At 58.0% G+C, this 46,240-nt stretch carries 42 protein-coding genes; 40 read left to right on the top strand and 2 right to left on the bottom strand.

All coding sequences use genetic code 11. The annotated features are described in order from the left end of the window. A partial coding sequence (locus ACIPY9_RS23390; RefSeq protein WP_400707239.1) for a toxin VasX occupies positions 1-961 on the bottom strand: 961 nt, incomplete at its 3' end. A 538-nt stretch (positions 962-1,499) separates the two neighbouring features. Here ACIPY9_RS23390 and flgB point away from each other — a divergent pair. The 4 genes from flgB to flgE are packed head-to-tail and all read left to right on the top strand — an operon-like array spanning position 1,500 to position 4,413. Next, a complete protein-coding gene (gene flgB, locus ACIPY9_RS23395) occupies positions 1,500-1,907 on the top strand; it encodes a flagellar basal body rod protein FlgB (protein ID WP_400707242.1) in 408 nt (135 codons plus the stop codon). Between the two features lie 3 nt (positions 1,908-1,910). After that, positions 1,911-2,351, top strand: a complete 441-nt coding sequence (gene flgC, locus ACIPY9_RS23400; RefSeq protein WP_400707245.1) for a flagellar basal body rod protein FlgC — start codon at positions 1,911-1,913, stop codon at positions 2,349-2,351. A gap of 15 nt (positions 2,352-2,366) precedes the next feature. Next, positions 2,367-3,047, top strand: a complete 681-nt coding sequence (locus ACIPY9_RS23405; RefSeq protein ID WP_400707248.1) for a flagellar hook assembly protein FlgD — start codon at positions 2,367-2,369, stop codon at positions 3,045-3,047. 28 nt (positions 3,048-3,075) lie between these two features. After that, the gene (gene flgE / locus ACIPY9_RS23410) at positions 3,076-4,413 is read left to right on the top strand and encodes a flagellar hook protein FlgE (protein ID WP_400707251.1); all 1,338 of its coding nucleotides are present in this window, start codon (positions 3,076-3,078) and stop codon (positions 4,411-4,413) included. A 95-nt stretch (positions 4,414-4,508) separates the two neighbouring features. Here the strand turns inward: flgE and ACIPY9_RS23415 are convergent, their stop codons facing one another. After that, entirely contained in the window at positions 4,509-4,700 is a 192-nt protein-coding gene (locus ACIPY9_RS23415) for a hypothetical protein (RefSeq protein ID WP_400707254.1), read from the bottom strand. 282 nt (positions 4,701-4,982) lie between these two features. On the opposite strand from ACIPY9_RS23415, the gene ACIPY9_RS23420 reads away from it, so the two are divergent. The 36 genes from ACIPY9_RS23420 (at position 4,983) to flhB (ending at position 45,296) form a co-directional block, all read left to right on the top strand. Continuing rightward, complete coding sequence (locus ACIPY9_RS23420; protein ID WP_400707257.1) at positions 4,983-5,723, top strand: flagellar basal body rod protein FlgF; 741 nt, start codon at positions 4,983-4,985, stop codon at positions 5,721-5,723. Positions 5,724-5,769: 46 nt separating this feature from the next. Further along, on the top strand, positions 5,770-6,558 hold the full coding sequence (gene flgG / locus ACIPY9_RS23425) for a flagellar basal-body rod protein FlgG (RefSeq protein WP_400707260.1): 789 nt from the start codon (positions 5,770-5,772) through the stop codon (positions 6,556-6,558). A gap of 72 nt (positions 6,559-6,630) precedes the next feature. Beyond that, complete coding sequence (gene flgH / locus ACIPY9_RS23430) at positions 6,631-7,344, top strand: flagellar basal body L-ring protein FlgH (RefSeq protein ID WP_400707263.1); 714 nt, start codon at positions 6,631-6,633, stop codon at positions 7,342-7,344. A gap of 13 nt (positions 7,345-7,357) precedes the next feature. Then, the gene (locus ACIPY9_RS23435; RefSeq protein WP_400707266.1) at positions 7,358-8,467 is read left to right on the top strand and encodes a flagellar basal body P-ring protein FlgI; all 1,110 of its coding nucleotides are present in this window, start codon (positions 7,358-7,360) and stop codon (positions 8,465-8,467) included. A 10-nt stretch (positions 8,468-8,477) separates the two neighbouring features. Next, positions 8,478-9,692: a flagellar assembly peptidoglycan hydrolase FlgJ gene (gene flgJ, locus ACIPY9_RS23440; RefSeq protein ID WP_400707269.1), complete on the top strand. Its 1,215-nt coding sequence runs from the start codon at positions 8,478-8,480 to the stop codon at positions 9,690-9,692. An 11-nt stretch (positions 9,693-9,703) separates the two neighbouring features. After that, positions 9,704-11,767, top strand: coding sequence for a flagellar hook-associated protein FlgK (gene flgK, locus ACIPY9_RS23445; RefSeq protein WP_400707272.1), 2,064 nt, complete (start codon positions 9,704-9,706; stop codon positions 11,765-11,767). Between the two features lie 13 nt (positions 11,768-11,780). After that, positions 11,781-13,373, top strand: coding sequence for a flagellar hook-associated protein 3 (locus ACIPY9_RS23450; protein WP_400707275.1), 1,593 nt, complete (start codon positions 11,781-11,783; stop codon positions 13,371-13,373). Positions 13,374-13,462: 89 nt separating this feature from the next. Continuing rightward, a complete protein-coding gene (locus ACIPY9_RS23455; protein WP_400707278.1) occupies positions 13,463-17,041 on the top strand; it encodes a glycosyltransferase in 3,579 nt (1,192 codons plus the stop codon). A gap of 129 nt (positions 17,042-17,170) precedes the next feature. Next, complete coding sequence (locus tag ACIPY9_RS23460) at positions 17,171-20,074, top strand: glycosyltransferase (RefSeq protein WP_400707281.1); 2,904 nt, start codon at positions 17,171-17,173, stop codon at positions 20,072-20,074. 301 nt (positions 20,075-20,375) lie between these two features. Further along, positions 20,376-21,302 carry a ketoacyl-ACP synthase III gene (locus ACIPY9_RS23465; RefSeq protein WP_400707284.1) on the top strand — a complete coding sequence of 309 codons (927 nt, stop codon included), beginning with the start codon at positions 20,376-20,378 and terminating at the stop codon, positions 21,300-21,302. Between the two features lie 330 nt (positions 21,303-21,632). Beyond that, positions 21,633-22,481 (top strand): flagellin domain-containing protein, encoded by an 849-nt coding sequence (locus ACIPY9_RS23470; protein ID WP_400707287.1) that lies wholly within the window; start codon positions 21,633-21,635, stop codon positions 22,479-22,481. Between the two features lie 71 nt (positions 22,482-22,552). Then, positions 22,553-22,933: a flagellar protein FlaG gene (locus ACIPY9_RS23475; RefSeq protein WP_400707290.1), complete on the top strand. Its 381-nt coding sequence runs from the start codon at positions 22,553-22,555 to the stop codon at positions 22,931-22,933. A gap of 83 nt (positions 22,934-23,016) precedes the next feature. Next, complete coding sequence (gene fliD / locus ACIPY9_RS23480; RefSeq protein WP_400707293.1) at positions 23,017-24,459, top strand: flagellar filament capping protein FliD; 1,443 nt, start codon at positions 23,017-23,019, stop codon at positions 24,457-24,459. Between the two features lie 117 nt (positions 24,460-24,576). Further along, positions 24,577-24,966 carry a flagellar export chaperone FliS gene (gene fliS / locus ACIPY9_RS23485; protein WP_400707296.1) on the top strand — a complete coding sequence of 130 codons (390 nt, stop codon included), beginning with the start codon at positions 24,577-24,579 and terminating at the stop codon, positions 24,964-24,966. Positions 24,967-24,991: 25 nt separating this feature from the next. Further along, complete coding sequence (gene fliT / locus ACIPY9_RS23490) at positions 24,992-25,288, top strand: flagellar protein FliT (RefSeq protein WP_400707299.1); 297 nt, start codon at positions 24,992-24,994, stop codon at positions 25,286-25,288. Between the two features lie 178 nt (positions 25,289-25,466). Next, complete coding sequence (gene fleQ, locus ACIPY9_RS23495; RefSeq protein WP_400707302.1) at positions 25,467-26,942, top strand: transcriptional regulator FleQ; 1,476 nt, start codon at positions 25,467-25,469, stop codon at positions 26,940-26,942. A gap of 122 nt (positions 26,943-27,064) precedes the next feature. Next, complete coding sequence (locus ACIPY9_RS23500) at positions 27,065-28,279, top strand: sensor histidine kinase (protein ID WP_400707305.1); 1,215 nt, start codon at positions 27,065-27,067, stop codon at positions 28,277-28,279. Continuing rightward, positions 28,279-29,697 (top strand): sigma-54-dependent transcriptional regulator, encoded by a 1,419-nt coding sequence (locus ACIPY9_RS23505; protein WP_400707308.1) that lies wholly within the window; start codon positions 28,279-28,281, stop codon positions 29,695-29,697. The genes ACIPY9_RS23500 and ACIPY9_RS23505 overlap by 1 nt, the downstream gene beginning before the upstream one ends. 256 nt (positions 29,698-29,953) lie before the next feature. After that, the gene (gene fliE, locus ACIPY9_RS23510) at positions 29,954-30,283 is read left to right on the top strand and encodes a flagellar hook-basal body complex protein FliE (protein ID WP_400707311.1); all 330 of its coding nucleotides are present in this window, start codon (positions 29,954-29,956) and stop codon (positions 30,281-30,283) included. Between the two features lie 15 nt (positions 30,284-30,298). Further along, complete coding sequence (gene fliF / locus ACIPY9_RS23515; protein WP_400707314.1) at positions 30,299-32,098, top strand: flagellar basal-body MS-ring/collar protein FliF; 1,800 nt, start codon at positions 30,299-30,301, stop codon at positions 32,096-32,098. Beyond that, positions 32,091-33,107, top strand: a complete 1,017-nt coding sequence (gene fliG, locus ACIPY9_RS23520; protein WP_117181174.1) for a flagellar motor switch protein FliG — start codon at positions 32,091-32,093, stop codon at positions 33,105-33,107. The genes fliF and fliG overlap by 8 nt, the downstream gene beginning before the upstream one ends. 15 nt (positions 33,108-33,122) lie before the next feature. After that, positions 33,123-33,938, top strand: coding sequence for a flagellar assembly protein FliH (gene fliH, locus ACIPY9_RS23525; protein WP_400707318.1), 816 nt, complete (start codon positions 33,123-33,125; stop codon positions 33,936-33,938). After that, positions 33,928-35,286 carry a flagellar protein export ATPase FliI gene (gene fliI, locus ACIPY9_RS23530; protein ID WP_400707321.1) on the top strand — a complete coding sequence of 453 codons (1,359 nt, stop codon included), beginning with the start codon at positions 33,928-33,930 and terminating at the stop codon, positions 35,284-35,286. Before fliH ends, fliI begins: the two co-directional genes overlap by 11 nt. A 6-nt stretch (positions 35,287-35,292) precedes the next feature. Further along, positions 35,293-35,742: a flagellar export protein FliJ gene (gene fliJ / locus ACIPY9_RS23535; RefSeq protein ID WP_400707324.1), complete on the top strand. Its 450-nt coding sequence runs from the start codon at positions 35,293-35,295 to the stop codon at positions 35,740-35,742. A gap of 71 nt (positions 35,743-35,813) precedes the next feature. Beyond that, positions 35,814-36,119: an STAS domain-containing protein gene (locus tag ACIPY9_RS23540; RefSeq protein WP_400707327.1), complete on the top strand. Its 306-nt coding sequence runs from the start codon at positions 35,814-35,816 to the stop codon at positions 36,117-36,119. Between the two features lie 3 nt (positions 36,120-36,122). Then, positions 36,123-37,829, top strand: a complete 1,707-nt coding sequence (locus tag ACIPY9_RS23545) for a SpoIIE family protein phosphatase (protein WP_400707330.1) — start codon at positions 36,123-36,125, stop codon at positions 37,827-37,829. Positions 37,830-37,862: 33 nt separating this feature from the next. Continuing rightward, positions 37,863-38,225 (top strand): Hpt domain-containing protein, encoded by a 363-nt coding sequence (locus tag ACIPY9_RS23550; protein WP_400707333.1) that lies wholly within the window; start codon positions 37,863-37,865, stop codon positions 38,223-38,225. 85 nt (positions 38,226-38,310) lie between these two features. After that, a complete protein-coding gene (locus ACIPY9_RS23555; RefSeq protein ID WP_400707336.1) occupies positions 38,311-39,666 on the top strand; it encodes a flagellar hook-length control protein FliK in 1,356 nt (451 codons plus the stop codon). Positions 39,667-39,878: 212 nt separating this feature from the next. Continuing rightward, the gene (gene fliL / locus ACIPY9_RS23560) at positions 39,879-40,379 is read left to right on the top strand and encodes a flagellar basal body-associated protein FliL (protein ID WP_400707339.1); all 501 of its coding nucleotides are present in this window, start codon (positions 39,879-39,881) and stop codon (positions 40,377-40,379) included. Between the two features lie 11 nt (positions 40,380-40,390). Then, positions 40,391-41,359, top strand: a complete 969-nt coding sequence (gene fliM / locus ACIPY9_RS23565; RefSeq protein ID WP_400707342.1) for a flagellar motor switch protein FliM — start codon at positions 40,391-40,393, stop codon at positions 41,357-41,359. A gap of 60 nt (positions 41,360-41,419) precedes the next feature. Further along, complete coding sequence (fliN, locus tag ACIPY9_RS23570) at positions 41,420-41,881, top strand: flagellar motor switch protein FliN (protein WP_400707345.1); 462 nt, start codon at positions 41,420-41,422, stop codon at positions 41,879-41,881. Then, entirely contained in the window at positions 41,882-42,319 is a 438-nt protein-coding gene (gene fliO / locus ACIPY9_RS23575; protein ID WP_400707348.1) for a flagellar biosynthetic protein FliO, read from the top strand. Then, entirely contained in the window at positions 42,319-43,071 is a 753-nt protein-coding gene (gene fliP / locus ACIPY9_RS23580) for a flagellar type III secretion system pore protein FliP (RefSeq protein WP_400707351.1), read from the top strand. The genes fliO and fliP overlap by 1 nt, the downstream gene beginning before the upstream one ends. 25 nt (positions 43,072-43,096) lie before the next feature. Then, complete coding sequence (fliQ, locus tag ACIPY9_RS23585; protein WP_122316631.1) at positions 43,097-43,366, top strand: flagellar biosynthesis protein FliQ; 270 nt, start codon at positions 43,097-43,099, stop codon at positions 43,364-43,366. 6 nt (positions 43,367-43,372) lie between these two features. Continuing rightward, positions 43,373-44,158, top strand: a complete 786-nt coding sequence (gene fliR, locus ACIPY9_RS23590; protein ID WP_400707354.1) for a flagellar biosynthetic protein FliR — start codon at positions 43,373-43,375, stop codon at positions 44,156-44,158. Position 44,159: 1 nt separating this feature from the next. Further along, a complete protein-coding gene (flhB, locus tag ACIPY9_RS23595) occupies positions 44,160-45,296 on the top strand; it encodes a flagellar biosynthesis protein FlhB (protein ID WP_400707357.1) in 1,137 nt (378 codons plus the stop codon). Positions 45,297-46,240 lie beyond the last annotated feature (944 nt).

Here is a 46,240-nt window from a genome sequence, read left to right on the forward strand (position 1 = left end):
GGGTTCTGGCGCTGTCGTTGCGTACCGAGGCGGGCAGGTGCTGCGTTTCGCCCTTGGCACCGCACAACAGGGTGACGGTCTGGGCGATCTGCAGCTTGTGTTCATGTTCCTGCTGCCAGGCCCGAAACGCCGCCTGGTCTCCCGCCAGTTGCATGCCCAGGTCGTTGAGCGCGCCCAGCGGGTCGTCCAGTGCAATGAGCAGCGCGCTGGATTTGTCCGGGACGCTGCCCAGCCAGTACACATCGGCTCCCAGGGGATTCACGATCGGCTTGCCCGAAGGTGCCGTTTGATCGGGGGTGGGCGTGGGCTCGACACTCGGGATGGCCGTGTCTGCAAAGCGCTGATCCTCGGTGACCCGATCCTTGTCGATGTCGGCGACAACCGTGGCCAGTGTCGACAGGGGCAAGGTGCCCGGTTCGTTCAGGGTGATGCAGAAGCGCTGCAGATCCAGGGCTTTCATCCACAGGGCGCGGCTGTCGCTGTGGGAGCGCATGTGTTCGCAGACTCGCCAGGTCCATTGCACGGGGGAGTAGGCCAGGTGCAGACGGTTGTTGCGGGGGTAAAGCAGGTAGGGTCTGGCTTCGCCGGTGCCGGTACGAGTGTCCTGACCGATCTGCCCGTCGTTCCAGACGATACGCGTCAGGCCGGCGTCGACGGCTGAAAAGGCGTATTCATGAAGGGTCCTGGCGGTTTCGTCGAACACGTACACATAGCCATCGTAGAGCTGACGCAAGGTGTAAGTGCGGGTCTTCAGGCGTGGCAGAGTGCTCCAGCGGCCTTGTGCCGGCAGTGGCTTGAGCTGTTTGGGATGGGCATCGTAGCGGGAACGGTCCAGCGCATAGCGCACGGGAACAATGGCGATGTCCGGGCCCTTGAACGGGCACTGGCCGGTGGCAGTGGCGGGTGTCTTGTCGAAGCGTGCTGCGCGCCGCTGTTGAAGGGTTCCGTGTTTAACCGTCATGTGTCGCGTCCGTGGCGTTCAGTGTGGTGCGAATGGCATTGCTCGCTTAGTCGGGGGTAATCAAAAGTCGGACCTGTTTTAAACTTTCCTTGTAAATCAATAATTTATATTTGTTTCGTTTGTTTTTTGATCAGAAATGCCCTGGAAGGCGCGCAATATGCTGCGTGCATGCGCAATTCCTTGCGCAGTCGATGGAGTGGCTTGATTCATGAGTGCTTGAGCGGTTTTTCAGGGCGATGTATCGGGTTGAAGGTGCGCAATGTTCTGCGCAGCAGGGCTGTTCCCCGGCAGGCATGCCATCTTGCGTTGAGCGTGAGGCCGGGTTGGAGTCGTGGCAGCTTCTCGAGCGGGCAATGGCAAAAAAACGACACATCCCTTGCCGCTTTTCTCCTTCATAGCGGAAACGCCTTGCCGCTTTTCTGGCATTGCCGCGTCGGTCTACGGCAAAAGCCCCGTAATCATTGGGTTTGGGAAAGTGGCACGCCGATTGCTTTCTCCGTGATACGAGAGTCAGGTCAACCGACAAAGGTTTCCCGAAATGAGCATCAGCTTCGATAAAGCATTAGGCATACACGAAAAGGCCCTGAATTTCCGGGCTCAGCGTGCAGAGGTGTTGGCCAACAACATTTCCAACGCTGACACCCCGAACTTCAAGGCTCGCGATCTGGATTTCTCCTCGGTGCTGGCTGCCGAAAGCGAGAAGGCTCAGAACGGTCGCATCTCGTTGGCCACGACCAATAGCCATCATATCGAAGCTGAAGGCATGAGCAGTGGTGACGGTACCTTGATGTACCGCACTCCGTCGCAGCCCTCTCTGGACCAGAACACCGTCGACTCGCAGGTTGAACAGGCCAGCTACACCGATAACGCCATGGGCTTCCAGGCCAGTTTCACGCTGCTCAACAGCAAATTCAAAGGGCTGGTTTCAGCCCTTCGTGGAGAATGATTCATGTCCCTAGCCAATGTATTCAACATTGCCGGCAGCGCCATGAGTGCCCAGACCACGCGTCTGAACACCACGGCCAGTAACATCGCCAACGCCGAGACCGTGTCGTCGAGCATGGATCAGACCTACCGTGCCCGTCACCCGGTGTTCGCGACCGTGCTGCAGGGCCAGCAATCGACCGGTGGTTCGCTGTTCCAGGATCAGGGCGATGCCGGGCAGGGCGTTCAGGTCAGCGGCATTATCGAAGACAGTTCCAACCTTGAGGCGCGCTACGAGCCGAATCATCCCTCCGCTGACAAGAACGGGTATGTCTACTACCCCAACGTCAATGTCGTGGAAGAAATGGCCGACATGATTTCCGCCAGCCGTTCGTTCCAGACGAACGCCGAAATCATGAACACCGCAAAATCCATGATGCAGAAGGTCCTGACCCTGGGTCAGTGATAAGGGGCGAAAGTTATGGCCGTTGAAAACGATGTATCGACGAGTTTTATAAACTCGCTGCAGAACCCCACTGTCACCACGACCAATTCGGGTGAGGCGCTGGGCAAGGATGCGTTCCTGCAATTGCTGGTGACGCAGATGAAAAACCAGAACCCGCTGGATCCGCAGGACAATACGCAGTTCGTGGCTCAGCTGGCGCAGTTCAGTAGTCTGGAAAGCATGCAGAACCTGACGTCGACCGTCGATTCGATTGCAACCAGCTACAAGTCTTCCCAGGCACTGCAGGCTTCGTCCCTGGTCGGTCGCTCGGTGATCGTCGAGACCGGCACGGCGCAGGTCGACACCTCGAAGGGCTTGACCGGTTCGGTCGTGATCCCGGCTTCGACCACTGCGACGACGGTCAAGGTCTACGACTCCACCGGTACTCAGGTCGATACGATCGATCTGGGCTCTCAGAGTGCCGGCAATGCGAGCTTCACCTGGGACGGACTCAGTAGTGAAGGTGTTGCCCTGGCATCCGGGACTTACAAGTTTGTTGCCAGCGGCACTGTCAATGGTACGAACACGGCTTTCAGCACTTACCTGCCTGCCACGGTCAATAGCGTTACGACGGCTGTCAGTGGTGGGGAAATGACGTTGAATCTGGCAGGCGGTAGCTCGATCGCCCTGTCCAAAGTTCAATCAATCGGAATATAGAGCCGACTAGACGGCGAAGGAGTGGTACATGTCATTCAATATCGGCCTCAGTGGGCTCTATGCGGCAAACAAAAGTCTCGACGTGACCGGCAACAACATTGCCAACGTGGCGACCACAGGTTTCAAGCAATCGCGTATCGAATTTGCTGACCAGTACGCGCAATCGATTCGGGGCACCTCCGGTGGTACCAGTGTCGGTAGCGGTGTTTACACGGCAGCCGTTTCCCAGCAGTTTGCCCAGGGTGGCCTGACCACCGGGACAGGTAACAGTCTCGACCTGGCGATCAACGGCAACGGCTTCTTCATGATCAGCAATAACGGTGAAAACCTGTATACCCGTGCCGGTGCATTCCATACCGATAAAGACGGGTATGTCGTCAATAGCTCGGGCATGAATCTGCAGGGTTATAACGTCGATGAAAACGGTGTCGTGGCTGTTGGCGTGCTGGGTGACCTGAGGGTCGACAGCTCGAACCAGCCGGCCAAGGCCACCAGTATCATCACCAACGTGGCGAGCCTCAATTCGACATCGACTGTTCCGACGATCAGTCCTTTCGATGCAACCAACACCAACAGCTACAACTTTACCTACAGCACGTCGGTTTACGACTCTCAGGGTAACGAGCACAAGCTGGAAAGCTATTTTGCGAAAACCGGCACCAACACCTGGGCCATGTATTCGTTGATCGATGGTCGTAGCATCTCCGATCCGACGACGGCAGTGGCTGAGCGTAACAACCTGACCTTCGACTCCTCCGGGAACCTGGTCATTGATACGACTACAACGCCGACGTCTCCGTCGAGCAGCACCAATATTGCGGTCAACGCGGACGGTACTTTCCAGATCAATAACTGGGTGCCAGCCGTGCAGACCGGTACAGGTACTTCGGCTACCTGGGTTGCCAACGGTGCAGCCAGCGTAACGGGCGGTATTCAGTTCGATATGACCGGTGCTACTCAGACCGCTACGGTCTCGGGTCGTACAAGCGGTACTCAGAACGGCTACGCTGCCGGTCAGATCAGTGACATGAGCGTTGATGCAAGCGGCAACCTGTTTGCCACTTACACCAACGGTCAGTCCAAGGTGATTGGTCAGGTTGCCCTGACCACCTTCGCCAACGTTCAAGGGTTGTCTCCTGCTGGCGGAACCAACTGGCGTGAAACCTTTGCTTCCGGTATTGCGCTGACCGGTGTGCCGCAGTCCGGTACTCTTGGCTACATCACTGGCCAGGCGCTGGAAGAGTCCAACGTGGACCTGACGGTCGAGCTGGTGAACCTGATCAAGGCGCAAAGCAACTATCAGGCGAATGCGAAAACCATTTCGACTGAAAGCACCATCATGCAGACCACCATTCAGATGACCTGATAATCAGGTCTGATGAGGTGTTGGAGAAAGCCCCTTTGCAAGGGGCTTTTTTCGTTTTGGGGTGTCTGGGTCTGGAGGTGAGCTGGTGAGGGGCGTCAAATCGAGCAGTCGGACTTGACGAAAGAGCCATTGAGTCGTTTCCAGCCGGGTCCAGGGCTGGTCTGGGCGCAAATGATCATGTCTTGTCCTTGCCATTTGTAGTAGCGGGCGGGTGCTGCCTGGGCGAGAAGGGTGCAGCTCATCAGGCAGGCGGTGGCAAGGGTGAGAACGCGTTTGCGACAGTGCATGTTGGCTTCCGTCAGGTGGTACTCAGGCAAGAGTATCACTCGGGTGGAGCGAGGATGGTGAGAGGGGAGGGAAGTTTTTTTGGCGGTATGTCGTGTCGGGCTGTCGAAGGGCGGCAATCTACCGCCACTCCCTTGCGTCGACTTGCCGAAAATCTTCCGGGGTTCTCCCGTTTTTACAGGCTAATCAGGCATTTGTATCGAGTCTGAAAAGTTGGTCCAAAAATTGCTCCTACCCTCTCAGAACAGCTACAGGCGGCAAGCGTCTGTCGGAGGAGGAAGACTGTGGACAAGTTGCTTTACGTCGCAATGAGCGGAGCGTCTGAAAACGCTCAGTCGCAAAAGGTTCATGCCAACAACCTGGCTAACGTATCGACCAATGGCTTCATGCGCGACCTGCAGCAGGCCCGCTCCATGCCGGTATTTGGCGAGGTCATGCCTTCGCGTGCCTATGCGATGGGTGAGCGTCCTGGGACTGACTTTTCCGGTGGTGCGCTGGTCCAGACGGGCCGTGAGCTGGACGTGGCCGTCAAGGGCGATGGCTGGATTGCAGTCCAGACGCCCGACGGTGGTGAGGCCTATACCCGCAGTGCCGGCATGAATATCGACGCCCTGGGTGTGTTGCGCGACGGCAGCGGTTTGCCGGTCATGGGCAATGGCGGGCCGATTGCCGTGCCGCCCGAGCAACAGATCGAGATCGGTGCCGACGGCACCATCAGCATTCGTTCGATGGGTGAAAGCCCGCAGGTCATGGCAGAAGTCGATCGGATCAAGCTGGTCAATCCCGATCTGAACACCATGGAGAAAGGCCCTGACGGCTTGATCCATACCAAGAGCGGTCAAGCTGCGCCGATGGATGCCACTGTGCGCGTCGAGTCGGGTTTCCTGCAGGCGAGCAACGTCAATGCCGTGGAGGAAATGACCTCGGTGCTGGCCTTGGCACGACAGTTCGAATTGCACGTCAAGATGATGAAAACAGCTGAAGAAGATGATCAGGCGATGGCTCGCGTCTTGCAACTTGGCTAACCATTGACAGCTTGCGCCGACAATCCGGCGCTTGAGGAGAAAACGAATGCTTCCTGCACTATACGTTGCGAAAACCGGCCTCGCTGCTCAGGACACCAACCTGGCTACGATCTCCAACAACCTGGCGAACGTTTCGACCACAGGTTTCAAGAGCGATCGTGCCGAGTTCCAGGACCTGCTCTATCAGATCAAGCGCCAGCCGGGTGCTCAGTCCACTCAGGACAGCGAATTGCCATCGGGTCTTCAGGTCGGTACGGGCGTGCGCATCGTCGGCACCCAGAAGAGCTTCACCGCCGGCAGCCTGCAAACCACCGAGAACCCTCTGGACCTGGCAATCAACGGCCGTGGTTTTTTCCAGATTTCTCAGCCTGACGGCACCATCGCCTATTCGCGTGACGGTACTTTCCACCTGGATTCCACCGGTCAGATCGTGACGGCGAACGGTTATGCCCTGGAGCCTGCCATCGTGGTTCCGCAAAACGCCCAGACTTTCACTGTCGGTCAGGACGGTACCGTTTCGATCACGGTCGCGGGTAACACCGCTGCACCTCAGGTCATCGGCAACATTCAGACGGCCGAGTTCATCAACCCGGCCGGCCTGCAGGCCATCGGTGGCAACCTGTACCTGGAGACCGGTTCCAGTGGTGCACCACAGGTCGGTACGCCTGGCTTGAACGGTCTGGGTACCACCCTGCAGAACACCCTGGAAAACTCCAACGTGAGCACGGTCGAGGAGCTGGTGAACATGATCACCACTCAGCGTGCCTACGAGATGAACTCCAAGGTCATTTCGACCGCCGACCAGATGTTGCAGAACCTGACTCAGAATCTGTAAGACCCTGATGTATCTGCTCAAACCGATGAGGCGCCTGTTCGGCGCCTGCTACACCGCGAGGTTTCAAGTGTCATGAAACGCCTATCTGTTCTGCGTTTTTCAGTGTTGATCGCTCCATTGTGCGGGATCGTCTTGCTGTCGGGCTGTGTGGCACCTGCTGCCAAGCCCAATGACCCTTATTACGCTCCGGTGTTGCCTCGTACGCCGATTTCCGCTGCCGCCAACAACGGTGCGATCTATCAGGCCGGTTTCGAGCAGAACCTGTATGGCGACCGCAAGGCGTTCCGGGTCGGTGACATCATTACGATCACCCTTGCCGAGCGGATGGCTTCCAGCAAGGCAGCCAGCTCTGCGATCACCAAGGACAGCACCACCAGCGTTGGTCTGACCTCGTTGTTCGGCTCCGGCTTGAGAACCAATAACCCGATCGGCAGCAATGATCTGAGTCTCAATGCCGGTTACACGGGTTCCCGCTCTACAGCGGGTGATGGCCAGGCGGCACAGAGCAACAGCCTGACCGGCTCGGTCACGGTGACTGTGGCCGATGTCATGCCCAACGGAATTCTGGCGGTACGCGGTGAAAAATGGATGACCCTCAATACCGGTGATGAACTGGTTCGTATTGCCGGTCTGATTCGTGCCGACGACATTGCCACCGATAACACCGTGTCATCCACGCGTGTGGCCGATGCGCGCATCACGTATTCCGGTACGGGAGCCTTTGCCGATTCCAGCCAGCCTGGCTGGTTCGACCGCTTCTTCCTCAGCCCGTTGTTCCCTTTCTGATAGCGGGATAGACATGAACAAGTTCAAGCAATTGATAGCGGCCACAGTGCTCTTGTCCACGGCGTTCGGTGCTCAGGCCGAACGCTTGAAGGACATTGCCAGCATCTCGGGCGTTCGGGCCAACCAATTGATCGGTTATGGCCTGGTGGTGGGGCTCAACGGTACGGGTGACCAGACCACCCAGACACCGTTCACCCTGCAGACCTTCAATAACATGCTGTCGCAGTTCGGTATCAAGGTGCCGGCTGGCTCCGGTACGGTGCAATTGAAAAACGTTGCCGCCGTGGCGGTCTATGCGGATCTACCTCCCTTTGCCAAGCCGGGTCAGGTGGTGGATATCAGCGTTTCCTCCATCGGTAACTCCAAGAGCCTGCGCGGTGGCAGCCTGCTGATGACGCCACTCAAGGGGGTCGATGGCAACGTCTACGCCATTGCCCAGGGTAACCTGGTGGTGGGTGGCTTCGATGCGGAAGGTCGTGACGGCTCGAAGATTACCGTCAATGTTCCGTCGACCGGTCGTATCCCCGGTGGTGCGTCGGTCGAACGTGCGGTGCCGAGCGGTTTCAATCAGGGCAATAGTCTGACCCTGAACCTCAACCGTTCCGACTTCACGACAGCCAAGCGCATTGTGGACAAGATCAACGACATGCTTGGCCCGGGCGTTGCCCAGGCTCTGGACGGTGGTTCGGTTCGTGTGACGGCGCCTCTGGACCCGGGGCAGCGTGTGGATTACCTGTCGATTCTGGAGAACCTGGAAATCGATCCGGGCCAGACGGCCGCGAAGGTCATCATCAACTCGCGTACCGGCACGATCGTGATCGGCCAGAACGTCAAGGTATCGCCGGCAGCCGTGACTCACGGCAGCCTGACGGTGACCATCACCGAGGATCCGATCGTCAGTCAGCCGGGCGCGCTGTCCAATGGTCAGACTGCTGTAGTGCCACGCTCCAGGATCAATGCCCAGCAGGAAATGCACCCGATGTTCAAGTTCGGTCCGGGAACCACGCTTGATGAGATCGTTCGTGCGGTCAACCAGGTGGGCGCGGCTCCAGGCGACCTGATGGCTATTCTCGAAGCATTGAAACAGGCCGGCGCCTTGCAGGCCGACCTGATCGTGATCTGAGGAATCGAGCATGGATATGCCCAAGAGCGGATTGTCCACGACGGTCGACACCGGTGCCTATACCGATGTCAATCGTCTGGCTGCCTTGAAGAGTGGCGACAAGGACAGCCCGGAAAACCTGAAGAAGGTGGCCCGGGAGTTCGAGTCGTTGTTCGTCAGTCAGATGCTCAAGGCCATGCGTTCGGCCAACGAAGTGCTGGCCAAGGACAACCCGCTGAACACCGCGGCCACGCGGCAGTATCAGGAAATGTATGACCAGCAGTTGGCTGTCACCTTGTCGACCCGTGCCAATGGCATTGGCCTGCAGGATGTGCTGATGCGTCAGTTGTCCAAGGACAAGGGTGTCAAGCACGCGGCTTCGACGGCTGAAACCCCGGCGACCGGTACGGATGCAGCCAGGACAGGCCTGGCCGCCAGTGCCTATCAGCGTCCGCTGTGGGCCACGCGCTCGGCTGCTGCCGACAAGGCGGGGGCGGCCGGTGTCGTCGAGGGTCGCAATGACATGGCGCTGCTCAATTCGCGTCGTCTGTCGTTGCCAGCCAAACTGACGGATCGTCTGTTGCTGGGGATCGTGCCTTCGACTGCGACGGCCAATACCAATAGTCCGCTGGCTGTGCAGAGTTCGGCAGGTCGTAACGGTGACTGGACGCTGGACCCCAATCTGGCCGAGCCGCAATACGTTCGCACCATGGCTCAGCCGCCACTGGCACCTGCCAAGCGTGCATTCAGCAACTCCGACCAGTTCGTGGCGACCATGCTGCCCCTGGCCAAGGAGGCTGCCGCGCGTATCGGCGTGGATCCGGTCATGCTGGTGGCGCAGGCGGCGCTGGAAACCGGCTGGGGCAAATCCATCATGCGTCAGCAGGATGGCAGCAGCAGTCACAACCTGTTCGGCATCAAGGCGACCGGCAGTTGGCAGGGCGCGCAGGCCAGGGCGATCACCAGCGAGTTCCGTGACGGGAAAATGGTCAAGGAGACGGCGGACTTCCGTTCCTACGATTCCTATGCCGACAGCTTCCATGATCTGGTCAGCCTGTTGCAGAACAACAATCGTTATAAAGAAGTCATCAACTCCGCCGATAACTCGGAACAGTATGTAAAAGAATTGCAGAAGGCCGGCTACGCCACGGATCCGGACTATGCGAGCAAGATTTCGCAGATTGCGAAACAGATGAAGAGTTACCAGAACTACGCCGCTGCAACGGGCTCTTCCACGACTTTATAAGGTTTTGAATCATGTCGCTGATTTCAATTGGGCTCTCAGGAATTACCTCCAGCAGTGCCGCGATCAATACCATTGGTAACAACACGGCCAACGTGGACACCGCCGGGTATTCGCGTCAGCAGGTAATGACCACGGCTTCGGCGCAGATCAACATCGGGCTGGGGGTCGGTTACATCGGCACCGGTACCACTCTGTCCGATGTACGCCGTATCTATAACGGTTACCTTGATACCCAGTTGCAGGCCAGCACGGCGCTCAGTGCCGATGCCGTGGCGTATTCAGCCCAGGCGAGCAAGACTGACACCCTGCTGTCGGACAGCACGACCGGCGTCGCTGCGCAGATGTCGCAGTTTTTCACCGACCTGCAATCCATTGCTTCCAATGCCACGCAGTCGGCAGAGCGTTCTTCGTTCCTGACCCAGGCAAGCTCCCTGAGTGCGCGCTTCAACTCGGTTGCCGCGCAGTTGTCATCGCAGAACGAAAACGTCAATGCGCAACTGACCACGCTGGCAGACCAGGTCAATGAATTGACCAGTACGATCGCCAGTCTGAACAAACAGATTACGGCGGCTTCTGCTGGCAACACCACGCCCAACAGCCTGCTCGATACCCGCAGCGAATCGGTTCGCAAGCTCAATGAACTGATCGGGGTCAAGGTACTCGAGAACAGCAATGGTACCTATGATGTCCTGACAGGGACCGGGCAGTCTCTGGTCAGTGGTTCTTCGTCCTATGCCCTGTCGGCCACTCCAGGCAAGACGGACCCTACCCAGTACAGTCTGCAGATCACGGTTGGCCAGACATCGACCGATGTCACCTCTGTCGTCACTGGCGGTGCCATTGGCGGTCTTCTGCGCTATCGCTCCGAAGTGTTGACGCCTGCCGCCAATGAGCTGGGGCGCGTTGCACTGGTACTGGCCGATCAGGTCAACAGCCAGATGAGCCAGGGTATCGACAGCAAGGGCAATTTCGGCTCGAGCCTGTTCACGAATATCAACAGCGATGCACTGATCAGCCAGCGCAGCACCGGTAAGGTTGGTAACAGCACCGGCTCGGGTAACCTGGATGTCACCATCAGCGACACCAGCAAGCTGACGGCCGATGATTATGAAGTGACTTTCACGGACGCGAACAATTTCACGGTTCGCCGTTTGCCCAATGGCGAAAGTGTGGGCACCGGCTCATTGACGGATAACCCGCCGACCGAGTTCGAAGGTTTTACGGTCAGCCTCAACGGCAATACGCTGGCTGCCGGCGACAGCTTCAAGGTCACGCCGACGCGTAACGGTGCTTCGGGCATCGCCGTGGCATTGACGGATGCGAAGGACATTGCCGCTGCTGCGCCATTGACTGCCACGGCAGGGGCCAGCAACTCCGGCACCGGTGGTTTTACCCAGCCGGTTCTGAACACCAAGTCCGACATTTACGACTCGACTCAGACAGCGGATCTGCGCAACGCCCTGCAAAGCTCTACCCCCATGAAACTGGTGATGGGCAGTGTCAGCAGCACGGGCGTTCAGAGCTATACGCTGGTGGATGCAACCGGCGCTGCCGTGCTCGACCAGAATGGCAACGCCGTGGGCGGTACGATCGTTCAGGGACAAAGCAATACCATCAAGCTCAGTGTGGGGTACGCCGATACCCGGACCACGCCAAGTACCCAGACTGCGTTCGAGATCGAGATGACGCTTTCCGGTTCGCCGGTGGTCAACGATACCTTCAGCATCGACATGACCGGGGCGGGTTCTTCGGATAACCGTAACGCGCTGGCAGGTGTTGCCTTGCAGACCGCCAAGAGCGTCGGTGTGAGCGATGGCAGCGTAGGGACCAGCCTGTCCGGTGCCTATGGTGACCTGGTGGCCAAGATCGGTACTCGCGCCAGCCAGGGCAAGAGCGATGTGACGGCGACCGATGCGGTACTGGCCCAGGCCAAGTCCGCACGCGACTCGGTATCGGGTGTGTCTCTGGATGAAGAAGCTGCCAACCTGATCAAGTATCAGCAGTACTACACCGCCTCGTCACAAATCATCAAGGCGGCGCAAACCATGTTCAGCACGCTGATCAACAGTCTTTAAGGAGTCGTGAACCATGCGTATTTCAACTGCTCAGTTTTACGAATCCACGACGTTGAATTATCAGCGTAACTATTCGAGTATCCTCAAGACCAGCGAGGAGGTCTCCAGCGGCATCAAGCTCAATACCGCCAGCGATGACCCGGTAGGCGCTGCCCGTGTGCTGCAGCTGTCGCAACAGAACTCCATGCTGACCCAGTACGCGTCGAATATCGGTACGATCAATACCAATACGACCAACTCCGAAACGGCACTGACCAGCATCATCGATGCGATGCAGACAGCCCAGGAACTGATCGTCAAGGCGGGCAACGGTTCATACACCGATGCTGACCGTATTTCCACGGCCAACGAACTCAAGCAACTGCAAAGCGAGATCCTGGGCCTGATGAACAGCCAGGACTCCAACGGTCAGTACATGTTCTCGGGCTCGAAATCGTCGACCCCGCCGTATTCGTTGAATGCCGACGGTACCTACAGCTACAACGGCGACCAGACCCACGTTAACCTGGCTGTCGGCGATGGCCTGGTTCTGGCCAGCAATACCACCGGTTTCGAGGCCTTCGAGCAGGCCACCAACACGACCCGCACCTCTGCAACATTGACCTCGCCTGCGACCGAAGATGGCAAGGTATGGCTGACCGGCGGATTGGTGAAGTCCAGCAACACCTATAACTCCAGCTACCAGTCAGGCGAGCCCTACACGCTGACCTTTCTGAGTGGTACGCAGTTCAAGATCACCGATGGCGCAGGCAATGATGTGACCACCGATGCATCGTCGGCGGGCACTTTCAGCAACGCCAGCTTCGAGGACCAGACATTTACGTTCCGGGGTGTCGAGCTGACACTGAACGTCAACCTGTCTACCGCGGAAAAGGCCACGACGGCAACTGCCGACGCTGCACTGACCGGTCGTACCTATCAGTTGGCTTCGACACCCGACACGATCACGACATCCCGCAGCCCGGGCAACCCTTCGACGGCGACCATCAGCAGTGCTGCCGTGGGTACGACGGCTGCTGAACTGACAGCCTTCAACAATACGTTCCCGACCACTGGTGCGATTCTCAAGTTCACCAGTGCCACGGATTACGAGCTGTATGCCTCGCCCATCACCAGCAGCAGTACACCGGTATCCACCGGTACGCTGAGTGGAACCACTGCCAGTGCGGCCGGGGTCAACTTCACGATCAGCGGTACACCGGCAAACGGTGACCAGTTCGTGGTCCAGTCTTCGACGCATCAGACTGAGAACATACTCAATACTCTGTCTGCCGCGATCAAGGCACTGAATACGCCGACAGATGGCAATCTGGTTGCTTCGCAAAAGCTTGATGCAGCATTGACCTCGGCGCTGGGCAACGTTGTCAGCAGCATGGAGCAGGCCTCCACCGCACGATCGGCTGGTGGTGCGCGTCAGGTCGCGGCAACGGCACAGGGCGTGACCAACGATTTGCTCAAAGGTAACAATGAGACTGAACAGGGGACTTTCCTCAACTCCGACATGGTTGAGGCAACCACCCGGCTGACAATGCAGAAGACCATGCTGGATGCATCCCAGTCAGTGTTTATCCAACTGGCCAAGTTGAACCTGTTCAGCCAGATCTGAGTTTCTGGCACTGAGCATCCACCGTCTTTTTTCAGCGGTGAGGGAAGCCATTCGACAGGCTGGCTTCCCGCCGCTCATGAGTTTGAACTGTGAATCCAGCCCCCCTCGTCAGTATCGTCATTCCTGCCCTCAACCCTCGGTTCTTCCGTGAGGCACTGCAAAGTGCTCTGAACCAGAACTACGACAACCTTGAAATCATTGTTTGCGACGATTGCCAGACAGGCGAAATCAAGGCGATTTTCGACGAGCTCGTTCCGTCATCGAACCTGGTTGCTCGCTATGTCGGCAACCCTTACCGCCTGGGCTTTCAAGGTAATCTGCTGAAGTGTCTCGAAGAGGCACAAGGCGAATACATCAAGTTTCTGTGCGATGACGACCGGTTGTATTCGTATTGCATCGCCCGTCAGGCGCAAGTGCTGGATCGGCATTCCGATGTCCTGCTGGTCGTGGGCAGGCGCTACCTGGTCGATGTCGATGACTACGTGTTGCCGACCCGCATGGAGAACGTGGGGCTTGTCCCTTACGATGCCTTGTTCAAGGGCGAGGACATGCTGGCGATCTTTGAGCGGACGCCGCGCAATTACCTGGGGGGCTTCACGGGGGCCATGATGCGCCGGGCCGATGTCATGGAGTATCTGCCCTCCCTGGCGCAACCGGGGCAGGGCTTTGTCGCCCTGCTGGATTTTGCCTTGTTCATCTGCCTGTTGAGGCGGGGCAACCTGGTTGCGCTGCACAGCATTGAAAGTGTCGAACGGTTGCATCCTGCCCGATTCAGCAGCCAGCCGGACATGTACCACACGGCGACCACGGAATGGGGCTGGCTGAACGAAATGCTCAAGGCCCGTAGTGGCGAGCAGGCACCTGCCCAGGGGTGGGTGCGGTTTGTCGCGTTGCGCAAGGCTCAGGAAACGCCAAGGGAGTGGGATGAGGTTGGCCTTTATGGGGTGATGGCCAACCGGCAAGGCATCATGCGCAGCCGGGTGGGTGGCGACAGTGAAAGCTACGCCGAACTGTATGCCGAATGGTTGTCGTGCCGACGCTTTACGGAGCCTCAGAAAAAACTGCTGGAAAAGCGCATTGTGCGTTGGGCCTGGCACCCGCGAATCGTTCCGGTCGTCATTGATACGCACAATGATGCCGAAGCCCTCGAGATGACCCTCAAGAGCATTGCCGATCAGGATTACCCGGCCGAGTCGGTCGTGGTCCTGAGTGATGCGGCCAATATCGAGGATCAGCAGGTGTTGCGTTTTCCGTTGCAGGCCGACTGGACCAGGCAACTGAACGATGTGCTGCCGTTGCTGGAAAATGCCGACTGGATTTATCTGCTGCGAGCCGGTGACCGCCTGACACAGCCTGCATTACTGGTCCTTGCCGAACGTGTTGCGCAGATATCCGGGTTGTTGTGTGCCTACAGTGACGAAGGTGCCATTGTCGATGATGAGTCCCGTGAGCCTGTTTTCAAACCGGATTTCAACCTCGATCTGATGCGTGCTTACCCCTATGTCGGACGCACGCTGGCGTTCGAGCGCCGGAATCTGCTGGCAATGGGTGGTTTCGATCCAGTACATGGCGAACTGGCACCTCATGACGTGATCTGGCGGCTGGTGGAGGGGGCTGGTCCGCAGACCATCGAGCATATTGCCGAGGTGCAGGTCGAATCCAGCCTCTCTTTTGCCCAATGGCTGTCACTGCCTGCTGTCATCGAGCGTAGCGAGCCTCTGGTATCGGCGCACTTGCAGCGTATCGGTAGGGAGCATGTCATCCATCATGACCAGTTGCCGCTGCTCAACCGGATCGAATACGTACACGCTTCTCGCCCTCTGGTTTCAATCGTTATTACTGCACGGGATCAACTGGCTGCTCTTGAGCGTTGTCTCGACAGCCTGCTCAGCAAGACGGGCTATCTGAATTACGAAGTGCTGATCGTCGACAAGGCCAGTGAAAGTGCCGATGCCCGTGCATGGTTTGCGGCCATGGGCGAGCTGGGCAGCGATAAACTGCGGGTGCTTTCTGCGCCAGATGCTCATAACGAGGCTGCCGTGCAGAACTTTGCAGTCGAGCACACCCGTGGTCAGTACCTGGTCATGCTCAGCCCGCATGCGATCATTCATCAGGCCGACTGGCTCGATGAACTCCTCAACCATGCCCAGCGTCCAGAGGTCGGTATTGTCGGCGCCCGGATACTCAATCCTCAGGGCAATGTCCTGTATGCCGGTATGGTGCTGGGCATGGAAGGGCTGGCAGGCAAGCCGTTCGTCAATTCTCCGGCAGATGCCAGTGGCTACATGCAGCGGTTGCAGTTGACGCAAAACTGGAGCGCGGTCAGTGGCAATTGCCTGATGGTCCGCAAAGAAGTGTTCGACAGCGTCGGTGGCATGGATGCGGGCACTTTCACGTTGGGCCTTCAGGACCTGGACCTGTGTATGCGGGTCGGGGCAGAAGGTTATCTGATTGTTGGCACGCCGTGTTCGTCTGTGGTTCTGGCCGAGCCGGCAGCCACTCAGCGTTCTGAGGCGTCTCGCCAGCGACTGGAGGAAGAGCAGAAGTCCTTTTACCTGAAGTGGCTGCCGAAGATGGCCCGGGATCCGGCCTATAACCCCAATCTGAACCTGAGTGAGGCAACGTCCTTTCATCTCGATCCAGGGCTGCTGGTTGGCTGGAACCCGTTCTGTACGCGGCATTTGCCGTTCATTTTCGGCATGGCCGTCAACTCGTCGGCCGTGGGACATTATCGGGTCAGCCAACCTCTTCTGGAACTCATGGCGGCTGGGCGTGTGCTCGGGCGGATGACCTATGAATCGCCTTCGGCCATCGAGATCGAGCGGCAATCCCCGGATGTCATCGTCTTCCAGGGGCGCTATACCGAGGCCAAGGTGCCGGATATTGTCCTGGCGAAGAATTATTCCAATGCCATGCGTATTTTCGAGCTGGACGATTACATCGCCGACGTTCCGGAGAAGAATGAACACCGCCGCAATATGCCGGACAACATCGCGACCATGTTGCGGCGGGGAATAGGGCTTTGTGATCGAGTTGTGGTTTCGACTCACCCTCTGGCTCAGGCTCTGTCCAGCATGCACAGCGATATCCGCGTCGTGCCGAACATGTTGGCGACTCACCTCTGGAGCAACCTGCGCAGTGTGCGCCGCAGCTCGGGCAAGCCCCGTATCGGTTGGGGAGGGGGGACCAGTCACAGGGGCGATCTGGAACTCATTGTCGATGTGGTACGTGAGCTGGCCGATGAGGTCGAATGGGTCTTCTTCGGCATGTGCCCGGATCTGCTCAGGCCTTACATTCATGAGTTCCATACGGCAGTGAGTCTGCATACGTACCCGGCAAAGCTGGCGAGCCTGAACCTTGACCTGGCCCTGGCACCGCTCGAATTCCATATTTTCAACGACTGCAAGAGCAACCTGCGTCTGCTGGAATATGGTGCATGCGGCTATCCGGTCATCTGTTCGGATACCGAGGCTTACCGAGGGCATCTGCCAGCAACTCGCATCTACACTAACAGCTCCCAGGAGTGGCTGCAGGCGATCCGCATGCACCTGTCCGACCCGGATGCGAGCTATCGCATGGGCGACGAACTTCGTGAGACAGTGCTGCGTGACTTCATGTTGCGGGGGGAAAACCTGCAGTACTGGGCCAATGGCTGGCTGCCGGACTGATCCGGATAAAATGAATGTGTTCCAGTGCAGGGGCTGTGCTGGAGCTGCCATGTTTTTGCTCTTGCCTCACTTGCAGGTTCAGGCCGGCGTGTGTGTCGGGAGCACCATAGGTTGGCTATAGGAAAGACTATGCAAAGCAATTTCGGGAATGGAGCTACACCGTTGAATCAGCGTCTGACACTGGTGTTGCTGGCTCAGGACCAGCCGGATTTCCTTCGCCGGGCCTTGAAGTACTACAGCGATTATCCTTGCGCTGTCGTGGTGGTCGATGGCTCGGTAGAGTCCGACGTCGCAATGACAAAGGTTCCCGGCATTCAGTATGTACACGATGCCGCTCTGGCCGACGCTGACTTGAGTGTCAGGGTGGCGGAGGGCATCCGGCACGTCACTACGCCGTTCATGGCTTATGCCGATGTCAGCAGCTTCCTGTTGACGAATGCCTTGACCGACGCCTTGCACTTTCTTGAGGTCAATGAGCAATACGGTGCGTGTCAGGGTTATAGCCTGAGTTATCAGGCTCATGTCGACCATGTGGATTATTTCCGTCGCGATCTCAAGGTGACTGACGATCATGCGTCGGGTCATTCCGGCGAGCGCCTTGTCGGCTTCATGGCGCAGCCCGTTTCACTGCTCAATGCCGTTACCCGGACCGGACTGGCCCGGCAATGGTTTGCCTCCGTTCCTGCCAGTACGGAGCCGCACTGGCAGGATATCGGTCATATGGCCTTCCTGGCTTCGGCTGCCGCGATACGCATTCAGTCTGTTCCTTACGCCGTGCATTTCAGTCCGGGCGAGGACCTGCAGTCGCGTTACTGTTCAGTGATCAAGTCGACGCTTGTTCATACCGACCCCAAGGCCAGGGCCCGGCGTGATTTTTTCGCCGAGGCGCTGGTAAGCATTCTGGGCAAATCTGCTGGTTTTGATGGCGAGCAGGGCAAGGAGCAGGTGCTGGCAGGTCTGGAGTCGATGGCTGAATGGCTGGACACTTGCAGTTATCAAGGCAAGGAAAAGATCGTCAGCTCGGCATGGAATGTTGCCTTCGAGCGTGCCGAGCCGCGTTTCGAGCCCCAACAGTTTGTCGAGCTACCCTTTTACAACCAGCCGTTCTTCGACGAGCTGGCAAAAATCGAATTTCTGATTCACATCATGCCGGCCGGTCAACTGCAACTGGAAGAGCTGGAAGCGGCGCTGCTCAAGCAGGCCGAGCTTTTGCGCCCACAGGTCAACCCCGACGCCGAGACGCTGATCAGCCGGCTCTGGCAGGCCTACAGCGTCTATGCCTTCAACCATGGTGTCGTGCAGCAACTGGCACTGGAGCTGGGCAAGTCTGCGGACGATGAGGAAGAGGCTGAGCGAATCGTGGCCTGGGGGCAACGCTTGCAGGCGGTGTCCAGTGATGACAATGGCAGGCTGCTCGACGGCATGGCGTCCGGTCGCCTGCTCAAGTGGCTGGATGCACGTAATCCGGCTCCGATCGAACTGAAGAAGCTCAACGCCCAACTGGCGAAAAAGCCGGCAGGTTCACAGATCAGCATTCTTCTGCTGGACCTCGAGGCGGATATTTTCAAATTGCAGGCTACGTTCGACAGCCTGATCAATGGCCATTATCGAGCGTTCAAGGTAATTGTCTTCACCACGGGTGAGCTGCCTGCGACGACGACACTGCAAAATACCCTGCACTTCGTGAAGGTCACCGAAAGCAACTACATCGACAGGATCAACCAGATCGTCAAGCAATCGTCCAGCGATTGGCTGATGCTGGCCCGGGCCGGTGAGGAGTTCACGAAAAGCGGTCTGCTCCAGGCCAGCGTCGAGTTGATCGATGCCTCGCAGTGCCGGGCGGTTGCAGTGGATGAGATTCATCGCCAGCCAAACGGTACCCTGGCTCCCCTGTTCCGGCCGGGTTTCAATCTGGACCTGCTGCAAAGTGTGCCCGCCCTCATGGCGAGTCACTGGTTGATTCGTCGTGAATTGCTGGTCGAGGTGGGCGGCTACTCCCGTGATTTCCCGAAGGCGCTGGAATTCGATCTGTTGCTGCGTCTGATCGAGCAGGGCGGCATGAGTGGGCTGGCGCACTTGAGTGAGCCGGTCCTGATCTGTGAGGCTCCTGAGCTTGAGGAGAATGAAGACGAGAAGAAGGCGCTGACCCGCCATCTGGGGCATCGTGGCTATCAGGCCGAAGTCGGTTCTGTCCTGCCAGGCACCTACAAGATCGATTATCGCCACGATCACAGGCCGATGGTGTCGATTCTGCTGCACAGCCAGGACAACCTGCCGGAGTTGCAACGTTGTCTGCAAAGCATTCTTCAGCGTACCCGTTATCAGCGGTTCGAGGTGTTGATCGCCGATAACAACAGCGATTCTCCCGAATTGTCGACATGGCTCGATCAGCAGGAAAAACTGTCCACCCGTGTCCGGGTATTCAGGTCTGACAAGCGTTTGAGCACGGCAGTCCTGCGTAATCTGGTCAGCCAGGAAGCCAAGGGTGAATACCTGATCCTGCTCGATGCCGAGAGCCAGATCGTCAATGTCGGCTGGATCGAGTCGCTGCTCAATCAGGTTCAGCGTCCGGAAGTCGGGATCGTGGGCGTCAGGCTGGTGGATCGGGAAGGGACCGTGACCCAGGCCGGTCTGATCCTGGGCCTGAACGGCGGTGTCGGTTCGGGCTTTGTCGGTGAGCCGAAGCAATCCCGAGGGTACATGCATCGTCTGGTGGTCGAGCAGAACTACTCTGCCGTTTCATCTGCCTGCCTGATGATCGGCAAGGAGCTGTTCGATGCGATAGGCGGTCTGGATGAGGGTGAATTTGCCGAAGCGCTGGGTGATGTCGACCTGTGCCTCAAGGCTGCGCAGGCGGGGTATCTGACGGTCTGGACGCCGCATGTTCAGGTTGTACACGCCGGTGTCGTGAACGCTCCCGATGAGGCGCGCAAGGCGTTGATCGAGAAGTGGGCTGCACAGTTCGGCCAGGACGAGGCCTACAACAGAAACCTGAGCCTCAAGGGGGCTGGATTCACGCTGGCTACGCTTTAATTCTGGCTCGACGAAACGATCCGTCTGTCATCACAGACGGATCGTTTTCTTTTCAGGGCCTGGCCAGGGAAGGAGGCCGGCTGCCGTTTTCAGGCTCCCGCAAATCGCAAAGCATGCATCTTGGAGTGACCTGCGGGTCATAAAGAGCATCTTCACTGTATCGCGTTACAGGGAGCGGCATGCACTTGACTTGCGTAAACGTGCCCCGCCCCCTGAAAATGTCCGCAAATTGCCTCTAATTCGGTAGCGCCCTGATTTTCCTGGGACGAATATTTACCTGTTTACTAATCGGGAAGCCATGATGATTGGCATAAAAAGCATAGCGAGTTACGTGCCTGCAGCTGGCGTGGATAACTACGCTCAAGGTGCCAGATTCGGCAAGGATGAAGAATTCATCTTCGGGAAGATCGGCTCTACATTCCTGCCTCGCAAGGATGACATTCAGGAAACTTCGGACCTGTGCGTCGAGGCGGTCAATACACTGTTTGCCAACAACCCTCAGTTGACCCGTGACAGCATCGATGTATTGATCGTTGTGACCCAGAACGGCGACGAAGAAGGCTTGCCGCATACGGCCGCCATCGTTCAGGACAAACTGGGCCTGCCGACGTCTGTCGCGGCGTTCGATATTTCCCTGGGGTGTTCCGGTTACGTCTACGGCATCTATGCGATCAAGGGTTTCATGGAAGCCGCAGGGCTGAAGAACGGCTTGCTGGTGACAGCTGACCCGTACTCCAAGATCGTCGACCCCGAAGATCGCAACACCACCATGCTGTTTGGCGATGCCGCAACGGCGACATGGATGGGCGAAGATGCCCCGTGGCAACTGGGCAAGGCAAAGTTCGGTACCGACGGTTCCGGGGCGCCGCACTTGAAAGTCAGCAATGGCGTGTTCTTCATGAACGGTCGCCAGGTGTTCAACTTCGCATTGCTCAAGGTGCCTGCACACCTGCATGAGCTGTTGGGCGAATCCGGTCTTCAGCCTGACGATATCGATGCGTTCTGCATCCATCAGGGCAGTGCGGCGATCGTGGACGCTGTCGCGCGTCGTTTCGAGGACAAACCCGAGAAGTTCGTCAAGGATATGGTCGAGACCGGCAACACCGTGTCTTCCAGTATTCCGCTGCTGATTGAAAAGCATGTGCTGGGCTCTTCCTGGAAGCGCGTAGCCCTGAGTGGTTTTGGTGTCGGGCTGTCCTGGGGATCGGCGATCATCTATCGCGCCTGATCCGGGCTGTTCATGAAAAGCGCCTGAGGGGGTTCTCCTCAGGCGCTTTTTTGTGAAAGCGAGGTTGTGTGTTGTTGCTATAGTTCGACTGTCGTCGTTTTCGTTTGTGTATGCCTTCTGATACAGGGGCAATTTACTGGCGTCATTTCTTCGTTGTTAAGGCTTCAAGTCCTTGTTTTATAAGGGGTGGCCTGTGACTGGCAAAAATTTTCAAAAAAATACTCAAGCAACCTGCCAGCCCGACGATAACTATTACGAAGGTTCTCTAGGCACACCCGGCGCTTGCAGGGGCCGGAAGCCACGTAGTACACAACCAACGAGGAATTCATCATGGCTTTAACAGTAAACACCAACGTTGCATCCTTGAACGTTCAAAAGAACCTGGGTCGTGCTTCTGACGCACTGTCGACTTCGATGACTCGTCTGTCTTCCGGCCTGAAAATCAACAGCGCCAAAGACGACGCTGCCGGTCTGCAAATCTCCACTCGTATCAACTCGCAGATCAAAGGCCAGACCATGGCCATCAAAAACGCCAACGACGGTATGTCTCTGGCTCAGACCGCTGAAGGTGCTCTGCAAGAGTCCACCAACATCCTGCAACGTATGCGTGAACTGGCTGTCCAGGCTCGAAACGACAGCAACAGCTCCGACGACCGTGACGCTCTGAACAAAGAATTCACTCAGATGAGTGAAGAGCTGACCCGTATCGCCAACAGCACCAACCTGAACGGCAAGAACCTGATCGATGGTAGCGCCAGCACCATGACCTTCCAGGTCGGTTCCAACACTGGTACTTCCAACCAGATCACTCTGACTCTGAGCGCCAGCTTCGACGCAGACACTCTGGGTGTAGGTTCGGCCATCACCATCGCCGGTTCCGACAGCGCCACTGCAGAAACCAACTTCTCTGCTGCAATGGACGCCATCGACTCCGCTCTGGCAACCATCAACGCCACTCGTGCTGACCTCGGTGCTGCTCAAAACCGTCTGTCGAGCACCATCTCCAACCTGCAGAACATCAACGAAAACGCCAGTGCTGCACTGGGTCGCGTACAAGATACCGACTTCGCTGCTGAAACTGCACAGCTGACCAAGCAACAGACTCTGCAACAAGCTTCCACCTCTGTTCTGGCTCAGGCTAACCAACTGCCTTCCGCTGTACTGAAACTGCTTCAGTAATATCGGAATGAGTTTGGCGGGGGAGTGCGGAATCGTGCTCTCTCGCTTTTTTACTTTCGGAGGTGATGGTCATGGATATGAGTGTAAAGCTGAGTTTGTCTTATCCTGCCGCTCAATCGGCGAGCCCTGCTACGGCAACGGATAAGCCTGTTGAGACACCGTCCGTCGAGCGGGTTGCGGCGACGGCTGAAAGTAGCAGTCCTGATTTACACAAGGATGACTCACGGGAAGAGGAGAAGGTGAAGGCTGCCGCGGAAGACATTCAGAAGTTCTTTCAGTCGGTCAGGCGTAACCTCGAATTTTCGATTGACGAAGATTCTGGAAAAGTCATTGTCAAAGTGATTGCAAGCGACTCCGGTGAAGTGGTCCGACAGATTCCGAATGCGGAAATCCTGAAACTGGCCGATAGCTTGAGCGACGCTCACAGCTTGTTGTTCCACGCTAGGGCCTGACTGCTGGCACGAAACTTGTTGCAGGTTTTTCGGCTCCTTGAAAGGGTCAAAAGATCGGCGACATTCTTGAGGAGAGAAGCAACATGGCAAGTCCAATTTCAGCTTCAACAGGATTGGGTTCCGGTCTGGCGATCGGCACAATCGTAGAAACACTGGTAGATGCCGAAAAGGCAGCCAAGCAAAACCAGATCACCAAGCAGACGACAGCAACGACGGCGTCCATTTCCGGCGTCGATCAGCTTACTGCTGCCGTGAGCGCGTTCCAGACGGCAATGACTTCGCTCAACAGCACCACGACACCTGCATTTCAGGGCTTTTCCGCGACTTCGTCCAATGAGTCTTCGGTCAAGGCGACGGCAGGTAATACCGCGGTCAATGGCACGTACACGCTTAACGTGAGTCAGTTGGCAACGGCTTCCAAGGTTGCGACGGCTGCGCTTGACTCCAGTCAAACCAGTGCTATTCCGAGTGGTACCCTGAAAATCACTCAAAATGGCACTTCTTATGATGTCAACATTACGGCGACCTCGACGCTGCAGGAAGTGCGCGACAAGATAAACTCCTCGCTCCAGAGCAAGGGGATCTCCGCGAACATCATTACCGACAGCAACGGTTCCCGTCTGGTGTTCAGCTCGACGACGACCGGCAAGGGCAGCGATATTTCGGTTGATGGCGGCACATCGCTCAGCATGTTGAACATCGATGGCACCAAATTGATGAGCGCCACCAGTACATCGACCGATGCCAATGGCAAGGCGATTCCAGGAGCGGGGGCCATTTCGTCCCTGGCTCTGGATGCCGAGTTCACCATCGACGGGTTGAGCATGACCAGCTCGAGCAATACGGTGAGCACGGCCGTCTCTGGCCTTACATTTGAACTGGTTGCCAAAAGCTCTACGGATACCACGATCACTGTAGGTACCAATACCGACGGTTTGAAGACCTCTCTGCAGACCTTCGTTGATGCCTACAACACCCTGGCCAAGCTGGTGACCACGCTGACCAAGGGGGCTGTGGACGATGACGGGACCTACACGGCTGCGGCCCTGACAGGGGACTCGACGCCTCGTGCCTTGCTGGCAAGTATTCGGACCCAGATTGCGACGGCGACGTCAAACAGCGGTCTTGGCTCCCTGGCGCAATTGGGGATCACGACTCAGCAGAGCGACGGTACCCTGTCGCTGGACACTACCAAGTTCAACGCTGCCCTGAGCGATAAAAAACTGGGTGGCGAGATTCAGAACCTGTTCACGGGTACTGATGGTCTGCTGTCGCGTATAGGAAAGGCCATTACGCCTTACACGGAAACGGGCGGTATTCTGGCTCAGAAGAAAACCAGCCTGAACCAGGTGCAGGCCCGTCTCAGCAATGAGCAGGATGCGCTTGATCGCCGGATCGAAACGCTGACTGCGACATTGACCAAGAAGTACAACGCGATGGACCTGGCGGTCGGTCAGCTCAAGGCGACCGCGACCAGTATCACCTCGATCTTCGAGGCGATGAACGCCCAGAAGAACGCTTCGTAAGTAAGGTCCATGCCAAAAACCCGACCCCGTGTCGGGTTTTTGCTTTTGGGCTAAAGTTTTTTGACCGTACGTCGATAGCTTGGGTATACGTAATCTGGATTGGCTACGAGGCCCCTTATGAATCCGATGTTAGCACTGCGTCAGTATCAGAAGATTGGTTCCCAGGCTCAGACCTCGGAAGCAAGCCCGCACCGTCTGGTTCAAATGCTGATGGAAGGTGGCCTCGACCGTATTGCTCAGGCCAAAGGTGCGATGGCCCGCAAGGATATCCCCAATAAAGGCATTTTCATCAGCAAGGCCATTGGTATTGTGGGTGGTCTGCGTGAGGGGCTGGATCTGGAAAACGACCCGACTGAAGCCTTGATCAAGCAGGACAGTCTTTATCACTACATGATGACGCGTCTGGCCGAGGCCAATGCCAAGAACGATCAAAAGATGCTCGATGAAGTTGCGGGTCTGCTGATTACTGTGAAGGAAGGTTGGGATGCAATCGGCGCCGCACAATAATTTGCTGTCTTCTGGAGAACACACCATGAGTGCTGCCCTCAAGCGTATCGAGGAAACCCGTGAAGCGTTGGTCGGTGCCTTGGCCGAACGTGACTGGGAAGCTATCGTCAAGCTTGATCTGGCATGCCGTGAATGTGTCGAGGCTGTTGTCAGCGAAGCGCCTGCCGATGAGCCGGGGCTGCGCAGCAATCTGGAAGAGTTGCTGGGGGTCTATCGACAATTGATTGACGTTGCTAGTGATGAGCGTCAAGCAATCGCCGATGAAATGACGCAAATCCGGAATGCTAAAAACGCTGCGAAGGTATACCATCTGTTTGGCTAGCTTTTAATTGTCGGATTAATTTTCCTACAAGCGTTTCGCCATAAATTTGACTGTATGTGTTTTTTTGACTTAACTAGTGATGTTTACTATTTTCTGGCGTCTCATCCGTTATAACGGCTGAGATGCCAAGCTGCCCCCCGATCTCGGGCATTGAGTTGACTAGGGAAGTTGCTATTGCATGTGGCGTGAAATCAAGATTCTGCTAATCGATGACGATAGCCAGCGCCGCCGGGATCTGGCGGTTATCCTGAATTTTCTGGGCGAAGAAAATCTTTCCTGCTCCAGCCAGGACTGGCAGCAGGTTGTCGGTTCATTGGCATCCACTCGCGAAGTTTTGTGCGTGCTGGTGGGTAGCGTCAGTGCGCCGGGTAGTCTTCAGGGACTTCTTAAGACCGTCGCCGCATGGGATGAGTTCCTTCCGGTGTTGTTGATGGGTGAAAATTCTTCCATCGACTTCCCTGAAGACCTGCGCCGACGTGTGCTTTCCACCCTTGAAATGCCTCCCAGCTACAGCAAACTGCTGGATGCGCTGCACCGTGCCCAGGTGTATCGCGAAATGTACGACCAGGCCCGTGAGCGTGGTCGGCATCGCGAACCCAATCTGTTCCGCAGCCTGGTAGGTACCAGTCGTGCCATTCAGCATGTGCGGCAGATGATGCAGCAGGTGGCTGATACCGATGCCAGTGTGCTGATTCTCGGTGAGTCGGGTACGGGCAAGGAAGTGGTCGCCCGGAACCTGCACTATCACTCCAAGCGTCGCGATGCGCCGTTCGTTCCCGTCAACTGTGGTGCGATTCCGGCCGAACTGCTGGAAAGCGAACTGTTCGGGCATGAGAAAGGTGCGTTTACCGGTGCGATCACCAGCCGGGCGGGGCGCTTTGAGCTGGCCAATGGCGGCACGCTGTTCCTTGATGAAATCGGGGACATGCCCTTGCCGATGCAGGTCAAGCTGTTGCGTGTCCTGCAGGAGCGTACGTTCGAGCGGGTAGGCAGTAACAAGACTCAAAGCATCGATGTGCGCATCATTGCGGCGACGCACAAGAATCTCGAAAACATGATCGAGACGGGCGGCTTCCGCGAAGACCTTTATTACCGTCTGAACGTCTTCCCGATCGAAATGGCCCCTTTGCGGGAGCGTGTCGAAGATATTCCGCTGCTGATGAACGAGCTTATCTCGCGCATGGAGCATGAAAAGCGGGGTTCGATCCGTTTCAATTCGGCTGCGATCATGTCTCTGTGCCGGCATGCCTGGCCGGGTAACGTCCGTGAGCTTGCCAATCTGGTGGAGCGCATGGCAATCATGCATCCGTATGGCGTTATCGGTGTGGCGGAGTTGCCGAAAAAATTCCGTTACGTCGATGATGAAGACGAGCAGATGGTCGACAGCCTGCGCAGCGATCTTGAAGAGCGTGTGGCGATCAATGGCCATACGCCAAACTTCGCGTCCGGTGCCGTGCTCCCGCCTGAAGGTCTGGACCTGAAGGACTACCTGGGAGGCCTGGAGCAGGGCTTGATCCAGCAGGCGCTGGATGATGCGAATGGCATCGTTGCCCGTGCTGCGGAGCGTTTGCGGATTCGCCGTACAACGCTGGTGGAAAAGATGCGCAAATACGGCATGAGTCGCCGCGAAGGTGACGATCAGGCGGATGATTGACGCCTCCTGAATTCGCCAAAAATCAAACCTCTGAATTTTCAGAGGTTTTTTTTCGGCACGAGGATTGCTAAGTGTCTCTCAACATGCCGTTTAATGACGGTTCGCCACGCGAGAGATGATTTATGTCCAAGGCCGCTCAAATGTCTTCTGACTTGCCCAGCCAAGCTCAGCCCTCTCTGGAGTTGGAAAGTCGCCAGGGGCTTGAACAGGCTTTTTCGTTGTTTAACCAGATGTCGGCGCAACTGACGGATTCCTACGGACTGTTGGAGGCTCGCGTCGCCGAGTTGAAAGGCGAGCTGGAGGAGGCGGGTGTTCAACGCATGCAGGAGCTGGCGGAAAAAGAGCGTCTGGCCAATCGCTTGCAGAACCTGCTGGACCTGTTGCCGGGTGGCGTTATCGTCATCGATGGCATGGGGATCGTCCGTGAAGCCAACCCGACGGCGGTGGAGCTGCTGGGGCAGCCATTGCTGGGGATGCTGTGGCGTCATGTGATCAGTCGCTGCTTTGCGCCTCGCGAGGACGACGGGCATGAAGTCTCTCTGCGGGACGGGCGTCGCCTGTCCATTGCCACGCGCTCGCTCGATGCCGAACCGGGGCAACTGGTGTTGCTCAATGACCTGACTGAAACCCGTCATCTTCAAGAGCAGCTGGCCCGTCATGAGCGCCTGTCCTCCCTGGGGCGCATGGTCGCTTCTCTGGCGCATCAGATCCGTACGCCTCTGTCGGCTGCCATGATCTACGCCAGCCATTTGACCGAGCAGGAATTGCCGGTGCAGACCCAGCAGCGTTTTGCTGCTCGCCTCAAGGAGCGCTTGCATGAGCTTGAACATCAGGTGCGCGACATGCTGGTTTTTGCGCGAGGCGAGCTTCCGTTGACGGATCGTTTGACGCCGGACGCCTTGTTCCAGGCGTTGCAGTCGGCGGCGCAGGTGCATGTCCAGGAAGTCGCGGTGCGCTGGCAGTGTGATCCTGTGGACGGAGAGTTGCTGTGCAATCGCGACACGCTGGTGGGGGCGCTGCTGAATCTGGTGGAAAACGCCGTGCAGGCCAGCATCGGAAAAACCCGTCTGAAAATTCATGCCTACAGCCGCGGCAATACACTGCGTCTGTGCTTCAGTGATAACGGTAGTGGTATGGACGCGGCTGCACTGACACGCATCGGTGAGCCGTTCTTCACGACCAAGACCACGGGAACGGGCCTGGGGCTTGCGGTGGTTGCCGCAGTGACGCGGGCTCATCAGGGCGGCGTGCAATATCGCTCGAAGGTCGATCGCGGAACATGCGCAATCGTCAGTCTGCCGCTGATTCCGGTATCCACTCCTGTGAGTAACAGCTGATGTCAATCAAGGTGCTGTTGGTCGAAGATGACCGTTCGTTGCGCGAGGCGCTGGGTGAGACGCTTGAGTTGGCCGGTTACGGTTACCATGCCGTGGGCTCGGCTGAAGATGCCTTGCTGGCGACGGATCGGGAACCGTTCAGCCTGGTGATCAGCGATGTGAACATGCCGGGCATGGATGGGCATCAGTTGCTGGCGCTTTTACGTAACCGGCATCCGAATCTGCCTGTTCTGTTGATGACGGCTCATGGGGCTGTCGAGCGGGCCGTCGATGCCATGCGTCAGGGGGCGGCAGATTATCTGGTCAAGCCTTTTGAACCCAAGGCCTTGCTGGCCCTGGTGGCCAGGCATGCGCTCGGGCGTCTGGGGCCGGCCGAGAACGAGGGGCCGATTGCCGTGGAGCCTGCCAGTATCCAGTTACTGAACCTGGCAAGCCGGGTGGCGAAAAGCGACTCCACCGTGTTGATTTCCGGTGAGTCCGGGACCGGCAAGGAAGTTCTGGCGCGATTCATTCATCAAAATTCACCACGTGCCGATAAGCCTTTTATCGCGATCAACTGTGCGGCGATTCCGGACAACATGCTGGAAGCGACGCTGTTCGGTCATGAGAAGGGTTCGTTTACCGGGGCTATTGCGGCTCAGGCAGGCAAATTCGAGCAGGCCGATGGCGGCACGATCCTGCTCGATGAGATCTCCGAGATGCCGATGGGGCTGCAGGCCAAACTGTTGCGTGTGCTCCAGGAGCGTGAGGTCGAGCGTGTCGGTGCCCGTAAACCGATCAGTCTGGACATTCGCGTATTGGCGACCACCAACCGTGATCTGGCGGGTGAAGTGGCGGCAGGTCGGTTCCGTGAGGACCTGTTTTACAGGCTGTCGGTCTTTCCTCTGGCGTGGCAGGCATTGCGTCAAAGGACTGCCGATATTTTGCCGCTGGCCGAGCGGCTGTTGGCCAGACACGTCAATAAAATGAAGCATGCGCCTGTTCGTCTGTCTGCTCAGGCGCAGGCATGTCTGGTGGGGTATTCGTGGCCCGGGAATGTTCGCGAGCTGGATAACGCGGTGCAGCGAGCCCTGATCCTGCAGCAGGGCGGGGTGATCGAAGCCGAGGACTTCTGCCTGGCCGGACCTGTCACGGGCGCCTCTCAGGCTGTTGCTTCTGTGCCTGCGCCGTTGACGCCCGTGGCGGCTCCGGTGGCCGAAGCGGTTTCGACTGGGGCGGTGCCGGAGTCCGTCGGTGCGCTGGAGGATGACCTCAGGCGTCGAGAGTTTCAGATGATTATTGACACCTTGCGCACTGAACGCGGGCGTCGAAAGGAAGCCGCTGAACGTTTGGGTATCAGTCCGCGTACACTGCGTTACAAATTGGCGCAAATGCGTGATGCGGGTATGGATGTCGAGGGTTATCTGTTCGCAACCTGAGTTTTTTGGGGCGAAACAGGGAAGAAAATGATCCGTTGTTTCAGAATTGTCGTATGAACGATGCAATTTACTGACACATGGGTGTCGTGAATTTCAAGGTGAGTGATTCGCCCAGAAGGACCACTTCGGTTCGCGGAAACAGGGGTGAAGCGGTTGTGATAGAGGGCTGTTAACTATTTGGCACCCTTGTTGCTATGTCTTCACTATCCGCTGAACCAGTGTCAAAAATTTGCGGGCCTTACGAGAGAATATGTCCATGAGCCAAGGTGTTGAATTTAATCGCTTGATGTTGGATATGCGGGCCATGCAGATGGATGCGATGGCAGCATCCAAACCAGTGACCGCCACGCCGGAAGCCGGCACCAGCAGCTTCGCCGATATGCTTGGCCAGGCCGTCAACAAGGTTTCGGAAACCCAGCAGGCTGCCAGCCAGTTGGCCACTGCCTTTGAAATCGGCAAGAGCGGTGTCGATCTGACGGATGTCATGATTTCATCGCAAAAAGCCAGCGTGTCGTTTCAGGCTCTGACCCAGGTTCGTAACAAGCTGGTTCAGGCGTATCAAGACATCATGCAGATGCCGGTTTAAAGGACGTATTGAGTCATGGCCGAAGCAGCAGCCGAAACCGTTCCGGCAAGAGCGGGCTCTTCAGACAAGAAACCGTTGTTCGGTTTGTCTTTTCTGGAAAATCTTTCTGAAATGACCATGTTGCGTCAGATCGGCCTCATGGTCGGTCTGGCTGCCAGCGTGGCCATTGGCTTTGCCGTGGTGCTCTGGTCTCAGCAGCCCGATTACAGGCCGCTTTACGGCAGCCTGGCCGGCATGGACAGCAAGCAGATCATGGACACCCTGACTGCCGCTAACATTTCCTACACCGTCGAACCCAACTCCGGCGCTCTGCTGGTCAAGGCTGACGACGTTCAGCGTGCACGTATCCAGCTGGCCCAGGCCGGTGTGGTTCAGAACGACTCCAATGTCGGCTTCGAGATTCTCGACAAGGATCAGGGCCTGGGCACCAGTCAGTTCATGGAAGCCACCCGCTATCGTCGTGGCCTGGAAGGCGAACTGGCACGCACCATTTCCTCCTTGAACAACGTCAAGGCGGCGCGTGTTCATCTGGCCATTCCCAAGAGTTCGGTCTTTGTTCGCGACGATCGCAAGCCAAGTGCTTCGGTTCTGGTCGAGCTGTACGCCGGTCGTACGCTGGAGCCGAGCCAGGTTCTGGCCATCGTGAACCTGGTTGCGACCAGTGTTCCCGAGTTGAGCAAGTCTCAGGTCACGGTTGTGGATCAGAAGGGCAACCTGCTGTCCGATCAGGCCGAGAACTCCGAGCTGACCATGGCCGGCAAGCAGTTCGACTACAGTCGCCGGATGGAAGGCATGCTGACCCAGCGTGTACAGAACATCCTGCAACCGATCCTGGGCAATGATCGTTACAAGGCTGAAGTCTCGGCTGTCGTCGACTTCAGTGCCGTGGAATCGACGGCTGAAAGCTTCAACCCTGATCAGCCTGCATTGCGCAGCGAGCAGTCGGTCAATGAGCAGCGTTCCAGCAGTTCCGGTCCTCAGGGCGTTCCGGGTGCCTTGAGCAACCAGCCTCCTGGTCCTGCGACTGCGCCTCAGACAACCGGTGGTGCTGCGGGCGGTGCAGCCGCCGCGATCGCTCCCGGCCAGCCGCTGCTCGATGCCAACGGCCAACAGATCATGGACCCGGCGACCGGTCAGCCAGCCCTGGCACCGTACCCGTCCGACAAGCGCGTGCAGTCGACCAAGAACTTCGAGCTGGACCGTTCCATCAGCCACACCAAGCAACAGCAGGGCCGTCTGACCCGTCTGTCGGTGGCAGTGGTGGTCGACGACATGGTCAAGACCAACCCGGCCAATGGTGAAGTGACGCGTGCGCCATGGAGCGCTGCCGACCTGGCCCGCTTTACCCGTCTGGTTCAGGATGCGGTCGGCTTCGATGCCAGCCGCGGTGACAGCGTCAGCGTCATCAACGTACCGTTCTCCAGCGAGCGCGGTGAAGTGATCCCGGACATTCCGTTCTACTCGCAGCCCTGGTTCTGGGACATTCTCAAGCAGGCGGTGGGGGTGATCTTCATCCTGATCCTGGTCTTTGGTGTGTTGCGCCCGGTGTTGAACAACATCACCAATGGCAAGAGCAAGGAATTGGGTGGCTTCGGGGGTGACGGCGAACTGGGTGGCTTTGGTGGCATGGGCGGCTCCGGTATGGACGGTGAACTGTCCAACGACCGTGTCAGCCTGGGTGGCCCGCAAAGTATCCTGCTGCCTAGCCCTACCGAGGGTTATGACGCACAGTTGAATGCAATCAAGAGTTTGGTGGCCGAAGATCCGGGTCGTGTGGCCCAGGTCGTGAAAGAGTGGATTAACACTGATGAATGATCGAGCCGTCGTAGCCAAACTGAGCAGGGTGGAGAAGGCAGCCGTGCTGCTGCTTTCCCTGGGTGAAACCGATGCGGCCCAGGTGCTTCGGCACATGGGGCCAAAGGAAGTCCAGAAAGTGGGTGTGGCCATGGCTCAGATGCGCAACGTGCATCGTGAGCAGGTCGAAGAAGTCATGAGCGAGTTCGTCGACATCGTCGGCGATCAGACGAGCCTTGGTGTCGGTTCCGATGGTTACATCCGCAAGATGCTGACCCAGGCGCTGGGCGAGGACAAGGCCAACGGCCTCATCGACCGTATCCTGCTGGGCGGCAACACCAGCGGTCTGGACAGCCTCAAGTGGATGGAGCCGCGTGCCGTCGCGGACGTCATCCGTTTCGAGCACCCGCAGATCCAGGCCATTGTGGTGGCGTATCTGGATGCCGACCAGGCGGGCGAGGTGCTGGGGCACTTCGACCACAAGGTGCGTCTGGATATCATCCTGCGCGTTTCGTCGCTCAACACCGTACAGCCAGCCGCTCTCAAGGAACTGAACCAGATTCTCGAGAAGCAGTTCTCCGGTAACGCCAACACGTCGCGTACGACCCTGGGTGGTATCAAGCGTGCTGCCGATATCATGAACTTCCTCGACAGCTCCATCGAAGGCGCGCTCATGGATTCGATCCGCGAGGTCGACGAAGACCTGTCGGTGCAGATCGAAGACCTCATGTTCGTCTTCAACAACCTGTCCGATGTGGACGACCGCGGTATCCAGGCGCTGCTGCGCGAAGTGTCTTCGGACGTTCTGGTACTGGCGCTCAAGGGTTCGGACGAGGCGATCAAGGAAAAGATTTTCAAGAACATGTCCAAGCGCGCTGCCGAACTGTTGCGCGACGACCTGGAAGCCAAGGGTCCGGTGCGTGTCAGCGATGTGGAAACCGCACAGAAAGAGATCCTCACCATTGCGCGTCGTATGGCCGAGGCCGGCGAGATCGTGCTCGGTGGCAAAGGTGGCGAGGAAATGATTTAAGGATTGCCCTGACACATGGCCAGCTCCAGTAAAGAATCGGTTAGCGACCTTATTCGCGCCAAGGATGTCGGTGGTTTCGATACATGGTCATTGCCCAGCTTTGACCCGTACAAGGAGCCGGAACCGGAGCCTGAGCCGGAGCCCGTGGAGGAAGAACCTGCCGAGATGGAAGAAGTTCCATTGGAGGAGGTTCAACCGCTGACCCTGGAAGAGCTGGAAAGCATTCGCCAGGAAGCCTGGAACGAAGGTTTCGCCACGGGTGAAAGGGAAGGCTTTCACAGCACCCAGCTCAAGGTTCGTCAGGAGGCGGAAGTGGCTCTGGCGGCCAAGATTGCCAGCCTTGAACAATTGATGGGGAACCTGCTCGAGCCAGTGGCCGAGCAGGACACCCAGATTGAGAAGGCGGTGATCCACCTGGTCGAGCACATTGCCCGGCAAGTCATTCAGCGCGAGTTGCAAACCGACTCGCAGCAGATCGCCCATGTCTTGCGCGATGCCCTGAAGCTGCTGCCGATGGGGGCGCAGAACCTGCGAATCTTCATCAACCCTCAGGATTTCGGTCTGGTCAAGGCGCTGCGTGAGCGTCATGAGGAAGACTGGAAAATCCTGGAGGATGACAGTCTGTTGCCGGGTGGCTGCCGGATCGAGACCGAGCACAGCCGGATCGATGCGAGTGTCGAGACGCGCATTTCCCTGGCCATTTCGAAAATGTACGACCAGTTGCATGAACAGGTCGCGCATCCGGGGGCGGCGGATCTGCATATCGAGCTGGCCGGGGCTGCTCCTGCTGCGGCTGGCGTGCCTGACATGGATAACGACGATGCGCCTTGATCGCACCAGCTTCGGCAAGCGTCTGGGGTCTTATGCCGACTCCATTGCCCTGCCTGCCCAGCCGGTCGTGGAAGGGCGCCTGCTGCGCATGGTGGGCTTGACGCTCGAGGCCGAAGGGCTGCGTGCCGCCATGGGCAGTCGTTGTGTGGTGATCAACGATGACAGCCATCATCCGGTCGAAGTCGATGCCGAGGTGATGGGGTTTTCGGGTAACAAGGTCTTTCTGATGCCGGTGGGCAGCGTGGCCGGCATTGCGCCGGGTGCCAGAGTTGTCCCGCTTGCCGATACCGGCCGCCTGCCGATGGGCATGAGCATGCTGGGACGGGTCCTTGACGGTGCCGGTCGTCCGCTGGATGGTCGTCCTCCGATCAAGGCCGAAGACTGGGTGCCGATGGACGGCCCGGCCATCAACCCGCTCAAGCGTGACCCTATCAGCCAGCCGCTCGATGTGGGGATTCGCTGCATCAACGGATTATTGACGGTCGGACGTGGCCAGCGTCTGGGCCTGTTCGCCGGTACAGGGGTGGGCAAGAGTGTGCTCCTGGGCATGATGACGCGGTTTACCGAAGCCGACATCATCGTCGTCGGATTGATCGGTGAACGGGGTCGTGAGGTCAAGGAGTTCATTGAGCACATCCTGGGCGAGGAAGGCCTCAAGCGTTCCGTCGTCGTCGCTTCGCCAGCGGACGATGCGCCACTCATGCGTCTGCGTGCGGCCATGTACTGCACGCGCATTGCCGAATATTTTCGCGACAGGGGCAAGAATGTCCTGTTGTTGATGGACTCCCTGACCCGTTTCGCCCAGGCCCAGCGGGAAATCGCCCTGGCAATCGGTGAGCCGCCTGCGACCAAGGGGTATCCGCCGTCGGTCTTTGCCCGGTTGCCCAAGCTGGTGGAGCGTGCCGGTAATGCCGAGGCAGGCGGCGGCTCCATCACTGCGTTCTATACGGTGCTGTCCGAAGGGGACGATCAGCAGGACCCGATTGCCGACTCGGCGCGGGGTGTGCTCGACGGCCATATCGTGCTGTCCCGGCGTCTGGCCGAAGAAGGGCATTACCCGGCCATCGACATCGAAGCGTCCATCAGTCGGGTCATGCCAGCGGTGGTCAGCCCCGAGCACATGGCGCGCGCGCAACTTTTCAAGCAACTGTGGTCACGTTACCAACAGAGCCGCGACCTGATCAGCGTAGGGGCCTATGTGGCGGGCGGCGATCGGGAGACCGACACGGCCATCGCTCTGCAGCCAGCGCTGGTGCGTTACCTGCGTCAAGGTCTGCGGGACAACGAAAGCATGCAGTCCAGCAGCGATAACCTGGCAGCAGTCTTCGCGCCGGCACCGGGCGGCTGATAGGTCATGGCCCAGAGTCGAGCGGCGCGCCTGGCGCCGGTGGTCGAGATGGCAGAAGCGGCCGAGCGCACGGCTGCCCAGCGCCTCGGGCATTTTCAGGGGCAGGTCAATCTGGCCTACAGCAAGCTCGAGGAGCTGGAACGGTTTCGCCAGAGCTATCAGGATCAGTGGATCAACAAGGGTAGCAACGGCGTCTCCGGGCAATGGCTGACCAACTACCAGCGCTTTCTCAATCAGCTGGACACTGCTGTCGGCCAACAGAACAAGAGTCTGGAATGGCACAAGGTCAATCTCGAAAAGGCCCGTGGTGCCTGGCAGGAGTGCTATGCGCGGGTCGAGGGGCTGCGCAAGCTGGTTCAGCGCTATATCGATGAGGCGCGTCAGCTTGAAGACAAGCGCGAGCAGAAACTGCTCGATGAGTTGTCCCAGCGCCTGCCGCGTCACGATCAATATTGATACGGGTTCATATTTCGACTCTCTGGTCTACGCTCTAATTGTTTCTGTGATGACGTACCTCAGGAATCCCTATGACGACGATCACTTCCGAGCTTTCCCAGGATGGTCAGCAACTGACCCTTTTCATTCAGGGGCGTTTCGATTTTTCCACTCACCAGGACTTTCGGGCTGCCTATGAAGGGCATCCCGGTCACCTGAATTACGTTGTGGACCTGAGCGCAACTCATTATCTGGACAGCTCGGCGTTGGGCATGCTGTTACTGCTGCGCGATCATGCCGGCGGTGACGGGGTTGTGGTGCGGCTTGTCAATTGCACCGCCGATGTCGTCAAGATCCTCACGATCTCCAATTTCTCAAAGCTGTTTCAGTTGAGCTGACCCTTGTCGCCTGCATCCGGGGGGCTGTGCATACTGATTGCTGACGACAGCGCCAGCGACCGTTTGCTGCTGTCGACGATCATCGGGCGGCAGGGGCATCGGGTGTTGAGTGCTGCCAATGGGATCGAGGCGGTGGCAATATTCGAGGCCGAACGCCCGCATCTGGTCCTGCTGGATGCGCTGATGCCGGTCATGGACGGTTTCGAGGCCGCGCGGCGCATCAAGAGCCTGTCGGGCGAGTCGCTGGTGCCGATCATTTTCCTGACGTCCCTCACCGAAGGCGAGGCTCTGGCCCGCTGCCTGGATGCCGGGGGCGACGACTTCATCTCCAAGCCTTACAACCCGCTGGTCCTGGCCGCCAAGATCAACGCCATGAACCGGCTGCGCCTGTTGCAGGAAACGGTTTTGCAACAGCGCGACCTGATTGCCAGGCATCACGAATACCTGCTCAACGAACAGCGCGTGGCCAAGGCGGTGTTCGATCAGGTGGCCCACTCGGGGTGTCTGGGGGCAGATAACATCCGTTACCTGCAATCGCCTTATGCGCTTTTCAATGGCGATCTCATGCTTGCGGCCTATTCGCCGGCCGGGAACATGCATGTGTTGCTTGGTGATTTCACGGGGCACGGCCTGCCTGCTGCGGTCGGAGCGATGCCGCTGGCCGATGTCTTCTATGGCATGACCGCCAAGGGTTATGGCCTGCCTGAAATCCTGCGGGAAATGAATGCCAAGCTCAAACGCATCCTGCCGGTGGACATGTTCTGTTGTACGGCATTGCTGTCCGTCAATCTTGCGCAACGCCAGCTGGAAATATGGAACGGTGGGTTGCCGGATGGTTATCTGTTGCGCGTGGCCGACGGCAGTCAGTTGCCTCTGGTGTCGAGGCATCTGCCTCTGGGTGTGCTGGGCGTCGGTGCTTTCGACGATCGCACAGAGGTTTACCCGCTGGCGACAGGGGACCGGATTTTTCTGCTTTCAGACGGTGTGCTGGATACCAGTAACAATCATGACGAGTTATTTGGTGTAGAGCGCCTGCGTGAGGTGCTGACGGCAAACCGTCAGCCGTCGTTACTGATTCAGGAAATCCTCCAGGCGCTCAATCATTTTGGCGGTCGGGCGCGTGATGACGTCAGCATGCTGGAGATCAGCATTCTCGATGAGGATCCGTCTGCACAGTCGGTATCCAACTACTCCGACAACGTAGTCTCGAGCCCGCTGGACTGGTCGGCCAGCTTTGAATTCCGTGCCTCGACCCTCAAGCGTTTCAACCCCTTGCCCTACGTGATGCAGTTGCTGCTTGAGGTGCGCGGGCTTCAGGAACAGAGCGCCGCCGTACACAGTGTGTTGACCGAGTTGTACAGCAATGCTCTGGAGCATGGGGTGCTGGGGCTTGATTCGAGTCTGAAACAGGATGCCGCCGGATTTGCCCGCTACTATAAAGAGCGGGAAGAGCGCCTGGAGGCACTGCAGTCGGGTTTCATTCGTTTGCATGTGCAGATTGAACCCTTGGCGAAAGGCGGCCGTCTGACAGTGCGGGTCGAAGACAGTGGGCAAGGCTTCGATGTACAGCAAGTGCTCGCCATGCCGGCTTCGTTCGAGGGCTTGCATGGTCGCGGGTTGAGGTTGATTCGTGAGTTGAGCCGGCAGGCGCAATGGTCCAGGGACGGCCGGATGGCCTGCGTGGAGTTTTTCTGGGAGGCAATGGCATAATCGCCCGTGAAGTCTTGATCAAGGAGTGAGCAAGTGTCGATTCATCTGGACTACAACGTTTTGAATGTTTTGCAGGAAGTCATGGAAGATGAGTACCCGACGTTGCTGGAAGTCTTCCTCAAGGACTCCGAGCAGCGCCTGTCGCAATTGCGCAGGATCGCCGATAGCCCCGCGCCTGACTTGCAGGAGCTGAGCCTGATCGCCCATAGCTTCAAGGGCAGCAGCAGCAATATGGGGGCGTTGCTCCTGTCGGACCTGTGTCGACAGCTTGAAGAGCGTGCGCGACGTCAGGAGCCGGCCGGTATCGGCGAGCTGATCGGTACCCTCGCCAATGAGTACCTGACAGTCCGTCGACTGTTCGATGCCGAGCTTCAACTGTTCATCGGGCAAGCCTGACGTCTTTCCCTGTTTCGGTATGCCGGTAAAGCTGGCCCGCATCTTGCTGTAGTTCAAGGAACCAGCTGCTTATGCGGAGATCGAAATGCCCCTTGCCCCTAACGTGCTTCTTCAGGCCAATGTGACTGCGACAGCAAAGTCCAGTGCGGCCACTAATGCGATCAAGTCTGCGGATAGTGGCAGGGACGATGCTTCCAGCTTCTCCAACGTCTATGCCAAGCAGTCCCGAGACAAGGTCTCCGACCGCAATGACACCTCGGTACGTGACAAGTCTGTGCCTGCAAAGGACAAGACGGTCGCTGGCAAGGACAAGGCTGATACGAACGAAACCACTGCCGCCGATGAGTCGACCGTTGCCGATAGCGGCAATGCCTTGCCTGCCGATTCGGCCAGTGCCAGCACCGATGACAAGCCTGATACCGATGGTGAAGCGGTTGCCGAGGTATTGACGCCGCCGGTCACCGATCCAGCCCTTGATCCGGCACTGCAGATTGCTGCGGCCCAGACGCCTGCGGCGCTGGCGGCTTCCAATGCGGCCAGTGAGGCGGCCAAGGCTTTGCCGGCAGTGGCTGCGCTGCCTGTGACGCCGAGTGCCGATGTGGCAGAGGATTCGTTCGATCCCGAGGCCGATCCTCTGGATGGTTTGCATGCCGTGCAGCTCGCGCTGGAAAACGCCAATTCCAAGGCGCAGGCGGCGCAGCACGCCAATGCCTCAAGCAGAGCGGCCGCCAATACCGAGAATGACCCGAGTCAAAATGCCGCCAATAACCTGGCAGCCTTGAGCGAGCAGCTCCCTTCGGATGAAAGCAGTACCGAGAGCAGTGACAAGTCGTTCGGCAACCTGATCAGCGACGGCCTGAAAGACACCAAGAGTGCTGCGGGCGATACGCGGGTCGATAACTTTGCCGAGCGTCTGGCGGCCTTGAGTCAGGCGGCGCAACCTGCCAGGGCAACGACTTCGACGCCTCTGATCAACCAGCCGCTGGCCATGAACCAGAGTGGCTGGAGCGAAGGCATTGTCGATCGTGTGATGTACCTGTCGAGCCAGAACCTGAAATCGGCTGAAATCAAACTGGAACCGGCCGAACTGGGACGTCTGGATATTCGCGTCAATATGGCGCCGGAGCAGCAGACCCAGGTGACGTTCATGAGTGCCCATGTCGGGGTTCGTGAAGCGCTGGAAAGCCAGATGTCGCGCCTGCGTGAGTCGTTCACTCAGCAGGGGCTTGGTCAGGTGGACGTCAACGTGGCCGATCAGTCCCAGCAGCAGGCGCAACAGCAGGCCCAGGAACAGGCCAGCAGGGCGCAGCGTGGTGGGCGCGGCGGTGGTTCGGATTCCGGCGATTCGCTGGACGATACTGCCACAGCTGATGCCACCGCTCCGGTCAGCCAGCCAGCGGCCCGTGTGATCGGTTCCAGCGAGATCGATTACTACGCCTGATTGGCCGATTTGCGAATGCGTCCGTTCCTGCACAGTTCATCTGTGTGGGAGCGAATTCATTCGCGAAAATGATGCTCGCCCGTTTCCGCAGAAGCGGAGAAAGCCCTCTCTTCATTCCCTCCTCGTAGCGCCCTCCCCGCAACTCTGGCATAACACTTGCTCAGCCTCTCTCACGCATCAGCGAACCCCTTGAATAGTGACGGATTATTGGCATGGCGAAGAGCGAAGAAGTTAAAGACCCCGCTTCCAAAGGTAAACTCAAGCTCATCATCGTCGCAGTCGTGGCTTTATTGCTCGCTGTCGGCCTTTCAGTAGGCGCAACCTGGTTCATCATGCACAAGTCGGCCAGTGAGCCTGACCCGGCGGCGGTTGCCGCGGCGGCCAACGTCAAGCCTGTGGCGGTCTTCGAGCCCTTGACGCCGGCCTTCGTGGTCAACTTCAACGCCAATGGCCGTCAGCGCTACATGCAGGTCAGCATCACCATGCTGGCGCGCAATGCGGCTGACATGGAAGCGTTGAAAGTCCATATGCCGGTGATCCGCAACAACCTGGTCATGATGTTCGCCGCCATTCCTTTCGAGTCGCTGGCTTCGCCGATCGGCCAGGAAATGCTGCGTCAGAAGGCGACCGCCAGCATTCAGGAAGTGGCCCAGAAAGAACTCGGCAAGACTGTGATCGAACAGTTGCTCTTCACTAACTTCGTATTGCAGTAGGACTCCGACACATGGCCGTTCAAGACCTGCTGTCCCAGGACGAAATCGATGCGCTGCTGCATGGCGTTGACGATGGTATGGTCCAGACCGAAAGTTCCGGTGAGCCAGGCAGCATCAAGAGTTATGACCTGACCAGCCAGGACCGGATCGTACGGGGACGCATGCCGACCCTGGAAATGATCAACGAACGTTTTGCCCGCTATACCCGTATCAGCATGTTCAACCTGCTGCGCCGTTCGGCGGACGTGGCGGTGGGCGGTGTCCAGGTGATGAAGTTTGGCGAATACGTACACTCGCTGTACGTACCGACCAGTCTTAACCTGGCCAAGATCAAACCCTTGCGTGGCACGGCCTTGTTCATCCTCGATGCCAAGCTGGTCTTCAAGCTGGTGGACAACTTCTTTGGCGGTGACGGTCGTCACGCCAAGATCGAAGGTCGTGAGTTCACGCCGACCGAACTGCGCGTGGTGCGGATCGTTCTGGATCAGGCCTTCATCGACCTCAAGGAAGCTTGGCAGGCGATCATGGAAGTGAACTTCGAGTACATCAACTCGGAAGTGAACCCTGCCATGGCCAACATCGTGGGGCCGAGCGAGGCCGTGGTGATTTCCACGTTCCACATCGAACTCGATGGCGGTGGCGGCGATCTGCACGTGACCATGCCGTACTCGATGATCGAGCCGATCCGCGAAATGCTCGACGCCGGTTTCCAGTCGGACCTGGACGACCAGGACGAACGCTGGATCAAGGCGCTCAAGGAGGACGTGCTCGATGTGTCCGTGCCGCTGAGCACGACAGTGGTGCAGCGTCAGATGTTGCTGCGCGACATCCTGCACATGCAGCCTGGCGATGTCATTCCGGTCGAGCTGCCTGAAACCCTGGTCATGCGTGCCAATGGCGTGCCTTCCTTCAAGGTCAAGCTCGGCTCGCACAAGGGTAATCTGGCCCTGCAAGTAATCGAACCCATAGAGCGGCGTTGATCTTTCAGGTCGATGCCGAAATTGTTGCGTAACTGAATCAATGCCCGCTGAGGACAACCAATGGCTGATGAAAACGAAATGACGTCTGCTGAAGATCAGGCGTTGGCCGATGAATGGGCTGCGGCACTGGGTGAAGCCGGTGAGGGTGGTCAGGCCGATATCGATGCATTGCTGGCGGCCGATGAAGGTCATTCTTCGTCCCGCATGGCGATGGAAGAGTTCGGCAGCGTGCCCAAGAGCAATGCGCCCGTCACTCTGGACGGCCCGAACCTGGACGTGATTCTGGATATCCCGGTATCGATCTCCATGGAAGTGGGCAGTACCGACATCAACATCCGCAACCTGCTGCAACTCAACCAGGGGTCGGTGATCGAGCTGGACCGTCTGGCCGGCGAGCCGCTGGACGTGTTGGTCAACGGTACCTTGATCGCTCATGGCGAGGTGGTGGTGGTCAACGAGAAGTTCGGCATTCGTCTGACGGATGTCATCAGTCCGAGTGAACGCATCAAGAAGTTGCGCTAAGTGAAGCGGCTCCTGGGTGTGCTGCTGAGCCTGCCTGCCTCTGCGTGGGCTTCCGAACCTGTGGCGCAGGCTGCGCCTCAGGTCGGCAATGCCGTGTCCAGCGGAATGGGAGGGCAGGTGCTGCAACTGTTGCTCGGCCTGTTGCTGGTCATCGGGCTGATTTTCGTGCTGGCCTGGGTCATGCGCCGGGTCCAGAGCGTGGGGCCGAACAGTGGGCAGGTCATTGAGCTGCTGGGCTCTCGGGCCCTGGGGACACGTGATCGTCTGTTGCTGGTCCAGGTGGGAAACGAGCAGATTCTGCTGGGTGTCACGCCAGGACAGATCACGCCTTTGCATGTGCTCAAGGAGCCGGTGCAGGTGCCTGTCCGTGAGCAGACAACTCCTGAGTTCGCCCAGCGCCTTCTGGAATTGATGGGCAAGGATAAGGACAAGAAGTGATGGGCGCCTTGCGTTTCCTGACATTGCTGCTGTTGACGATGGTGGCGCCTGTCGCGCTTGCTGCCGATCCTCTGTCGATCCCGGCGATCACGTTGTCCAACAACCCTGGCGGTCAGCAGGAGTATTCGGTCAGCCTGCAAATCCTGCTGATCATGACGGCGCTGAGCTTCATTCCGGCGTTCGTCATGCTGATGACCAGTTTTACGCGGATCATCATTGTCTTCTCGATTCTGCGTCAGGCCCTTGGCTTGCAGCAGACACCCTCGAACCAGATTCTCACTGGCATGGCGCTGTTTCTGACCATGTTCATCATGGCGCCTGTGTTCGACCGGGTTAATCAGGATGCGTTGCAGCCCTATCTGGCGGAAAAGCTCAGTGCTCAGGATGCCGTTGCCAAGGCGCAGGTTCCGCTCAAGGATTTCATGCTGGCCCAGACCCGCACCAGCGATCTTGACCTGTTCATGCGTCTGTCCAAGCGAACCGACATCGCGACACCGGATGCTGCGCCCTTGACCATTCTGGTTCCTGCGTTCGTGATTTCCGAGCTCAAGACGGCCTTCCAGATCGGTTTCATGATCTTCATTCCGTTCCTGATCATCGACCTGGTCGTGGCCAGTGTGCTGATGGCCATGGGTATGATGATGCTGTCGCCCCTGATCATTTCCCTGCCGTTCAAGATCATGCTGTTCGTGCTGGTGGATGGCTGGGCGCTGATTGTCGGCACGCTGGCCGGAAGTTTTGGTGGTGTATGAGCCTTTTTGACGAGGAGTCTGCCCGATGACGCCAGAAGTAGCGGTCGATCTGTTCCGTGAAGCGCTGTGGCTGACCACTGTGCTGGTGGCGATTCTGGTAGTGCCAAGCCTGATCTGTGGCCTGCTGGTCGCGATGTTTCAGGCGGCGACCCAGATCAACGAACAGACCTTGAGTTTTCTGCCTCGTCTGATCGTGATGCTCGTGACCCTGATCGTTGTCGGTCCCTGGCTGCTGAAAATATTCATGGAATACATCCTGTCGCTGTACGGCAGTATTCCGACCCTGATCGGCTAGCGTCGCATGCAGCCGTTGCTTGCGCTGACCGATACCCAGATCAGTACCTGGGTCGCCAGCTTCATGTTGCCCCTGTTCCGGATCGTTGCGGTGCTGATGACCATGCCGGTCATCGGTACGACCCTGGTGCTTCGGCGCGTGCGTCTGTATTTCGCCGTGGCGGTCACGGTGGTGGTGGCTCCCGTGCTGCCTGCCATGCCGCCTGTAGAGGCTCTGGACCTCAGTGCCTTGCTGCTGATTGGCGAGCAGATCATCATTGGCGTGGGCATGGGGCTTTCGCTTCAGTTGTTCTTTCATATCTTCGTGGTGGCGGGTCAGATCATCGCCACCCAAATGGGTATGGGCTTTGCTTCGATGGTGGACCCTACCAACGGCGTTTCGTCGGCGGTCATCGGGCAGTTCTTCACCATGCTGGTGACGCTTCTGTTTCTGGCCATGAATGGCCATCTGGTGGTGCTCGAAATTCTGGTGGAAAGCTTCAGTACCATGCCGGTGGGCGGCGGCTTGCCTGTCAGCAATTTCTGGGAGCTGGCCACAGGGCTGGGCTGGGTCATGAGTGCGGGGCTGCGGCTGGTTTTACCGGCCATCACGGCCTTGTTGATCATCAACATCGCCTTTGGCGTCATGACCCGTGCTGCGCCGCAGCTCAACATTTTCTCCATCGGCTTCCCCCTGACGCTTGTGCTCGGCATGGTCATCCTGTGGATGAGCATGGCCGACATTCTCAATCAGTACCAACCCATGGCTGTCCAGGCCTTGCAGTCTTTGCGCGATCTGGTGAGGGCCCGCTGACATGGCTGAGAACGAGAATGGCCAGGACAAGACGGAAGACCCCACGGAGAAGAAGGTCCGGGACTCCCGGGCCGAAGGACAGATTGCCCGCTCCAAGGAACTGAATACCCTTGTCGTCATGTTGATGGGGGCGGGCGGCCTGCTGATGTTTGGCGCAGGCATTGCCCGCATGATGTCCGAGATGATGCGTGACAACTTCACGATCACCCGTGAAACGCTGATGGACACGACCTACATGGCCCGGATGCTGCTCAGCTCCGGCGAGCACGCCATGATCGTGGTGCTGCCATTCCTGATTGCCATGCTGGTGGCTTCTCTGGTCGGTCCTATCATGCTGGGCGGCTGGTTGTTTGCGACCAAGTCGCTGATGCCCAAATTCAGTCGCATGAACCCGGCGGCCGGGATCAAACGCATGTTTTCCCCTCATGCGCTGGTGGAGTTGCTCAAGTCTTTCGCCAAGTTTTTGATCATTCTTGTGGTAGCGCTGCTGGTTCTGCAGAAGGAACGCAACGACCTGGTTGCCATCGCCCACGAGCCTCTGGAGCAGGCCATCATTCACAGTCTGCTGGTCGTGGGCTGGAGCAGTTTCTGGATGGCGTGCGGGTTGTTCTTCATTGCTGCGGTCGATGTGCCTTTCCAGTTGTACGAGGCGCACAAGAAGCTGTTGATGACCAAGCAGGAAGTACGTGACGAGCACAAGAACAGCGAGGGCAGTCCGGAGGTCAAGCAGCGTATTCGTCAGTTGCAGCGCGAGATGTCCCATCGCAGGATGATGTCGGCGATTCCGGAGGCCGATGTCATCATCACCAACCCGACGCATTACGCCGTAGCGCTCAAATACGATCCTGACAAGGGTGGGGCACCCATGTTGCTGGCCAAGGGCGCTGACCTGGTTGCCATGAAGATTCGTGAAATCGGTGCGCATAACCAGATCCTGATTCTCGAGTCTGCCGCCCTGGCGCGCTCGATCTACTACAGCACGGAGCTGGAGCAGGAGATTCCTTCGGGGCTTTACCTGGCGGTGGCTCAGGTGTTGGCTTATGTCTATCAGATTCGCCAGTACCATTCGGGCCGAGGCAAGCGGCCCGATCCGCTGGGTGATCTGCCTATTCCGCCGGATCTGCAGCGAGACGCATGATTGCTTCTTCGCGAATGAATTCGCTCCTACCGAAACCAATGTGTAGGAGCGGATTTATCCGCGAAGAAGCCCATGAAGCTGAGCCGATCCGGATTTTGCTGTGTGGCGAGTACAGGTTCCGCCCTTACGGCGGGCCCCTTTGTTTCGGCAAAGGGGCGAAACCATGGGCTCCGGTTCGGCCCCGCCTTGAGGCGGGGTTCCCTCGTTCCGGCGTTGTTCCATGGGGCCGCGCCGATGGGCCATCCCTGGCCTGGCGGCGCTTGCTCGGCTCCTGCCTCGCACCCCATTCCACAACACCTGCACTCGGCCTTCACCAGCGTCGCAATCGGTGGTGTCTGAGCTTTTTGTGCTCAAAGAGCAAAGCAAAAGCGAAAAAGGCTCTATGCCGCGATGGTGTGAACACCGCAAAACGCGACGTTGGTGAAGGCTGAGTGGAGGTGGTGATCCGGTGGGAATTCTGCAGGGATGCAGAATTAGCCGCACTGGGCCATGGATGGCCCATTGTGGCGACCGCCGGATCAGCGCCGGAGCGAAGGAACCCCGCCGTCAGGCGGGGCCGAACCCGGAGCAGTGGCTTTGCCTACTTTGTCCGAAAACAAAGTAGGGCGCCGTAAAGGCGCAAGGCGGCATAAAGCCGAACGATCTACCCAGTAACAAATACGTTCCTCGTCAGGGAACATATCCGGATTTTGCTGTGTGGCGAGTACAGGTTCCGCCTTTACGGCGGCCCCCTTTTGTTTCGGCAAAAGGGGGGGAAACCATGGGCTCCGGCTCGGCCCCGCCTTGAGGCGGGGTTCCCTCGTTCCGGCGTTGTTCCATGGGGCCGCGCCGATGGGCCATCCATGGCCTTGTGCTGGTCAAATTTTTCCGGACACATCAGTAGGTGATTTCAGGCTGCCTGGCGCTCGTACTGGTTTGGTGAAACATAGCCCAGTGTCGAGTGC

It is taken from the genome of Pseudomonas sp. NPDC089734, from assembly GCF_044748865.1.
Classification (GTDB): Bacteria; Pseudomonadota; Gammaproteobacteria; order Pseudomonadales; family Pseudomonadaceae; genus Aquipseudomonas.

Excerpts from the sequence above, each read along its gene's own strand:
- flgB (WP_400707242.1), top strand. The coding sequence starts at position 1,500 with ATGAGCATCAGCTTCGATAAAGCATTAGGCATACACGAAAAGGCCCTG.
- flgC (WP_400707245.1), top strand. The coding sequence starts at position 1,911 with ATGTCCCTAGCCAATGTATTCAACATTGCCGGCAGCGCCATGAGTGCC.
- ACIPY9_RS23405 (WP_400707248.1), top strand. The coding sequence starts at position 2,367 with ATGGCCGTTGAAAACGATGTATCGACGAGTTTTATAAACTCGCTGCAG.
- flgE (WP_400707251.1), top strand. The coding sequence starts at position 3,076 with ATGTCATTCAATATCGGCCTCAGTGGGCTCTATGCGGCAAACAAAAGT.
- ACIPY9_RS23415 (WP_400707254.1), bottom strand. The coding sequence starts at position 4,700 with ATGCACTGTCGCAAACGCGTTCTCACCCTTGCCACCGCCTGCCTGATG.
- flgG (WP_400707260.1), top strand. The coding sequence starts at position 5,770 with ATGCTTCCTGCACTATACGTTGCGAAAACCGGCCTCGCTGCTCAGGAC.
- flgH (WP_400707263.1), top strand. The coding sequence starts at position 6,631 with ATGAAACGCCTATCTGTTCTGCGTTTTTCAGTGTTGATCGCTCCATTG.
- ACIPY9_RS23435 (WP_400707266.1), top strand. The coding sequence starts at position 7,358 with ATGAACAAGTTCAAGCAATTGATAGCGGCCACAGTGCTCTTGTCCACG.
- flgJ (WP_400707269.1), top strand. The coding sequence starts at position 8,478 with ATGGATATGCCCAAGAGCGGATTGTCCACGACGGTCGACACCGGTGCC.
- flgK (WP_400707272.1), top strand. The coding sequence starts at position 9,704 with ATGTCGCTGATTTCAATTGGGCTCTCAGGAATTACCTCCAGCAGTGCC.
- ACIPY9_RS23450 (WP_400707275.1), top strand. The coding sequence starts at position 11,781 with ATGCGTATTTCAACTGCTCAGTTTTACGAATCCACGACGTTGAATTAT.
- ACIPY9_RS23460 (WP_400707281.1), top strand. The coding sequence starts at position 17,171 with ATGCAAAGCAATTTCGGGAATGGAGCTACACCGTTGAATCAGCGTCTG.
- ACIPY9_RS23465 (WP_400707284.1), top strand. The coding sequence starts at position 20,376 with ATGATTGGCATAAAAAGCATAGCGAGTTACGTGCCTGCAGCTGGCGTG.
- ACIPY9_RS23470 (WP_400707287.1), top strand. The coding sequence starts at position 21,633 with ATGGCTTTAACAGTAAACACCAACGTTGCATCCTTGAACGTTCAAAAG.
- ACIPY9_RS23475 (WP_400707290.1), top strand. The coding sequence starts at position 22,553 with ATGGATATGAGTGTAAAGCTGAGTTTGTCTTATCCTGCCGCTCAATCG.
- fliD (WP_400707293.1), top strand. The coding sequence starts at position 23,017 with ATGGCAAGTCCAATTTCAGCTTCAACAGGATTGGGTTCCGGTCTGGCG.
- fliS (WP_400707296.1), top strand. The coding sequence starts at position 24,577 with ATGAATCCGATGTTAGCACTGCGTCAGTATCAGAAGATTGGTTCCCAG.
- fliT (WP_400707299.1), top strand. The coding sequence starts at position 24,992 with ATGAGTGCTGCCCTCAAGCGTATCGAGGAAACCCGTGAAGCGTTGGTC.
- fleQ (WP_400707302.1), top strand. The coding sequence starts at position 25,467 with ATGTGGCGTGAAATCAAGATTCTGCTAATCGATGACGATAGCCAGCGC.
- ACIPY9_RS23500 (WP_400707305.1), top strand. The coding sequence starts at position 27,065 with ATGTCCAAGGCCGCTCAAATGTCTTCTGACTTGCCCAGCCAAGCTCAG.
- ACIPY9_RS23505 (WP_400707308.1), top strand. The coding sequence starts at position 28,279 with ATGTCAATCAAGGTGCTGTTGGTCGAAGATGACCGTTCGTTGCGCGAG.
- fliE (WP_400707311.1), top strand. The coding sequence starts at position 29,954 with ATGAGCCAAGGTGTTGAATTTAATCGCTTGATGTTGGATATGCGGGCC.
- fliF (WP_400707314.1), top strand. The coding sequence starts at position 30,299 with ATGGCCGAAGCAGCAGCCGAAACCGTTCCGGCAAGAGCGGGCTCTTCA.
- fliG (WP_117181174.1), top strand. The coding sequence starts at position 32,091 with ATGAATGATCGAGCCGTCGTAGCCAAACTGAGCAGGGTGGAGAAGGCA.
- fliH (WP_400707318.1), top strand. The coding sequence starts at position 33,123 with ATGGCCAGCTCCAGTAAAGAATCGGTTAGCGACCTTATTCGCGCCAAG.
- fliI (WP_400707321.1), top strand. The coding sequence starts at position 33,928 with ATGCGCCTTGATCGCACCAGCTTCGGCAAGCGTCTGGGGTCTTATGCC.
- fliJ (WP_400707324.1), top strand. The coding sequence starts at position 35,293 with ATGGCCCAGAGTCGAGCGGCGCGCCTGGCGCCGGTGGTCGAGATGGCA.
- ACIPY9_RS23540 (WP_400707327.1), top strand. The coding sequence starts at position 35,814 with ATGACGACGATCACTTCCGAGCTTTCCCAGGATGGTCAGCAACTGACC.
- ACIPY9_RS23555 (WP_400707336.1), top strand. The coding sequence starts at position 38,311 with ATGCCCCTTGCCCCTAACGTGCTTCTTCAGGCCAATGTGACTGCGACA.
- fliL (WP_400707339.1), top strand. The coding sequence starts at position 39,879 with ATGGCGAAGAGCGAAGAAGTTAAAGACCCCGCTTCCAAAGGTAAACTC.
- fliM (WP_400707342.1), top strand. The coding sequence starts at position 40,391 with ATGGCCGTTCAAGACCTGCTGTCCCAGGACGAAATCGATGCGCTGCTG.
- fliN (WP_400707345.1), top strand. The coding sequence starts at position 41,420 with ATGGCTGATGAAAACGAAATGACGTCTGCTGAAGATCAGGCGTTGGCC.
- fliP (WP_400707351.1), top strand. The coding sequence starts at position 42,319 with ATGGGCGCCTTGCGTTTCCTGACATTGCTGCTGTTGACGATGGTGGCG.
- fliQ (WP_122316631.1), top strand. The coding sequence starts at position 43,097 with ATGACGCCAGAAGTAGCGGTCGATCTGTTCCGTGAAGCGCTGTGGCTG.
- fliR (WP_400707354.1), top strand. The coding sequence starts at position 43,373 with ATGCAGCCGTTGCTTGCGCTGACCGATACCCAGATCAGTACCTGGGTC.
- flhB (WP_400707357.1), top strand. The coding sequence starts at position 44,160 with ATGGCTGAGAACGAGAATGGCCAGGACAAGACGGAAGACCCCACGGAG.